53 protein-coding genes and 1 pseudogene (2 of these 54 running past the window's edge) are annotated in these 57,671 nt (G+C 34.2%); 26 read left to right on the top strand and 28 right to left on the bottom strand.

The genetic code is table 11. From position 1 onward, the window contains the following. Together WKT09_RS00840 and rnz are read right to left on the bottom strand one after the other, a co-directional pair. Positions 1-857, bottom strand: a pseudogene (locus tag WKT09_RS00840) (aldehyde dehydrogenase); it reaches 510 nt to the left of the window's first position. Between the two features lie 9 nt (positions 858-866). Further along, positions 867-1,787 (bottom strand): ribonuclease Z, encoded by a 921-nt coding sequence (gene rnz, locus WKT09_RS00835; protein WP_340414210.1) that lies wholly within the window; start codon positions 1,785-1,787, stop codon positions 867-869. Positions 1,788-1,920: 133 nt separating this feature from the next. Here rnz and mutS point away from each other — a divergent pair, with 133 nt between their 5' ends. The 8 genes from mutS (at position 1,921) to WKT09_RS00795 (ending at position 11,912) form a co-directional block, all read left to right on the top strand. Then, positions 1,921-4,488: a DNA mismatch repair protein MutS gene (mutS, locus tag WKT09_RS00830; protein WP_340414209.1), complete on the top strand. Its 2,568-nt coding sequence runs from the start codon at positions 1,921-1,923 to the stop codon at positions 4,486-4,488. Between the two features lie 17 nt (positions 4,489-4,505). Beyond that, positions 4,506-6,341 carry a DNA mismatch repair endonuclease MutL gene (gene mutL, locus WKT09_RS00825; RefSeq protein ID WP_340414208.1) on the top strand — a complete coding sequence of 612 codons (1,836 nt, stop codon included), beginning with the start codon at positions 4,506-4,508 and terminating at the stop codon, positions 6,339-6,341. Between the two features lie 67 nt (positions 6,342-6,408). Next, positions 6,409-6,852, top strand: a complete 444-nt coding sequence (locus WKT09_RS00820) for a ferritin-like domain-containing protein (RefSeq protein ID WP_340414207.1) — start codon at positions 6,409-6,411, stop codon at positions 6,850-6,852. Positions 6,853-6,873: 21 nt separating this feature from the next. Beyond that, positions 6,874-7,815, top strand: a complete 942-nt coding sequence (gene miaA, locus WKT09_RS00815) for a tRNA (adenosine(37)-N6)-dimethylallyltransferase MiaA (protein WP_340414206.1) — start codon at positions 6,874-6,876, stop codon at positions 7,813-7,815. A 101-nt stretch (positions 7,816-7,916) separates the two neighbouring features. Then, entirely contained in the window at positions 7,917-8,150 is a 234-nt protein-coding gene (gene hfq / locus WKT09_RS00810; RefSeq protein ID WP_336266959.1) for an RNA chaperone Hfq, read from the top strand. 162 nt (positions 8,151-8,312) lie between these two features. Then, complete coding sequence (locus WKT09_RS00805; protein WP_340414205.1) at positions 8,313-9,134, top strand: undecaprenyl-diphosphate phosphatase; 822 nt, start codon at positions 8,313-8,315, stop codon at positions 9,132-9,134. A 241-nt stretch (positions 9,135-9,375) separates the two neighbouring features. Beyond that, a complete protein-coding gene (locus WKT09_RS00800; protein WP_340414204.1) occupies positions 9,376-9,924 on the top strand; it encodes an AAA family ATPase in 549 nt (182 codons plus the stop codon). 338 nt (positions 9,925-10,262) lie between these two features. After that, positions 10,263-11,912 (top strand): SLC13 family permease, encoded by a 1,650-nt coding sequence (locus tag WKT09_RS00795; protein ID WP_340414203.1) that lies wholly within the window; start codon positions 10,263-10,265, stop codon positions 11,910-11,912. A gap of 85 nt (positions 11,913-11,997) precedes the next feature. On the opposite strand, the gene WKT09_RS00790 is transcribed toward WKT09_RS00795, so the two are convergent. Next, on the bottom strand, positions 11,998-13,191 hold the full coding sequence (locus tag WKT09_RS00790) for an MFS transporter (RefSeq protein WP_340414202.1): 1,194 nt from the start codon (positions 13,189-13,191) through the stop codon (positions 11,998-12,000). 151 nt (positions 13,192-13,342) lie between these two features. Between WKT09_RS00790 and WKT09_RS00785 the strand changes: the two genes are divergently transcribed. From WKT09_RS00785 to WKT09_RS00765, 5 genes are all read left to right on the top strand, one after another. Next, positions 13,343-13,471, top strand: a complete 129-nt coding sequence (locus WKT09_RS00785) for a hypothetical protein (protein ID WP_340414201.1) — start codon at positions 13,343-13,345, stop codon at positions 13,469-13,471. A 32-nt stretch (positions 13,472-13,503) separates the two neighbouring features. Beyond that, positions 13,504-15,093 (top strand): recombinase family protein, encoded by a 1,590-nt coding sequence (locus WKT09_RS00780; protein ID WP_340414200.1) that lies wholly within the window; start codon positions 13,504-13,506, stop codon positions 15,091-15,093. A 45-nt stretch (positions 15,094-15,138) separates the two neighbouring features. Then, positions 15,139-15,540: a hypothetical protein gene (locus tag WKT09_RS00775; protein ID WP_340414199.1), complete on the top strand. Its 402-nt coding sequence runs from the start codon at positions 15,139-15,141 to the stop codon at positions 15,538-15,540. Between the two features lie 67 nt (positions 15,541-15,607). Then, positions 15,608-16,852: a GTPase HflX gene (gene hflX, locus WKT09_RS00770; protein ID WP_340414198.1), complete on the top strand. Its 1,245-nt coding sequence runs from the start codon at positions 15,608-15,610 to the stop codon at positions 16,850-16,852. A 1-nt stretch (position 16,853) separates the two neighbouring features. After that, positions 16,854-18,116, top strand: a complete 1,263-nt coding sequence (locus tag WKT09_RS00765; RefSeq protein WP_340414197.1) for a methionine gamma-lyase family protein — start codon at positions 16,854-16,856, stop codon at positions 18,114-18,116. A 79-nt stretch (positions 18,117-18,195) separates the two neighbouring features. Here WKT09_RS00765 and lexA read toward each other — a convergent pair whose 3' ends face one another. Continuing rightward, on the bottom strand, positions 18,196-18,813 hold the full coding sequence (lexA, locus tag WKT09_RS00760; RefSeq protein WP_340414196.1) for a transcriptional repressor LexA: 618 nt from the start codon (positions 18,811-18,813) through the stop codon (positions 18,196-18,198). A 244-nt stretch (positions 18,814-19,057) separates the two neighbouring features. Between lexA and WKT09_RS00755 the strand changes: the two genes are divergently transcribed. The 7 genes from WKT09_RS00755 (at position 19,058) to WKT09_RS00725 (ending at position 25,048) form a co-directional block, all read left to right on the top strand. After that, positions 19,058-19,288 (top strand): DUF896 domain-containing protein, encoded by a 231-nt coding sequence (locus tag WKT09_RS00755; RefSeq protein WP_340414195.1) that lies wholly within the window; start codon positions 19,058-19,060, stop codon positions 19,286-19,288. A 24-nt stretch (positions 19,289-19,312) separates the two neighbouring features. Next, entirely contained in the window at positions 19,313-21,310 is a 1,998-nt protein-coding gene (gene tkt / locus WKT09_RS00750) for a transketolase (RefSeq protein ID WP_340414194.1), read from the top strand. Between the two features lie 68 nt (positions 21,311-21,378). After that, positions 21,379-21,609: a YneF family protein gene (locus WKT09_RS00745; protein ID WP_336266947.1), complete on the top strand. Its 231-nt coding sequence runs from the start codon at positions 21,379-21,381 to the stop codon at positions 21,607-21,609. 407 nt (positions 21,610-22,016) lie between these two features. Next, a complete protein-coding gene (locus tag WKT09_RS00740; protein WP_340414193.1) occupies positions 22,017-22,256 on the top strand; it encodes a hypothetical protein in 240 nt (79 codons plus the stop codon). Positions 22,257-22,275: 19 nt separating this feature from the next. Continuing rightward, positions 22,276-23,235, top strand: coding sequence for a peptide-methionine (R)-S-oxide reductase MsrB (gene msrB, locus WKT09_RS00735; RefSeq protein ID WP_340414192.1), 960 nt, complete (start codon positions 22,276-22,278; stop codon positions 23,233-23,235). 30 nt (positions 23,236-23,265) lie between these two features. After that, complete coding sequence (locus WKT09_RS00730; protein ID WP_340414191.1) at positions 23,266-23,472, top strand: DUF6501 family protein; 207 nt, start codon at positions 23,266-23,268, stop codon at positions 23,470-23,472. 139 nt (positions 23,473-23,611) lie between these two features. Next, entirely contained in the window at positions 23,612-25,048 is a 1,437-nt protein-coding gene (locus tag WKT09_RS00725; protein WP_340414190.1) for a polysaccharide deacetylase family protein, read from the top strand. 141 nt (positions 25,049-25,189) lie between these two features. On the opposite strand, the gene WKT09_RS00720 is transcribed toward WKT09_RS00725, so the two are convergent. The 5 genes from WKT09_RS00720 to WKT09_RS00700 all read right to left on the bottom strand — a co-directional run bounded on the left by WKT09_RS00720 (position 25,190) and on the right by WKT09_RS00700 (position 32,135). After that, on the bottom strand, positions 25,190-25,651 hold the full coding sequence (locus tag WKT09_RS00720; RefSeq protein ID WP_340414189.1) for an S-ribosylhomocysteine lyase: 462 nt from the start codon (positions 25,649-25,651) through the stop codon (positions 25,190-25,192). 163 nt (positions 25,652-25,814) lie between these two features. Next, complete coding sequence (locus tag WKT09_RS00715; protein ID WP_340414188.1) at positions 25,815-26,141, bottom strand: rhodanese-like domain-containing protein; 327 nt, start codon at positions 26,139-26,141, stop codon at positions 25,815-25,817. A 415-nt stretch (positions 26,142-26,556) separates the two neighbouring features. After that, a complete protein-coding gene (locus WKT09_RS00710; RefSeq protein WP_340414187.1) occupies positions 26,557-27,447 on the bottom strand; it encodes a 5'-3' exonuclease in 891 nt (296 codons plus the stop codon). 2 nt (positions 27,448-27,449) lie between these two features. Further along, entirely contained in the window at positions 27,450-31,073 is a 3,624-nt protein-coding gene (locus WKT09_RS00705; RefSeq protein ID WP_340414186.1) for a dynamin family protein, read from the bottom strand. A 237-nt stretch (positions 31,074-31,310) separates the two neighbouring features. After that, positions 31,311-32,135 (bottom strand): MetQ/NlpA family ABC transporter substrate-binding protein, encoded by an 825-nt coding sequence (locus WKT09_RS00700; protein ID WP_340414185.1) that lies wholly within the window; start codon positions 32,133-32,135, stop codon positions 31,311-31,313. 169 nt (positions 32,136-32,304) lie between these two features. Between WKT09_RS00700 and WKT09_RS00695 the strand changes: the two genes are divergently transcribed. Both WKT09_RS00695 and WKT09_RS00690 read left to right on the top strand, forming a co-directional pair. Then, complete coding sequence (locus WKT09_RS00695; RefSeq protein ID WP_340414184.1) at positions 32,305-33,327, top strand: methionine ABC transporter ATP-binding protein; 1,023 nt, start codon at positions 32,305-32,307, stop codon at positions 33,325-33,327. Further along, positions 33,320-33,976: a methionine ABC transporter permease gene (locus tag WKT09_RS00690; RefSeq protein ID WP_340414183.1), complete on the top strand. Its 657-nt coding sequence runs from the start codon at positions 33,320-33,322 to the stop codon at positions 33,974-33,976. Before WKT09_RS00695 ends, WKT09_RS00690 begins: the two co-directional genes overlap by 8 nt. Before the next feature lie 72 nt (positions 33,977-34,048). Here WKT09_RS00690 and WKT09_RS00685 read toward each other — a convergent pair whose 3' ends face one another. The 5 genes from WKT09_RS00685 to WKT09_RS00665 form a co-directional block, all read right to left on the bottom strand. Beyond that, the gene (locus WKT09_RS00685; protein WP_340414182.1) at positions 34,049-34,510 is read right to left on the bottom strand and encodes a flavin reductase family protein; all 462 of its coding nucleotides are present in this window, start codon (positions 34,508-34,510) and stop codon (positions 34,049-34,051) included. A 169-nt stretch (positions 34,511-34,679) separates the two neighbouring features. Continuing rightward, entirely contained in the window at positions 34,680-36,209 is a 1,530-nt protein-coding gene (locus WKT09_RS00680) for an acyl-CoA carboxylase subunit beta (RefSeq protein WP_340414181.1), read from the bottom strand. Positions 36,210-36,225: 16 nt separating this feature from the next. Further along, entirely contained in the window at positions 36,226-37,005 is a 780-nt protein-coding gene (locus WKT09_RS00675; RefSeq protein WP_340414180.1) for an enoyl-CoA hydratase, read from the bottom strand. A 15-nt stretch (positions 37,006-37,020) separates the two neighbouring features. Further along, positions 37,021-37,233 (bottom strand): acetyl-CoA carboxylase biotin carboxyl carrier protein subunit, encoded by a 213-nt coding sequence (locus tag WKT09_RS00670; RefSeq protein ID WP_340414179.1) that lies wholly within the window; start codon positions 37,231-37,233, stop codon positions 37,021-37,023. A 21-nt stretch (positions 37,234-37,254) separates the two neighbouring features. Beyond that, positions 37,255-38,586, bottom strand: coding sequence for an acetyl-CoA carboxylase biotin carboxylase subunit (locus tag WKT09_RS00665; RefSeq protein ID WP_340414178.1), 1,332 nt, complete (start codon positions 38,584-38,586; stop codon positions 37,255-37,257). A gap of 182 nt (positions 38,587-38,768) precedes the next feature. Between WKT09_RS00665 and WKT09_RS00660 the strand changes: the two genes are divergently transcribed. Continuing rightward, a complete protein-coding gene (locus tag WKT09_RS00660) occupies positions 38,769-39,941 on the top strand; it encodes a class I SAM-dependent methyltransferase (RefSeq protein ID WP_340414177.1) in 1,173 nt (390 codons plus the stop codon). Between the two features lie 100 nt (positions 39,942-40,041). Here WKT09_RS00660 and WKT09_RS00655 read toward each other — a convergent pair whose 3' ends face one another. From WKT09_RS00655 to WKT09_RS00635, 5 genes are all read right to left on the bottom strand, one after another. Continuing rightward, the gene (locus WKT09_RS00655; RefSeq protein ID WP_336266929.1) at positions 40,042-41,679 is read right to left on the bottom strand and encodes an AMP-binding protein; all 1,638 of its coding nucleotides are present in this window, start codon (positions 41,677-41,679) and stop codon (positions 40,042-40,044) included. A gap of 16 nt (positions 41,680-41,695) precedes the next feature. Further along, the gene (locus tag WKT09_RS00650) at positions 41,696-42,838 is read right to left on the bottom strand and encodes an acyl-CoA dehydrogenase family protein (RefSeq protein ID WP_336266928.1); all 1,143 of its coding nucleotides are present in this window, start codon (positions 42,836-42,838) and stop codon (positions 41,696-41,698) included. A gap of 216 nt (positions 42,839-43,054) precedes the next feature. After that, the gene (gene parC, locus WKT09_RS00645; protein WP_336266926.1) at positions 43,055-45,505 is read right to left on the bottom strand and encodes a DNA topoisomerase IV subunit A; all 2,451 of its coding nucleotides are present in this window, start codon (positions 45,503-45,505) and stop codon (positions 43,055-43,057) included. A gap of 29 nt (positions 45,506-45,534) precedes the next feature. After that, positions 45,535-47,457 (bottom strand): DNA topoisomerase IV subunit B, encoded by a 1,923-nt coding sequence (gene parE / locus WKT09_RS00640; protein ID WP_336267046.1) that lies wholly within the window; start codon positions 47,455-47,457, stop codon positions 45,535-45,537. A gap of 154 nt (positions 47,458-47,611) precedes the next feature. After that, the gene (locus WKT09_RS00635) at positions 47,612-48,025 is read right to left on the bottom strand and encodes a CoA-binding protein (RefSeq protein ID WP_336266925.1); all 414 of its coding nucleotides are present in this window, start codon (positions 48,023-48,025) and stop codon (positions 47,612-47,614) included. A 176-nt stretch (positions 48,026-48,201) separates the two neighbouring features. On the opposite strand from WKT09_RS00635, the gene plsY reads away from it, so the two are divergent. The 3 genes from plsY (at position 48,202) to WKT09_RS00620 (ending at position 49,426) form a co-directional block, all read left to right on the top strand. Next, entirely contained in the window at positions 48,202-48,795 is a 594-nt protein-coding gene (plsY, locus tag WKT09_RS00630; RefSeq protein WP_336266924.1) for a glycerol-3-phosphate 1-O-acyltransferase PlsY, read from the top strand. Positions 48,796-48,886: 91 nt separating this feature from the next. Beyond that, positions 48,887-49,126 (top strand): membrane protein insertion efficiency factor YidD, encoded by a 240-nt coding sequence (yidD, locus tag WKT09_RS00625; RefSeq protein ID WP_336267045.1) that lies wholly within the window; start codon positions 48,887-48,889, stop codon positions 49,124-49,126. 12 nt (positions 49,127-49,138) lie between these two features. Then, on the top strand, positions 49,139-49,426 hold the full coding sequence (locus tag WKT09_RS00620; RefSeq protein WP_336266923.1) for a HesB/YadR/YfhF family protein: 288 nt from the start codon (positions 49,139-49,141) through the stop codon (positions 49,424-49,426). A gap of 133 nt (positions 49,427-49,559) precedes the next feature. Here the strand turns inward: WKT09_RS00620 and WKT09_RS00615 are convergent, their stop codons facing one another. The 9 genes from WKT09_RS00615 to lepA all read right to left on the bottom strand — a co-directional run. Then, positions 49,560-49,856, bottom strand: coding sequence for a hypothetical protein (locus WKT09_RS00615; RefSeq protein ID WP_336266922.1), 297 nt, complete (start codon positions 49,854-49,856; stop codon positions 49,560-49,562). Positions 49,857-49,858: 2 nt separating this feature from the next. Beyond that, a complete protein-coding gene (locus WKT09_RS00610) occupies positions 49,859-50,284 on the bottom strand; it encodes an acyl-CoA thioesterase (protein ID WP_336266921.1) in 426 nt (141 codons plus the stop codon). 208 nt (positions 50,285-50,492) lie between these two features. Further along, positions 50,493-51,254, bottom strand: a complete 762-nt coding sequence (locus WKT09_RS00605; RefSeq protein WP_336266920.1) for a 16S rRNA (uracil(1498)-N(3))-methyltransferase — start codon at positions 51,252-51,254, stop codon at positions 50,493-50,495. A gap of 150 nt (positions 51,255-51,404) precedes the next feature. Continuing rightward, positions 51,405-52,343: a 50S ribosomal protein L11 methyltransferase gene (gene prmA / locus WKT09_RS00600; RefSeq protein ID WP_340414176.1), complete on the bottom strand. Its 939-nt coding sequence runs from the start codon at positions 52,341-52,343 to the stop codon at positions 51,405-51,407. A gap of 33 nt (positions 52,344-52,376) precedes the next feature. Then, positions 52,377-53,495, bottom strand: coding sequence for a molecular chaperone DnaJ (dnaJ, locus tag WKT09_RS00595; protein ID WP_340414175.1), 1,119 nt, complete (start codon positions 53,493-53,495; stop codon positions 52,377-52,379). A 129-nt stretch (positions 53,496-53,624) separates the two neighbouring features. After that, positions 53,625-55,448, bottom strand: coding sequence for a molecular chaperone DnaK (gene dnaK / locus WKT09_RS00590; protein WP_340414174.1), 1,824 nt, complete (start codon positions 55,446-55,448; stop codon positions 53,625-53,627). 24 nt (positions 55,449-55,472) lie between these two features. Continuing rightward, positions 55,473-56,063: a nucleotide exchange factor GrpE gene (gene grpE, locus WKT09_RS00585; protein WP_340414310.1), complete on the bottom strand. Its 591-nt coding sequence runs from the start codon at positions 56,061-56,063 to the stop codon at positions 55,473-55,475. A gap of 83 nt (positions 56,064-56,146) precedes the next feature. After that, positions 56,147-57,172, bottom strand: coding sequence for a heat-inducible transcriptional repressor HrcA (hrcA, locus tag WKT09_RS00580; protein ID WP_340414173.1), 1,026 nt, complete (start codon positions 57,170-57,172; stop codon positions 56,147-56,149). Between the two features lie 149 nt (positions 57,173-57,321). Continuing rightward, positions 57,322-57,671: the 3' end of a translation elongation factor 4 gene (gene lepA / locus WKT09_RS00575; RefSeq protein ID WP_340414172.1), read on the bottom strand. Its footprint extends 1,459 nt past the window's final position; only the last 350 of its 1,809 coding nucleotides appear in the window; the start codon falls outside the window, past its right edge; the stop codon is at positions 57,322-57,324.

Below are 57,671 nucleotides of genomic sequence, written 5' to 3'. Positions count from 1 at the left end.
ATTGACGATACGGACATAATCATCATTTTTTAATGGATCCTTTTTGTATAATTTCGTTATTTCTTTTTGGAGAAGTAATAAAAATTTCTTCTTTATTTTTTATGAACATATATATAGTCTGGTGCAACACATGTTTGTCCTGCATTGGTAAATTTCCCCCATGCAATACGCTTTGCAGCATAAGGCAAATGAGCAGATTTACTAACAATTGTGGGACTTTTTCCACCTAATTCTAAAGTGAAAGGTGTTACATGACGGCTTGCTTGTTCCATGACAATTTTTCCAACGTTTGTACTTCCTGTAAAAAAGATATAATCAAAGCGTTGCTGTAATAAGGATTGACTAATGTTTTCATCTCCTTCAACGACTTTGAAAAATGCTGGATCAAATGTAGCATCGACCATTTCCTTGATTAATTTCGAGCAGTTCGGTGTTAATTCTGATGGCTTTAATACAACGGTATTGCCTGCAGCAATTGCACCAATCACAGGTGCGATAGCTAATTGAATCGGATAATTCCAAGGCGCAATAATTAATGTAACACCATATGGTTCTGGTCGAACGTAACTTTTCGTTCCTTTATGCGTAAATGGTGTTTCTACTTTTTTATGTTCCATCCACTTTTTTACATGTTTTAAAGTAAAATTAATTTCTGTATGCAAAATACCTATTTCAGTTGTTAACGATTCATGTTTTGATTTGTTTAAATCTGCTTTTAATGCATCATATATCTCATTTTCATATGTTAGCAACATCTCTTTTAACATGTTTAATTGTTTTATGCGAAATGCATAATTTTTTGTTTTATTTGTATAGAAGTATGCTTTTTGTTGTTGAACGAGTTTTTCCATTAGAATGTAGCCCCCTTATTTAATCGTATAGTGATAAAAATCATATGCAATCGTAACATTTGGAAAAATTTCTCTTGCTTCTTCTAACAATAGTGGAATATGCCCTTTTTGATAGCGTGATGATATATGTGTCAAAATTAAATGTTGTACATTTCCTTTTTTAGCAATAGTTGCAGCATCTTTCGTCGTGGAATGAAAATACTGTTTTGCTAAATCCGGATTTTCTTTGGAAAATGTCGCTTCATGAATGAGGAGATCTGCTCCTTCTACAAAATCAGGTAAAGAAGCAACGTAACGTGTATCTCCTAAAATCACAACTTTTCTTCCTTTTTTCGCATCTCCAATGAAATCTTTCCGATATAAAATCGTACCATCCTCTAAGGATACTCGCTCATTTTCTTTAATTTGCTTATAAATCGGTCCTGGTGTAATACCGATTTCACGTAATTTATCTACTCGTAGTTCACCAATTTTATCTTTTTCCGTTATTTTATAACCGAAACTTTTCATATTGTGATCAAGCAAAATAGTTTCTACTACATACGATTCTTCGTCAATTAATAAACACGGCTCATCAAATTCAACAATGTCAATATCGTATGCGGGGTGTGTTTCACTTACAAGTAAACTTGTTTCAATAAAGTTTTTAATTCCTTTTGGACCATAAACGACGACTTCCTCATCACCGCCTAAAAAAGATCGACTACTAAGTAAACCTGGTAGACCGAATATATGGTCACCATGTAAATGGGTAATAAATATTTTTTTAATTTTTCGTGGTTTTAATGTCGTATGTAAAATTTGATGTTGTGTTGCTTCCCCACAATCAAACATCCATAATTCATTTATTTCTTGTAGCATATCTACGATGATTGATGTGACATTTCGTTCTTTTGAAGGAATACCAGCACCAGTACCTAAAAATGTAATATCCATATGTAAAACTCCCATCTTGCGTATATACCTCTAGTATATACATTTTCCACAAATGGTGCGATTGTAAACTATTTTAAAGTTTTTTAACTATGATATAATATTTGTAGTATTTTTAATGTTGGGGGATACAACTATGTCAAAAGTGACACCGATGATGGAACAATATTTACAAATAAAAGCAGCACATAAAGATGCATTTTTATTTTTCCGGTTAGGAGATTTTTATGAACTATTCCATGAAGATGCGATTAAAGCTGCACAAGAACTAGAAATTACATTAACAAAACGTGATGGAGAAACACCAATGTGCGGTGTACCACATCACTCGGCAGAAGGATATATTAAAACATTAGTAGATAGAGGATATAAAGTAGCGATATGTGAACAAGTAGAAGATCCTAAAAAGGCTAAGGGTGTTGTAAAACGTGAAGTTGTCCAATTGATAACTCCCGGAACGGTCATGGAGTCATCGATGTTACAAGAAAATGAAAGTAATTATATTGCAAGTCTTTCCTATTTTGAAGAAGATGGTAGTTTTATAATCGTGTACCATGAATTGTCAACAGGAGAGTCACAAATTGTCCGTGTTGCAGATGCGTTTTCACGTGTTATTCACGAATTAGCAAATCGAAAAGTAAAAGAAGTCGTCGTCAGTTCGTCATTTCCACAAATATATATCGATGACATTACATCAACTTTACAGTTGCTCATCTCTTATGAAGATGAAGTTAATTTTATTGGGGAATTTCGTCATTTATACGATGATTTAAACGATGAGCAGTTTATTCATGCGTTTAGTCGTATGTTAAATTATATTGCACATACGCAAAAACGATCGTTACACCATTTACAAAGCCCGGAAATAATTGAATTAAAACAATATTTAACATTGGATATGTATGCAAAGCGTAATTTAGAATTAACAGAAACATTTATTAAAAAAGGAAAATATGGGTCACTTTTATGGGTGCTAGATAAAACAGTGACAGCAATGGGAGCAAGAATGTTAAAAAAATGGATAGAACGTCCACTCATTCACCAAGCAACCATTGAAAGTCGCTTACAAATTGTTCAATCAATGATGGAACACTTTATGGAACGAGACCAATTACAGGAAGCACTTCGTTCCGTTTACGATTTAGAGAGACTTGCGGGAAGAATTTCTTTTGGAAATGTCAATGCAAGGGATTTATTACAATTAAAACAATCGTTACAACAAATTCCACAAATTAAAGATGTATTATCGTTGATTGATTCAAAAGAAGTGGCAAGATTGAATGAATCGCTCCATTATCCAACACAATTAGTTGATCTCTTAGAGCGAAGTTTAAAAGAAGATGCACCGATGACGATTAAAGAAGGAAATATTATTAAAGATGGATACAATGATCAACTAGATGAATATCGTCACGCATTAAAGCATGGCAAGGACTGGATTCTACAATTAGAACAAGAAGAACGTGCATTAACGAATATTAAATCACTTAAAGTAGGTTTCAATAAAGTATTCGGTTATTACATAGAAGTAACACATGCCAACAAGCATTTACTTCCAGAAGGTCGCTATGAACGTAAACAGACATTACGCAATGCGGAACGTTATATCACACCCGAATTAAAAGAAAAAGAAGCAATCATTTTAGAGGCTGAGGAAAAAAGCGTTGAATTAGAATATGATTTATTCGTGGAAGTTCGTGACATATTAAAAGAGGATATTATCATTATTCAAAAACTTGCCTCTGTCATAAGCGAAATAGACGTTTTACAATCCTTTGCCGAGGTAAGTGAAGCAAATAACTATGTAAAACCGACTTTCGTTGAAAATACAGTAACGATTAAAAACGGTCGTCATCCAGTTATTGAGAAAGTAATCGACGATGGTTCATTCGTGCCAAATGATGTGTATCTAAATGATGAGGATTTTATTTTACTTATTACTGGACCAAACATGTCAGGAAAGAGTACGTATATGCGTCAGCTAGCATTAACGATTATCATGGCACAAATTGGTTGTTTCGTTCCAGCAGATGAAGCAAATTTACAAATTTTTGATCAAATTTTCACAAGAATTGGTGCGGCAGATGATTTAGTAAGTGGACAAAGTACGTTTATGGTGGAGATGCTAGAAGCAAACTTTGCTCTACAACATGCAACAGAAAATAGCTTAATTTTATTTGATGAAATTGGACGTGGGACGAGCACATATGATGGGATGGCATTAGCGAATGCGATGGTAGAATATATTCATAATGAGGTAAAAGCGAAGACGTTATTTTCTACGCATTATCATGAATTAACCGATTTAGAAGAATCGCTAGATGGAGTAAAAAATATTTATGTTCGTGCTGAGGAATATGATGAAAAGATCGTCTTTTTGCATAAAATAGAAGAAGGGCGAGCGAATGAAAGTTACGGCATCCATGTTGCTAAATTAGCGGAGATGCCAGATGCGCTCATTAAGCGTGCACAAGTTATCTTGGAGGCATTAGAAGGTTCAGCTAAAGAAGGATCAACGATAAACGAAACACAAGCCCAATTATCATTCTTTGAAGAGGTAGAAAAAACACCGAAAAAAACAAATGGCAAGCGAGTGGAAAATAATGAAGTAATGAAACAACTAAGAGAAATTAATTTACTAGAAATGACACCGATGGATGCAATGAATATATTATATGACTTGCATAAAAAAGCGAAACAGTAAGAGAGGAGTATTTTCGTTTGAATATAAGACAACTACCACAAAATTTAGCGAATAAAATCGCGGCAGGTGAAGTGGTAGAAAGGCCAGCATCTGTCGTGAAAGAATTAGTAGAAAATAGTATTGATGCAAATAGTACAGAGATACGAGTCACTTTAAAAGAAGCAGGCCTATTAGAAATAAAAGTAACAGATAATGGGGATGGAATTATAGAAGCAGATTGCAAACGTGCATTTATGCGACATGCAACGAGTAAAATTGCTTATGATCAAGACTTGTTTCATATTCGCTCATTAGGTTTCCGTGGGGAAGCTCTTGCAAGTATCGCTTCTGTTAGTAAATTAACGATAGAAACTTCGACAGGAGACGAAGCGGGAACGAAACTTTATATGGAAGGCGGAGAAATTAAAGAAGAAGGAAAAACCACAGCGCGTAAAGGTACAGAGATTACTGTGTGCGAACTTTTTTATAATACACCTGCCCGTTTAAAATATATGAAAAGCATTCATACTGAACTTGGCCATATTACAGATCTGATGAATCGATATGCGTTAGCACATCCACATATTCGCTTTACAGTTGTTCATAATGATAAGACAATCTTTCAATCGAAGGGAAACGGGAATTTATTACAAGTAATTAGTGACATTTATGGGATGCAAGTAGCTCGCAATATGTATAAAGTTGAGGCGGAATCAATAGATTTTCATGTTTCTGGATTTATCGCAAAACCAGAGGTAACAAGATCAAACCGTAACTTTATGACGACGATTGTCAATGGACGATATATCAAAAGTCAGGCACTGAATTTTGCAATTACGCGGGCATATGATACATTACTTCCGATTCACCGGTATCCAGTTGTCGTGTTGCATATTGAACTAGATCCTATATTAGTGGATGTGAATGTGCATCCGACAAAATTAGAAGTTCGTTTTAGTAAAGAAAAGGAATTAGTACAATTAATAGAAACACTTATTCGTGATACTTTTAAATCGAAAACATTAATTCCACAAATCGAACAACGACCAAAACGTGAAAAATTAAAAACAGAGCAAGCTTCTATCCCGTTTGTCATGCCTTCACAGAAAGAGGAAGAAGAAATAGCGAAAACATTACAGCAATTGGACGAGGAACAAGCGAATCGTTCTTTTGATATAAATATTCACCAAGTGGAAGAAACGAATCCACCACTAATAGACGAGGAACGTACAGAAGATTATTTAGATGAAAACATCATGCAAGCACAAACGGAAAATGTACGAAATGAAGAAAGGATACCGATGATGTATCCAATTGGTCAATTACAAGGGACGTATATATTAGCACAAAATGAAAATGGATTATATATGATTGACCAACATGCCGCACAGGAACGTATTAAGTATGAATTCTTCAAAAAGAAATTAGGAAATCCTATTAATGAATGGCAACAACTTTTAATGCCGTTAACATTTGAATTTACAACGAATGAAATATTGTTTTTAAATAAACATAAACAATTATTTGAAGATGTTGGACTATATTTAGAGCCATTCGGTGGACAAACCTATGCAGTCCGTTCTTATCCAAATTGGTTCCCTGCTGGAGAGGAAGAAGCTATCATTCGTGATATGGTGGAACAAGTCATTAAAGATGGGACGATTAATGTCGAAAAAATACGTGAGGAATTAGCGATTTTAATGTCTTGTAAACGATCGATTAAAGCAAATCATTACTTAAATACGGATGAAATGACTCGTTTATTAGAAGATTTACGAATGACGGAAGATCCTTTTACATGTCCACATGGAAGACCGGTTATTATTCATTATACGTACTATGAGATTGAAAAAATGTTTAAAAGAATTATGTAACATGTATACAATGGCTCCTATTTGCTTATCATAGTAAAACAAGTGCATATGTAAGGAGGATAAGTAAATGGGTAGACCGACCATACATTTATTTTTAAATCGGCTCCTAGCAAACTATTTTACGGTATACGTAAAATTGTTTCGTTATCAACATTATATAAAAGGAGCACATTTTCAACCTTATCAAATATTTTTTACGTCATTACAAAAAGAGCTAGGTGATACCATTCATACGTTAGCATCTTATATTACATCCATTAATGGTAGGCCATTTTGTACGATGGAAAAATTTCTTCAAGAAAAAACGATTGAAGAAGCTTCTGCAGACGATGAATTACATGAAATGTTTGCACAACTTGTCCATGATTTTACAAAAATGAAACGAGAAATTATCCATCATGGCTTAAAGGAAATGGATGAATGCAAAGATATGATGACGAAACATTTTTTAATGGATCATTTAATTCAATTACAACATCATATTTCAACATGTCTCACATATGAAAAATAAATAAACAAGGCGGAATTGTACGTGGAGAAAGAGAAAGTTATTATTATCGTAGGTCCGACAGCAATCGGAAAAACAGACCTAAGTATTCAATTAGCAAAAGAGTTACAAGCAGAGATTATAAGTGGTGACTCTATGCAAGTGTATAAAGGAATGGATATCGGTACTGGTAAAGTAACAAAAGAAGAAATGGCCGATATTCCGCATTATATGTTAAATATTCGTCAACCAGATGAAGATTTTTCGGTTGCAACCTTTAAAGAATTAGTGGAAGGACATATAAAAACAATAAATGATAAAGGAAAAATTCCTATTATCGTTGGTGGTACCGGCTTATATATTCAAGCTGTGTTATTTGATTACCAGTTTTCAGAACAAAAACGAGATGAAAAATTTACAAAAGAACTAGAGAACTTCCTCGAAAGAGAAGGGAATATCGCTTTACATGAAAGATTGAAAAAAGTAGATCCGATTCAAGCAGGGAAAATTCATCCAAATAACTACCGTCGTGTCATTCGTGCATTAGAAGTATATGAATCGACTGGAAAAACGATGACAGAACGACATAAGGCGCAAAACAATACGAGTAAGTATGATTATGTGTTAATCGGTTTAGAAATGAACCGGGACAAATTATACGAGCGCATTAATCGTCGTGTGGAAAAAATGGTACAGGACGGTTTAGTAGAGGAAGTAAGCGCATTATATGATAAAGGCTTTCGTGATACACAAGCGATGAAGGCAATAGGTTATAAAGAATTAATTCCTTATTTAGAACAAGAGATGTCTCTAGATGAAGCGGTTAACATCTTGCAACGAAATTCTCGACGCTATGCTAAAAGGCAATATACTTGGTTTAAAAATCAGATGGATGTGACGTGGTTTGATGCAGAAAAAGTGGAAAATCCTACTTATTTAAAAGGAATTTTGCAATATATTGAAAATTCACTTACAAAAACGAAGTAAAATAGGGTACAATAAACATATATACGTAAGATTGGCGTAGGTTCAAATGAATTCATTTAACCTTGTCTTCTTTAATAAAGATAGAAAAAGGAGGAAGAAGCATGGCACAAACAGTGAATATTCAAGATCATTATTTGAATCAACTTAGAAAAGAACGTATTGCTGTAACAGTGTTTTTAACAAATGGATTTCAATTAAGAGGGGTCGTCAAAGCATTTGACAATTTTACCGTTTTATTAGAAACGGAAGGAAAGCAACAATTGATTTACAAACATGCGATTTCAACGTTCGCACCATCAAAAAATGTTCCTTTAGATACGAAAGAGGAAGAATAGAACAAAAAGAAAGAAGCTTAGGTTTCTATTTTTATCGATTACCTAAGCTTCTTTTTTATCTGTGAAAAATTTACATAAAATTTACAAATAATAGGCCCTTTCTTTGATATGCTAAAGATAATGCTTTACATACGAAAAGAGAGAAAGATAGGGGATAAATGTATGGAAAATATGGATCTTTTGTATATTATTAAAATGTTTATTATTGGAATTGTTCAAGGTTTTACTGAACCAATACCGATTTCGTCTAGTGGGCATGTCATGATTGTAAGTGAAATATTACATATCGGTGAACAAGGGTTTACATTTGCTATTTTGACGAATACGGCATCATTATTAGCGATTCTATATGTGTATCGTCATGATATTGCCCGCTTAACCGTCCATTCTTTATCATATATACGAACGCGAGAAAAGGCATATCAAAGTGATTTTCGTTTCGTTCTATTATTAATTATTGCAACAATCCCTGCTGGGGTACTAGGTGTTATTCTGAAAGATTATATTGCTGATGTAGCAAATTTATTTATGATAGGACTTATGTTATTAATAACAGGAATGGCATTATGGCTTATTCGGAACATGAATGGTAAGAAAGATGAACAAGATATTACGATAAAAGATGCTATTATTGTTGGTTTTGGACAGGCTGTAGCCTTATTTCCCGGGATTAGTCGTTCTGGATCAACGATTATTTCTGCGGTTGCGGTTGGAATGAACCGTGAAACAGCCTTACGTTTTTCGTTTATGCTATATATTCCAGTTAGTGTAGGTGGGCTTATTTTAGGAGTAACGGATTTTTTAGAAGAACCAAATAAAAGTGAATTAATTCTTCCGTATGGTGTAGCTTTTTTCTCTACGTTATTTATGACGTTTTTTTCTTTGAAATGGTTTATTAACATTATGAAAAAAGGGAAGCTAATATATTTTGTATATTATTGTTTCACTGTAGGCTCCATTTTAGTTCTGACACAACTAGTATAAATTGATAATGTTACAATTATAATGATAGATATTTGTTACTTTCTGTGGTTCGATCTAACGAAAAGAACAGGAATAAATTTTTCGTTAGGATCGATCACGGTTAGGGGCAAAAACCCTTCGCTCCATTCCATTTAAACTCTTCTCCCATACAAACTTCATAATATATCAAACTGATTGAATAGGCGTTTATCACGGGAATGTATCTATTTGCATATATTATTTGTAGCAAGGGGGACCGCATATGAAGTCAAATATTATTCAAAGTCAACAAGGAAAAATTAATATTGTTTTACAACATGAGGTGCAGAAACAAGATCATAAAAATGAAAATATGAAAATGATTGATCACTTATTGAAAGACTTTATTGGTTTAGAAGAAGTAAAAGCGATGATCAAAGAAATATATGCGATAAAAATGATGAATGAAAAGCGTAAAATGTATCATTTATCTACGAATGAACATTCTATGCATATGATTTTTCGTGGAAATCCAGGTACAGGGAAAACAACGATTGCTAGAAAACTCGCCGAAATTTGTCTGGAATTACAATTATTAGAAAAAGGGCACTTTATCGAGGCGCAACGTGCAGATGTTGTCGGAGAATATATTGGGCAAACAGCAATTAAGACGAAACAATTAGTCGAGCGGGCACGCGGTGGTATATTATTCATTGATGAAGCTTATGCACTTGCACGGGGTGGTGAAAAGGATTTTGGTAAGGAAGCAATCGATACCATCGTTAAGCACATTGTATTAATTTTGATGTACAAGTATTTGACTCAATTATAAATATTTATTCTTTTCATCCATAAACCGACGACTTTTCACTGTAAACAGTATTGTTACTTTGTGAAAATGTAACAAATGAGCCTTACATTCTACATCTCTTCTTTGTTTAATGTCTACCCAATCATTCCTTTTAATTAAATCAATTTCTCGTATAAATATAGATCGGTTTATGCATCATTTACAATGCTGTATGGAAGATATGATGTAGAAAATGTAGATTGAATTTTTGATAAAAAGGAAAACTAAATATTTTCTGTAAATTTGATATAATTATGTTACAACATTATATAAATATGATATACTACTTGTGTTTGAAAAATAAATGGGAGGTTAAAAAAATGGTAAGTGCAACATGGAATCGGTTATGGGATATACATGAAGAAGCAAAAGAGAAAATCATGTTTTTCGTAAAGCCGAACAAAACAAATAACCAAAAAGCTATACAAGAAAATGCAAATGAAACAAACGGTGGAAAGGATGGAGGAAAAGGAGATTATAGTTATACGAAAGGACAACTAATCGGACTTATTTTAGGACCATTATTATTTACACTTATTTTACTCTTTTTCCATCCGGCAGATTTATCAAAAGAAGGGGTTGCTATTTTAGCTAGTACAGTTTGGATTGCAACATGGTGGATTACAGAGGCATTGCCAATTCCTGTAACTTCCTTACTACCACTCGTATTATTCCCAATGACGAATGGATTAGATATAAAAATTACTGCATCCCAATATGGGGATGAAACAGTGTTTTTATTTATGGGTGGGTTTATGATTGCCCTTGCAATGGAAAAATGGAACTTACACCGTCGAATTGCTCTGTGGATTATTATGATGATTGGAACGAATACAGATCGTATCGTGCTTGGATTTATGGTTGCTACCGGATTTTTATCGATGTGGATTTCAAACACAGCTACAGCAATGATGATGGTTCCTATGGGGCTCGCTATTACATATCAAGTAGCTGATGCCTTAAAGGGTACTGGAGAAGACACATCACGAGGTGGTTTTGGTTTTGGAAAGGCTTTAATGTTAGGGATTGCATATTCTGCTTCTTTAGGTGGAATTGCAACTTTAATTGGAACACCACCAAACACGTTATTAGCAGGTGCAATGGAGACAATGTACGGGATTGAGCTATCGTTTGCTAAATGGATGATTTTCGGGGTTCCATTTGCATGGATTTTTATTTTTATCGTATGGTTTTATTTAGTGAAAATTGCCTATCCAACAAAAGTAAAAAATTTACCCGGTGGCCAAGAAGTATTTGCTAAAGAAAAGGCTAGTTTAGGAAAAGCGTCAACAGAAGAAAAATTCGTATTTATCATTTTCTTATTAGCAGCATTTTCTTGGATTACGAGGTCATTTTTCTTATCCAAATTTATTGATGGTTTAAGTGACGGACTTATTGCTATTTTCTTTGCGATCCTTTTATTTGCGATTCCATCACCTAATGTAAAAGGTGGTCGTTTATTAGATTGGGAAACAGCAATGAAACTACCTTGGGGAATTTTATTACTATTCGGTGGTGGACTTGCAATTGCTGGTGGATTCGTGGAGACTGGTTTATCAGAATGGTTTGGTGGTCAGTTGACAGGTTTACAAGGAATTAATTTAATTGTCATCATCATTATCGTTTCTGTTTTAGTACTCACTTTAACAGAAGTTACATCCAATACGGCAACAGCTTCCATGATGTATCCAATTATGGGTTCTTTAGCAATTGCATTAGGGTACCATCCTTATGCACTTATGATTGCAGCAGGTGTAACGGCTTCATGTGCGTTCATGCTCCCAGTTGCAACACCACCAAATGCGGTCGTATTTGGAACAGGTTACTTACGAATTCAAGATATGATTCGTAAAGGATTACCGTTAAACTTTGTTGGAATTATTTTAATCACTTTATTAATTTATTTTGTCTTACCATATGCATGGGATTTTGATTTAACAGAAGTACCAGAAGAATTTTTGGTGGACTAAATTATATTTTGTGACAAAATTTCCATAAAAAAGCTTGGGATTAGAATGAAAGTTCATTGTAAGAACTGACATATATCCCAAGCTTTTATTTTTTTGTTTGAATCGTTTGATAGCCTTTTACTAAGAATACATAAATAGCAGGTAATATTGCCGCAAATAAAATAACGCCCATCCATTGATAGTTTTCCCATAATGGTGCTAAGGAAGTCGTACCGAGTGATACCCCTAAATAATACGCTACTAAATATAGACTTGAAGCACTCCCTTTATGGTGTGTAGCAGTCTGTGAAACGGTCGCTGTCGCAAGTGCATGGGAGATAAAAAATCCTAAACAAACAATACATAATCCGATTGTAATGAGTACAAGTGAGTTTCCTAACGTTATCATCATTCCGCTACATAATATTAACACCCCAGCTACTCTTAAATGACTTATATTATATCTTGCAGTTAATAATCCAGCAATAGGTGCACCAATTACTCCTAAACTATAAGCGAAATAAAAGTAAGAAACCTCTTTTAAAGAAAGTTCATAAGGTGCTTCTAGTAAATGGAATGGTAAATACGTCCACATACCTGTAAAAGAGATTTGTAGTACCATTCCAAGTCCAAACATTAATAACAATGTTGGGTTTTTAAAATGTACGATAAATCCTTTTATATCATCCTTCACTTTACTTTGTACTTCTGTAAAATATCGAGAACTCGGTAAATTAAATAAAACGAGAAAAAATGTAACGACGCCAAAAATGGCAAGGATATACAAAGCGATTTGCCAAGTATACTGTTCTGCGATATAACCTGTTACAAATCTTCCCATCATTCCGCCAATACTATTACATGATATATATAATGTAGTTGCAAACCCGAAATATTTTGGATCAATTTCTTCTGCCATATATGCTAGGGCTGTACTCAATAAGCCAGCTAATAGAAAGCCTTGCACAAATCTTAATAAAATAATAAAAATAAACATTTTTATTAAAGGAATAACAAATAATAGAATGGTAGAACAAATAATGGATAAATGAATAAATTTTGTTCTGCCACGACGATCTGACAAAAAGCCAATGATCAACAATCCAAAAATAAGTCCAATGGTTGTCATAGACATCGCTAAACTTGCATATGAGACAGATATTTGAAAGTTTTCTGTTAATAAAGGAAGTAAAGGTTGCATGAAATACATCGTTGCAAAGATAAACAGAGATGCTATTCCTAAACTCAAAATAATTTGCCAAAATTGAATATGTTTTATTGTGTATTTTTCTGTAATCATAAGGACCCCTAATTTTAATAATATTCTCTTTTTCTATCATTATATCGTATAAACCTCTATAATGCCTTATTTTCATCTATAAAATTAGATTTTTTATTCATTTGGACAATCCACCGACTCATACAATAGGAAGGAATGGAGGGGATGGAAGATGCAGCATAAATATATATTAATAGTAAAAGAAAAAAACGTATCTGATGAAAGGAGGGCTATAAAAATGAAAGAGGAATGGAAGGAGTTGTTGAAGGAAACGTTTATTAAGTATAAATATACGACATAACATCATCATGATAAAAATGTGGGGTGAATTACTTGATTCAATTAAAGGGAGGAAAAAAATTACCGTTAGAAAAGGTATATCAATTAGTTGGAAAAATAAACGGTATTATATATGCAAGAGTATCTACGACAGATCAAGCAAAAAAAGGGTATTCACTTACATCACAAAAACAACTTTGTATGGAACGGGCTAAAACAAAGTTTCATTATACGGAAGATGAGTTGATCGTTATGATAGAAGATGGACGAATGGGAGATGATCCTAATCGACCAGGCTTAAATTATGTTTTATATCTATTGGAACAAGGTGTTGGAAAAAAATTAATTATGTTACATCCAGACCGGTTAACGCGAGATAACACATTACAAGGAATTATTTCTAGAAAAGTGTGGGCAATGGGAGTCGATATTGAATTTGTCGAATTTGATGTAAATCCAAATGATCCTGAGTCTATGTTAATGTATAACATACAAGGCTCTATCGCACAGTATAATAAAGCAAAAATTTTAGCGAATGCAAGACGAGGAAGAATTGCTAAAGCAAAAAAAGGAGAAATTCCCAATTTTAGACGATTGTTTGGTTACCATTACAATAAACAATTAAAAACTGTTGACATCAATATGGAAGAAAAATCGATTTATTTAAAAATGGTCGATATGCTACTACAACAAAAAATGAGTTGCAATCAAATCGCACAAGCATTAAGTCAAAAGGGAATTGAAGGACCTAATGGATCGATATGGTATCAGACAACTGTTACAAGAATTTTACGCAATGAAAGTTATACGGGACGATATTATTATGGAAAAACAAAGGTTGTACAAAGAAACGGGAAAAAAGAACAAACACCAAGACCGAAAGAAGAATGGATATTAATTGAAATTCCACGAATAATAGACGATACAACGTATGATCGAATTCAACACGCTATTGACCAATACAGAACGAAACAAGGGCGAAAGTCCAAAGATTATTTATTAAGTAGGATTGTTATATGTGGTCGGTGTCATGGAGCAGTAGGAGCGGGTGTAACATCTAAAAGTAAACAGCGAATGCTTAAATATTATGTATGTCGAAAAAAACAGTCAAAAGGATATAAAGTCGGTTCAGCAGAAAGTGTACACCATTGTAAAGGAAAAAACTGGCGTGTAGACATTGTCGATTCCCTTGTATGGAATTGGTGCCAACAAATTATGCTCCAGCAAATGGATACAGTTAATGAATCTGTCATCCAAACAATGTATAAGTTAGAAGAGGATACAACCAATTGGAAAAAAGAAATAAACAATATTAAAGAACAAGTAACTCAATTACAAAAAGAACGGAGTAATTATGTCAAACTTTATGTAAAAGAAAAAATATCGGAGCAATACTTCGATGAATGTGTGCAACAAATAGACAAACGAATTAATCATTATCTGGATAAAGAGCGATATATATATGAGAAGAACATTGGAAAAAAAAGGATGAGTGAGGAAGAGTTTTTTCACGAACATCGATTATACATTCAATCTTTGATTAAACATTCGTTATCACCAGAGGAGAAACGTAGAGCCATTAATATTTTTGTAAAACAAGTCATTTTATACGATGATTTTACAGTTGAAATTATTCCAAGATAATTGGTGGGTTAAGATGAATAAGTATCATACAGGTTAAATAAAACAATGGTTAAATTGATGGAAGACTACAGAGATGAATTTATTCTTATCTTAGCAGGCTATTCCAATGAAATGGATTATTTTTTACAGACGAATCCTGGATTACAATCACGCTTTCCATTTCAAATCAACTTTCCAAATTACACGATGGAGCAACTGTTAGATATTTTAAACATGATGGCAAAAGAACGAGATTATCGGCTAACAAATCGTGCATTACTAAAAGTGGAACAACAGATTGAAATATGTTTACGAAACGAACCATTCACTTTTTCAAATGCACGATATATTCGTAATATATTGGAAAGAGCAATTCGACAACAAGCAATGCGAATGATGCAATATGTCCATTATTCGGAAGACCAGTTAACCATGTTACGAGCGGACGACTTTACGTTTCATAGGTGATATTTTCGTCAGTAATAATGATATCTGTTATGATAGAACTATAGGAAGAAAAGAGGTTGATATATATATGTCAAACGAACGTGTACTAATTTTAGCAGTTAAAAAAGCCACACAAACGGATGAACAATTTGAAGCAACAGTCGAAGAATTAAATTCCTTAAGTTATACTGCTGGCGGAGAAGTCATTGAGACCTTGACACAAGCAAGAGATACTATTCATCCTGTCACTTATGTTGGTCAAGGAAAATTAAATGAAGCACAAACAATTGTGGATGCCGAAGATATCGATTTAGTGATTGCAAATGACGAATTATCTCCTGGTCAGTTACGTAATTTGAATGACCATCTAGGAGTCCGTGTGATCGACCGAAGTCAATTAATATTAGATATTTTTGCTAGTCGTGCAAAAACGAAAGAAGGACAATTGCAAGTCGAACTTGCTCAGCTACAGTATACATTACCACGTTTGCATGGAATGGGGCTTGTGTTATCACGACTCGGTGGTGGAATAGGAACGAGAGGGCCAGGGGAGACGAAGTTAGAAACAGATCAACGGCATATACGAAGACGTATTGACGATATTAAGCGTCGGTTAAAAGATGTTGTGAAACAACGGGAGCAGTACCGAAAGCGAAGAAAGCAAAATAAAGTGTTTCAAATTGCCATTGTTGGATATACGAATGCTGGTAAGTCGACGATTTTTAATCGATTGACAAGTGAACAATCTTTAGAAGAAGATTTACTATTTGCTACATTAGATCCGTTAACGAGAAAAATTCAATTACCCTCAGGATTTGAATGTTTGCTTACTGATACGGTTGGCTTTTTACAAGCATTGCCGACGTCTTTAATCGCTTCCTTCAAATCAACTTTAGAGGAAGTCGCAGAAGCAGACTTCTTATTACATGTTGTCGATAGTTCAAATGAAGATTACGCACAACACGAACGTACTGTGTATGAAATTTTAGAAGAACTTGATGCACATACAATCCCGATGTTAACTGTATACAATAAAACAGACTTATTAGAAGCGGATTTTTTCCCGTCATCTGATCCGTCTATACAAATACACGCCTATGATGAAAATGATTTAGAAAAATTACTGCAAAAAATGGAAGACATTTTAAAAAAACAATGGGAATTTTATACTGTCTCATTAGAGTCATACGAATCAAAAGAGTTGCATCAATTTACGAAACATACGATTATAACAAAGAAGGAGTTTAATGAGGAAACATCCCAGTATGATTTAGAAGGATATATTCCTCATGCCCATCCACTACAGAAAATTTTAAAGGAGAAGCAAAAGTAATATGTTACAAAAAGAATTAATAGAAAAACTAGAAGCACAATGTACCCCTTATTTTAAATCAATAGATCAGATGGTAGAAAAAAACCAAAAGAAAGTACTAAAAGCGTTTCAAGAAGAACAGATCGGTGATCACCATTTTAGTTCTACGGATGGTTATGGTTATGATGACCAAGGACGAGATGGGTTAGAAGCGTTATATGCTCGTGTATTTGGTGGGGAGGATGCATTAGTCCGTCCCCAAATTGTTTCAGGAACACATGCTATTGCAACTGCCTTATATGCGATGTTACGTCCTGGAGATGAGCTTTTATATATTACAGGAGCACCATACGATACATTGGATCAAGTCATTGGAAAAAATACATCCAATACAGGAAGTCTAAAAGATTATGGTGTTCTGTATAGTGAAGTTTTATTAAAAGATAATCAAACAATTGATTATGAAGGAATTAAACATGCGATAAATGAACATACGAAAGTTGTAGGGATTCAACGTTCGAAAGGGTATGAAAATCGTCCGTCATTTACAATCGAAGCAATTGAACAAATGATTCAATTCGTAAAAGAAATAGATGATAACATTATTGTGTTTGTGGATAATTGTTATGGGGAATTTGTCGAAGACCGTGAACCGTTAGAAGTTGGTGCAGATATAATGGCTGGGTCTTTAATTAAAAATCCAGGTGGTGGACTCGTTCGTGCCGGAGGATATATTGTTGGAAAAAAAGTTTTAGTTGAGCTTGCTGCCAATAGACTAACAGCACCAGGGCTAGGGAAAGATGCCGGAGCGACATTAAATATGTTACAAGAGATGTATCAAGGATTTTTCCTTGCACCACATGTAGTAGGGGAAGCATTAAAAGGAGCAATTTTTACTGCACGGTTAATGGACTATGTTGGGGTGGAAACAGCACCTACGTATACAGATAAACGTACAGATATTATTCAGGCAATGACATTCCATCACGAAAAAGCGATGATCCAATTTTGTGAAGCAATTCAGGCAAATTCACCAATTAACTCGTATGTTGCACCATACCCAAGTGATATGCCAGGATATGAAGAAAAAGTAATCATGGCTGCAGGAACGTTTATCCAAGGAGCAAGTATTGAATTATCCGTGGATGGTCCAATTAAACCTCCATATACAGCATTTTTACAAGGTGGTTTAACCTATGCACATGTGAAAATCGCTATTATTCAAACAGTAGAAAAGCTAATTCAAGATGGATTACTGGATCCCTTCACTTTTCCAGAATTGTAAATAAGTAGTGAAAGAGGACGGTTTAAGTTAAATAAAAACGGTAAAGTTTATCACCTTTTGATAAGCTTTACCGTTTTTATTAGAATGCGCGATATAGACCGATTACCTTTCCTAAAATAATGACATTATTTAATAGGATTGGTTCCATAGCATCGTTTTCAGGTTGTAAGCGAATATGATCTGTTTCTTTATAAAATCTTTTTACAGTTGCTTCATCTTCGTCCGTCATTGCGACGACGATATCTCCATTGTTTGCTACATTTTGTTGTTTTACAATTACTCTATCACCATTAAAAATTCCAGCGTTGATCATACTATCCCCATCGACTTCTAATAAAAATATATTATCTTCCCGATGTGCAAGGGATGTTGGAACTGGCGCATATTCTTCGATATTTTCAATTGCTGTAATCGGCGCACCAGCAGTTACTTTACCAATTAGTGGAGCATAACGTGCCGTATCTTTTTCGATATTCTGGAATGATGGATCAACAATTTCAATTGCTCTTGGTTTTGTTGGGTCTCTACGAATATATCCTTTATTTTCAATTCGTTCTAAATGGCCGTGCACAGTAGAACTAGAAGCTAAACCAACTGCTTTGGCAATCTCACGAACAGAAGGAGGATATCCTTTCATTTCTACTTCATGAACAATATAATCAAAAATCATCTGTTGCCTTTTTGAAAGTTTTTCCAAGCACCTCACCTCATCTGTCTATATAATTACTTTCATTTTATCAAAATGCGAACAGAAGTCAAACATAAGTTCCCATATTTGTTCGGTAGAAATGTTCTATTTCTGAAAGGTTGTCTGAAATGTAAAGTTATTATAGAATATTATGTGGCGCAATTGTATCTATACAAAATATTGTATAGTATAATATAAGAAGTGTATAGATATACGTTTATCATAGATAACTTAGAAATTAAGAGGTGAGAACATGTTAACGAAAGAAAAACTTGAACGTATTAATTACCTCGCTAAAAAAGCAAAAAGTGAGACATTGACGCAAGAAGAAAAACAAGAACAACAAAATCTTCGTCAACAATATTTACAAAGCATTCGTCAATCATTTACTAATCAAATAACTTCTGTTACGGTGATCGATCCAGAAGGAAACGATGTAACACCGGACAAAGTGAAACAAATAAAAAGAAATAGAGACAAATAATATATATAAAGGAGCTAATAACAAATGCAAGTGGAACAATTATCAGTTAATACAATTCGTACATTATCAATGGATGCAATTCAAAAGGCAAACTCTGGTCACCCAGGTTTACCGATGGGGGCTGCACCAATGGCATATACATTATTTACAGATTTCTTAAATCATAATCCAAAAAACTCCAAATGGTTTAATCGTGACCGCTTCATTTTATCTGCTGGACATGGATCCATGTTATTGTATAGTTTATTACATTTGTCCGGTTATGATGTAACGATGGATGATATTAAAAACTTCCGTCAATGGGGTTCTAGAACACCTGGGCATCCGGAAGTATTAGATACAGATGGAGTGGAAGCAACAACTGGGCCATTAGGACAAGGTGTAGCAATGGCCGTTGGTATGGCAATGGCAGAAGCGCATTTAGCAGCGAAATACAATAAAGAAAACTTCAACATTATTGACCATTACACTTATTCATTAGTTGGTGATGGAGATATTATGGAAGGAATTTCTCATGAAGCTGCATCCCTTGCAGGGCACTTAGCTTTAGATAAATTAATCGTATTATATGATTCGAACGATATTTCATTAGATGGAGATTTAGATCGTTCATTTTCTGATAGCACAGAAGATAGATTTAAAGCTTACGGTTGGCAAGTCATCCGTGTCGAAGATGGAAGAGATTTACAAGCGATCCACCAAGCAATAGAAGAAGCAAAAGCGAATACGACACAACCGTCATTAATTGAAGTTAAAACAATTATCGGCTATGGTTCACCAAATAAATCAAATTCTTCTGCATCACACGGTGCACCACTTGGAGAGGACGAAATTGCTTTAACGAAGGAATATTATGGTTGGGATTACGATGAAACTTTCCACGTTCCAGATGAGGTATATGAAGATTTTAATAAGAAAGTTGTGCAAAAAGGCGCAAATTCAGAAGAAGCATGGAACACTTTATTTGACGAATATAAAAAGGCATATCCTACTTTGGCGGAAGAATTACAACTTGCAATAAACAACGAGCTTCCAACTAATTGGGATGAAAATTTACCAACATATAAAGCTGGCGAAGATACATTAGCCTCTCGTGTTGCTTCAAGCGATATGATTAATGCGATTAGTAAAACTGTCCCTAGCTTTTTCGGTGGAAGTGCCGACCTAGCAAGTTCAAACAATACGATGATGAAAGAAGAAAAAGATTTCACAAAAGAATCGTACGAAGGCCGTAATATTTGGTTTGGTGTACGAGAATTTGCGATGGGTGCAGCATTAAATGGAATGGCATTACACGGTGGTTTAAAAGTATATGGAGGAACATTTTTCGTCTTTAGCGATTATGTACGTCCAGCAATGCGTTTATCAGCTATTCAAAATGCTCCTGTCACTTACGTATTTACACATGATTCCATTGCCGTTGGAGAAGATGGTCCAACACATGAACCGATTGAACATCTAGCATCTTTACGTGCGATGCCGAACTTATCTGTAATACGTCCAGCTGACGGAAATGAAACAAATGCAGCTTGGCGTTTAGCTTTAGAAACAACAGACAAACCGACTGCATTAGTGTTAACACGCCAAGGTTTACCGACTTTAGATGGTACTAAAGAAAATGCATATAATGGTGTAAAACGTGGAGCATATGTCATTAGCAAAGAAAGTGCTAAATTAGACGGTATTTTAATTGCGACCGGTTCTGAAGTAAATTTAGCGATCGATGCTCAAAAAGCATTACTTGAAAAAGGAATCGATGTTCGTGTTGTAAGCATGCCTTCTTGGGATCGTTTCGAAGCACAAGATGCAGCATATAAAAATGAGGTTTTACCAAAAGATGTTACAGCACGTGTAGCAATCGAAATGGCTGCATCACTTGGTTGGGAACGTTATGTAGGTTTTGAAGGAAAAGTACTCGGTATTGATAAATTCGGTGCTTCTGCTAACGGAAATATCGTAATTGAAAAGTACGGCTTCACTGTAGAAAATGTTGTAAAACATATGGAAGAAGTTCTTGCATAAAATTATTGTTTTATAACGACGAATTGTTTATACTGTAAAGGGAACATTTTGAAGGAGGATCATAGTTTATGTCAACGATTTGGGTAGTATTGATCGCAATATTAGCATTAGTTGCTGGGGTTGCACTTGGATTTTTCCTAGCTAGAAAATATATGATGGATTATTTAAAGAAAAACCCACCAATTAATGAGCAAATGTTACGCACCATGATGATGCAAATGGGACAAAAACCATCGCAAAAGAAAATAAATCAAATGATGCGTGCAATGAGTAATCAAATGGATAATCCGAAAAAATAAGCAATATTGATACCATTTTATTGAATGTTTGAGATGATTAATTTGATTCATTTCTCATTGATTTTAAGTACATAGAAATAAAAACTTAAAATCATACAAATTAAACACCTTTTTAATAGTTGAACTATTAAAAGGTGTTTTTTGTTTTAGGTTAAGAATTGATGTGTGATTATTAGAAAAATATTACCTGTTTCATAACGACAAAGCATTTACAAATGGATCCAATTTATTTTTAGCCTATTTTATCGTCCTTCATTTAAGGGAAGTTCTCGAATGAACGATCTTTATGAACGTAAAAAATTAGATTTTTCAATTAAACATTGATAAAATGAACGATATAGTGACGGCTTTTCTCTTAACACATATAGTAGTATCGAAGAATGTTTTCATGTTAGGAGGGAGCAACTATGGTTAATCATGAGCAATATCCGAATAAATGGGTACAATATATAATGAATGGTATTATTTATATAGAGCGCATGATGAAGGTATTATTATCATTACGTCCTTACATGGACCAATATGGCCCATTATTGCAACAATTAGCTGTTATTTATAAAGCAATGAAAATGATCCAAGAAGAAGGACAAAATGATCCTGCTTTTAGTAATCAAACAAATGTACATGAACCAATTTTGTACATTTAACATATGGAGGGATACTAATATGGCAACTGAAAAAGCAACATTTGCAGGAGGATGCTTCTGGTGTATGGTAGAACCTTTTGATGAACAACCAGGTATAATAGAAGTTACATCTGGTTATACAGGGGGTACGGTAGAAAATCCAACGTATGAACAAGTTTGTTCTAATACGACTGGACATGTGGAAGCAGTTCAAATTACATTCGACCCAACGATTTTTCCTTATGAAGATTTAGTAACCCTTTTTTGGCAACAAATTGACCCGACAGATGATGGGGGACAATTCCATGACCGTGGGGATTCGTATAAAACAGCCATTTTTTATCATAATGAAGCACAGAAGAAAATAGCCGAGAAATCCAAACAAGCGTTAATAGATAGTAAAAAATTTCAAAAGCCAATTGTCACACCAATTATTCCAGCAAAAACATTTTATCCTGCAGAAGAAGAACATCAATACTTTTATAAGCGAAATACGTTTCATTATAAAACGTATAAACGTGGTTCTGGAAGAGAACAATTTATTAAAGATAATTGGTCAAAGCAATTTGCGCCAGAAGATTTGAAAGAAACGTTATCAGAACAACAATATTATGTGACACAGGAAAATGGAACAGAACCACCATTTCAAAATGAATATTGGAACCATTTTGAGGAAGGAATTTATGTTGACATTGTATCAGGGGAAGTATTATTTTCATCAAAAGATAAATATGATGCACAATGTGGATGGCCTAGCTTTACAAAACCTGTTATGAACAAACAAGTAATCGAACATCTTGATACGACACATGGCATGGTTCGAACCGAAGTTCGTAGTAAAGAAGCTAACTCTCACTTAGGTCATGTATTTCCTGATGGTCCACAAGAAGCTGGTGGCTTACGTTACTGTATTAATTCAGCAGCCATTCGCTTTATTCCAAAAGATGAAATGGTAAAAGAGGGATATGAAAGATTTTTATATTTATTTAATGAACAATAATATTATTATGTAAACTAGAGGTGGAAACGTATGATTCATTTAAATTGGGAAAAGAACGAAATAAAAAAACAAGTAAAATGTGTGCATGCAAATGCCAAAAAATATAAAGTGAACAATATGCTTACAGAAGGTAAGGTTTACGATGTAATAAACGAAACAGATGAATTTATCTTCGTGATTGATAATAGCAAACGTGTAGCAGGTTACTATAAAGAATATTTTGAAGAAATAGTATAAAGATAGTGAAAATCCACCCTAATAATCGAATGAGGGTGGATTTTTGTATGAATTTATTTCTCATACTATGGTTCTTGTAATATATTTGTTATAATTGAAAGATAATGTATATTATTGTAAACAATGTGAGGGAATACGTATGTTTAAAAACTTAACTTGGCCAATTGTATTAGTCATCATTTCTGTTATATTGACCGTCGGTGTCGTGTTTTCAGGTATTATTTTAATGGAAATTGAAAAAGTAACAAGTGCTAAAGCAGTAACAATGGATGTCGAAAAAGAGGAAATTGATGACCAGCTTATTTTGGAAACAAAAATGAAAGAGGCTGAATTATACACTTCCAAGATTACACAGCCTGTTATAAATAAAAAAACAATTGATGGGCAAATTGAAAGATGGATTCGACAACATGAAGATGATTTTATGGAAGAAATGTTAGTGTTAATGGAAGAAAAAAGAACTTTAGAAGAAGGCGAAAATAATCATCTTGTCATATCAACAGATTATTATAAAGCCAATGAGGATATATATACTTTTTTATTAAAAGGATCTTTCGTCAAAAATGACAAGGAAATAGATTCATTTCAGCAGTTTTTCACTGTGAATATAAAGGAAGACAAATTTGTATCCCTTCATGATGTGGTTGAAATGAATGAACCATTAAAAAATCTAATAAAGAAAGAAATTAACAAACAAGACTTCGAAGTTGACGAAAAAGATTTCGAGATGCTAACAAATAATGAAGAAAATATTCAGTGGGCATTAACAGAGGACTCGATTCTATTTTTCTATGAAAAAGAAACGATTGGAAACAATGAAGAGGAAGTCGAAGTTGCCATTCCGTATGTGGATGCATATAAATCATTAACAGAAGCCTATTATGCTTTATTAATTACAGATGAAATGCAACAAATCATCGATTCGGCTCCACGTGAATTAGACCCGAATGGAAAATATATTGCATTAACATTTGATGATGGACCAGATGAACAAGTGACGCCAAGAATATTAGAAACATTAGATGAATTTGATGCAAAAGCTACATTTTATATGTTAGGTCGTAATGCTAGTAGATATCCGCATATTGCAGAAATGGTTGCACAAGATGGTCATGAAATAGCAAATCATAGCATTACACATCCAAATCTAAACGCCATCACTGCGCAGGCTATAAAAGATGAAATTTCCTTGTCGCAGCAACAAATAAAAGATGCTACAGGGATTGCACCAACATCGTTTAGACCACCATATGGGGAATATAATAATATGGTGTTGGAACAAGCGAAACAAACAGATCAAATTGTAACGATGTGGACGATTGATACGTTAGATTGGCAAAGTAAAAATACAAACGCTATTTTACATAATGTATCAATGAGTACAAACGGTGATATTGTGTTAATGCATGATATACATCCAACAACTGCAGACGCTTTACCAACTGTAATGAAATATTTACAAGATCAAGGGTTTGAATTTATTACAGTAAGTGAAATGATCCAATTAGAAGAGAATCATATAGAAGTTGGTCCATATTATGGGACAAAAAAAGACGATAACGAGCAGGCATATTAGTACTGCTCGTTATTTTATAACGGCTACAACTTCCTATAATATATATTATGTAAACTAGAATATTGAAAATAAAAAAGCTTGTTTTAATAGTACTCTATTCCCTTTATTTCCTATTAAAACAAGTGTTATTTATATTATGTACTAAAAAACTTCACACCATTCATCTTTATGATCGAGCATTTCTTTTGCAAGTATTTTTGCTCCTTCTAAACTATGACTAGCAGCCCATCCACATTGTACCTCATTACATCCAGGTACTTCCGTAGCTTTTAAGACATCTTTTAGAATATTTTCTACTAATTGAATGATATCTTCATAGCTAAAATGATTAATTACGGATAAATAATAGCCAGTTTGACATCCCATTGGGCTTATATCGACAATTTTGTCGGAATAATTACGGCTTATTTCTGCCATTAAGTGTTCTAATGAATGAATGGCAGGCATTTCCATATGTTCTTTGTTCGGTTGCTTGAAGCGAAGGTCATATTTGTACACTTCATCTCCATTTAACCCTTTCATCTTACCTGCTAAACGAATATAAGGCGCTTTTACTTTCGTATGATCTAAGTTAAAGCTTTCGACATTTAATTTTTGAACCATCTGTCTGCTCCTTTCAAATAATATGTTCATTACAATACCAATTAAAGTTTAATGTACAATATCATGTTTCCGAAACTATGTCAAACAGTTGTTTGAAAACTTAAAAACGGTGATACGTATGAGTACAAAACACTTACCACAAATTCCCGTGGTAAGTGTTTTGTTATGCAAAATCTGATTCGACAATACCGTTCCAGTGAATCATTCCCGGAACAACATTGTATACTTCATCATAACCATTTTCTCGTAAAATAGAGCAAGCTTCATCACTTCGGACACCAGAACGACAAATTACATATATTGGTTGTTCATTGCTTACTTCATCTAATCGGTTTTTAAGTTGTCCTAAAGGAATTAATACAGATCCTGGTATATGTTGAATTGCATATTCTGTCGTTTCTCTAACATCTAAAAGTAAAAATGATGCTTCATCATCATGTAGTATTTTTTCTAGTTGTTCGTTTGTCATTTCTTTCTCACAAACAGTCACTGATGTTACCCCCTTTACCTAAAATCAATTAGGTTCGTTTCAAATTGTATAAGAATCACATGAAAATGTAAAGTGTTTGAGATAAAATTGTAACATCAAAGCAGTAAAAATGAAGAAATTAGTAAAAAAATCAAATAAAGAAAGGCTAAATGACACAAATTTTAACTTTTATAGAAATCATGACAATCATTGATATATATGAGTTTTCAAGGCATCATAAATTAAGATACTAGACCTAAATGCTCTATATCATTTAATATGATAGGTATTTTGATTTATTTTTTGTCATATTTTATTTATGTCATTACATCATAGAAATTGCTACGATCATTTTTCTCTCTAAAAAAACAGAGGATGCGTATTGCTTCCCCTGTTCTTTGAAGTTTATTTGTACATATCTCGCTTCGATCTTGTATTAAACAATGATATTGGATGATACATACGATTCGATTGGTGGATGTTTCACACCTAATTTAATTAAATGTGCTTCAATTTCAGGTGCATGTATTTGTAATGGCTCATCAATTGTAAATTCTAATTCAACATCGCATTTTATTGCAGCTAATTCTTTTGACAAGTGAAACATTGCGATGTCCGTTTCAATTTTTGAACGAATACCTTTTGTTAATTCGTCCTTTGATTCTAGAATAGTATCCATATTACCATATGTTTGTAGTAATTTTAATGCTGTTTTTTCCCCTATTCCTTTTATACCTGGATAATTATCTGCACTATCACCAGTTAATCCTTTAAATTCGATAATTTGATGTGGATGTAATCCTTTTTTGCTTAAAAAGTTCGCTTCATTATATATATCATAATTACCGATTCCTTTTTTCATAATGGCAACATCGACATTTTTAGCAACAAGTTGTAATAAATCATGATCACCAGATAAAATAGTTACTTGTACGTCATGAGACAATGTATTTGCGAGTGTACCAATGACATCATCTGCTTCATAATTTGTTACGCCAATATTTTGGACGTTAAAAATATCAACAGCTTCTTTTACAAGGTCAAATTGTGGAATAAGTTCTTCCGGTGGTGCTCCTCGATTTGCTTTATAAGCACTGTAAATTTCGTTTCGGAATGTCTTACTTCCCATATCCCAACAACAAAGAACATGTGTCGGTTGGAAAGTATGAATTCCGTCTGTAAAGTAGCGTAAAAATTGATATACCCCATTCGTCGGGATGCCTTCTTCATTTCGCATAAAATTACCTCTAAAAGATGTTGCGTAAAACCCTCTAAACAATAAAGCCATTCCATCTACTAATAATATATGTTTCTTCAATATGTCCATCCTTACTTTTCTAATATTGCTGTTAATATTTCATGTTTTTCTTTTAGTTGGGCTAAATTTACCGTATCTGTTACCACTTTCATATGCTGATCAATCATTTGATCCACTTCAGATTCAATACGAGTTTTAACGTTTTGTAGTGCATCGTTCCACTGTGCAATATACACACTATCCATAATTTCTTTTTGTGTATCTAAATATTGTTTTGCTTCAGGTTTTAACGTATCGTAAAATGCTTCCTTCATTTTTTCACGTTCATTTTGCTCAAAAAACGATCGAGTATTTTTGAAAATCTTTAATACTTGTGAAAAAATACTGTAATCAATTGTTGTAAATGCCTGTTCATAATCAGGTGTTTTAAATGCTTGTGTTTGCAAGCTAGGTAAAATAAAGTTTTCATCTATTTTTTCGATCTGAGATTGTATCTCATTAAAGGTGTCTTTCGTTAACTCGTGCATATTTGCCTCGACACGTAATGATACAGCACGTACTTCTTGTAACAATTCATACCCAACATAGTCGATAAATTTATTACGATTCGCTTCCAATTGCTTAATAGCTTCCCTTCCGGATGCTGTAATCGTCGTCGGGTTAAAATGCTCAGAAAACATATCATGGAAACGAATGTATAAACGTTCTAGTACGAAATGAAGTTGTCGTTCAATTCGTTCTAATATACGTTCTTCTGCTACAGAACTATTTGTTGTTGCAATAATCTCTTTAAAAGTATGACGTTTATTTTCTAATGTTTTTACGAAATTAGCACGTTCAGCTTCACTTAAGTTTGCTGCATCAATAAAGTTTTGTAATGTTGCGACAGCACGATTCATATCCCATACAGCACCTTGGATAGTTAACTGTGCTAAGTCTTGTTCAACAAATTTGTAAAATTCTGTTTCAAATGTAGTCATTTCTTCGTTTAAAGGAAGTTGAGCTACTTTTTCTTCTAATGATTTTTTACTTGAAACAGGAAATATTTTTGCCTGACGAATGCCAAATTGTAGTAATTGTTCTTCGACATAATTTAATACGAGCTTTAACTCTTGGGCATCTTGTGCTAAATCTGATGCATTTACAATAAAGAACATTTTATCTAGTTCGAACGCTTCTTTTACTCGTCCTAATTGCATTAAGAAGTCACGATCTGCACTAGTTATAGCATGATTATAGTATGTGACATAAATAATTGCGTCGGCATCTTTAATATAATCAAAAGAAACGTTCGTATGTCGTGCATTGACAGAGTCTGCTCCAGGTGTATCTACTAATGTGATCCCTTTTCTCGTTAATGCACAGTCATAATATAAATCAACTTGTTCAATATAACATGCTTTTGATTCATCTGTAACAAAAGCTGGGAATTGTTCTAAAGATATTTCCACCGTTTTTCCGAGCTGGTTTTTCCTTTGTTCGTATCCATTTAACACCGCCAATAAATAAGATTGGTATGTTTTTGTTAATAGACTGTTTTTATGGATATTATATCGTTTGATCCATTCGACCATTTCATGGACGTTTTCGTAATCAGGATCAAAATCCTTCGTAATTTGTTTTAAGTCATTCGTTAACGTTGCATCATCTTTTAATTGGATGACAACCGTTCCATGTTTGTATGTGTCATTAATTGGATTAATTCGGCTAATAACCGCAGTCGTCGGATTTGGTGATACTGGTAAAACTTGTTCCCCGAATAAAGCGTTGGAGAAAGATGATTTTCCAGCACTAAACGCTCCAAATAAAGCGATTGTTAATTGTCGATTGTTAAGACGGTGTTGTTTTTCACGTAAATCACGGACAATCGTGTCGAAACCATCCACATTTTCTAATGTATTCGTCATTTCTTCAATGGTTTGAACGATAGTATCTGCCGTATGTTCTGTAGTCACAGTTATTTCTTTTAACTCCTCTTTCACTTGTGATGGTGTGGTTGTTTCTTCAACATCCGCGATCGCTACTGTTGGCGCCTCTTTTTCAATAACTTTATGTCGACGTTCAATTGTAGCATCCATTTCACATAAAAGATCGGTATTTTCTGTCGGATTTTTCATGTGCGCATGAAGATGTGCGATTTTTTCTGTTAATTTTTCTTCTAGTTGTGCTTTTTTCTCTAATAATTCATCAGCAAAATCAAACTGTCTTAATTGCTCTTGCAATGCAGCAATTTGTTCCTCTTTATTCGTTTGAATCACATTTTCAATTTCCGTCCATAACTCATTTGCAAGTTGACGATACTTAGATTTAATATCGGCACTAATTTCGTTCGTATAGTTTAACACGTAATTCCCGTTAATTTGTGCGCCTTCTTTCATAAAAGACTTCACATCTTGAGCTGTATATTGAACGTTTGCATCTTGAATCATTTTCAATAATCCGTCATGATGAATATCATTTTCACGAACCATTTCCATAAATTTATCCCGTAATTTCCATTGAATCGATGCATCAATCGTTTTTTGTAATTCTGTTAAAAATGCATTCATACGATTATTACGTTCTTCCTCTGTCTTTTTCTTCGCATTGAAAAGTCCAACTTTGAAGTCTTTTTGCTGCGATTCTAATACACTTTGTGCTTGATCTCGTAATTTTGCAGGCATTAAATAAGCGTTTTTTAAAGTATGATTTAACTCATGATCAAATTCATTCTTTAATTGTTCATGAGGATCTTTTACAGAAGCCATTTTTTCATTAATTTCCTGTAATAAATCATATTCCACATCCGTAATATTCGCTGGAACAATCTCGTTTACAGCTTCCTCTAATTGTTCTTGTAAAAAAGTTTCATGGTCTTGTATGATAATGTTTGTCGCTGCTTTTAAACGACCTGTTATATTTTTATTTTTCTGAAGTAGTTGAAATAACTCTTCTTTAATTTGACGAATTTCACTATGTGGAGCATCTTCATACATAACGGAAGAATAATATATTTTTTCTGGGAAAATATTCCACTGTTCAAATGTTTCACGTACGTTTTTATCAAATTGCGAAAACGGAATTTCATGTTCATTATGTTTATCAATTTGGTTTATAATGACATAAAATGGAATATCCGCTTCATGCATTTTACGTAAGAAGTATAAATTTACTTCAGATTGGACATGATTATAATCCATTACATAATAAAGTACATCTACTAAATGTAACGCGGATTCTGTCATTAATCGGTCCGCATCATCCGCTGCATCAATTCCAGGTGTATCTAAAATAGAACAGTTTTCAGGTAATATTTCTTCTGATGTACTAATATCAATTCGTTTAATAGCGTTTTTATCTGTTGCATAATCTTTGATCATATCAATATCATATGGCTCTTTATATTGAACTGTTTCATCATCGGTAAAATAAACCCGCGCTACTCCTTCACCAGAAGTAATTTTTACGATATTTGCACTGGTAGGAATCGGACTTTTTGGTAAAACATCTTTTCCTAGTAAATAATTAATCATTGATGACTTTCCGGCAGAAAAATGTCCTGAAAAACTAATATTAAACTCATTTTTTTGTTGTTTTTCATATAAATCAATAATTTTATCTGCGTTTATATAGTCTTCATTGTTTTTCATATGCTCATATAAAGTTGTAAAATGCTCATTCGTAATCGCATTCATATCTCTCGTTAACACTTTCACTGCAACAATCTCCTTTGTACGTTCATACATCATGATGGACAAAAAGATTCTTTATTTCTTCACATAATTGTCATATTCATGAAATGAATTGATACCAATTATTATACGAGAACAAGTGCTGTTTATCTAGTAAAATAGTACTTTCCTATTTTTTCATGTAAATTATTTGCTTCTACATTATTTACACGTATAGAAAAAGGAGTTTTAGCTTTTACTAAAACCCCTCTTTCATTGTGTTTATTTAATTTCTTCTGGAATAAACCAATATTCGTCTTCGTTCTCTTTTTCCATAAATTGTTTGAACTCATCTGATTCATAGGCATCTTTTATCGCTTTGGCCCATTCTGTATCCGCATTTTTTTCATCGACTACTGCTACTAATTCTAAATCTTTTAAAATATCTTCAAATAATAAACTTTCAGCTGGATTTAATCCAGATGCATAGACGATACTACCAGGAATAATTCCATAATCAACATCATCTAATGCTCTCGGTATTTGCGCAGAATCCATTTCCTGTATATTTAAATCATATTTATTTTCAACAATATCATTTTGTGTTACTTTTATTAATTCTACATCGTCTTTTAACGTAATAAGTTCTGCTTTTTGTAATAAAGCATAAGCACGAGCAGCATTGGATGGATCCTTTGGAATAGCAATACTATCCCCTTCAGAAATGTCATCTAAAGAATCCTTCTTCCCAGGAAAAATACCTGTTGGAACCGTTGGAATTGGTGTTACTTTTGTTAAGTTGGCATTTTTTTCTTCATTAAAATTTGTATAATATGCTGTATGTTGATCAACGTTTAAGTCGATAGACCCTTCATCTAAAGCAATGTCTGCTTGTAGTAATTCTGTAAATTCAACTGTTTCAATCGTATAACCATTTTCTTCTAAGATTGGTTTAATTCCATTTAAAAATAATTCACTATAAGGTCCTGGTGATGTTCCGACTTTTATAGTCGTTTTCTCTTCTCCTTCTTCATTATTATCGTTTCCGCATGCAGCTAACACAAATAAAACTGTGACACTAATAAACAAAAACATCCATTTCTTCATTTTTTTCTCCCCTTTAATCCCTATTAATTTCATATGATTAATCATATAGAATTATAAACATGAAATTTGCGCCTGTCAATTTTAATGCGTATAATTCAGATTGATTTTATATGAATTAATCGCTATACTATGTTTATAGATTTATTGTCTGTTAGAAATGGGGAGAAAAATGATTAAGTTAGAAGATGTAACGAAAGTATTTAAAGTAAAAGATAAAGAAATAAAAGCATTACATAATATTTCCTTACACATAAATAAGGGAGATATATTTGGAGTGATTGGATTAAGTGGTGCAGGTAAAAGTACGTTAATTCGTACAATTAATTTTTTAGAACGACCGACCTCTGGGAAAGTAATAGTAGAAGGTGAAGCATTACACGCATTAAAAAAACAACAGTTACGTCAAGTTCGTAAAAATATTGGAATGATTTTTCAGCATTTTAATTTATTACAAACGAAAACAATTTTTCAAAATGTTGCTATTCCACTCATTTTAGAAAAGCAGAATAAACAAGCTATTCGTGAAAGAGTTATGGAATTACTCAGTTTTGTCGGCTTGGAAGATAAAGCAAATGATTATCCAAGTCAGCTTTCTGGTGGCCAGAAGCAGCGTGTTGGGATTGCCCGTGCTTTAGCTACAAATCCGTCTATTTTATTATGTGATGAAGCAACATCAGCATTAGATCCACAAACAACAGATTCTGTTTTAGATTTATTAAAGAAAATTAATGAAACATATAATATAACGATTGTCATGATAGCACATGATATGAACATTATTAAAAAAATATGTCATCGAGTTGCAGTAATGGAAGATGGGAAAATTATTGAAACTGGAGATGTAATCGATGTGTTTAAAGAACCTAAGCATGCTTCAACAGAAAAATTTGTGGAGACAGTTGTTCATCGTAACATACCAAGTTCCATTTATACATTAATGGAAAAAAAGAAAGATGGAGTATTCATACAAATACCATTTATCAACGATCAAACAGGTACATTAGTAAGCACCCTTAGTAAAGAATTTCAATTAGATGTGGATATGGTTTATGCGTCGATGGATGAAATTAAAGATGATCAAGTAGGTTTTATGGTACTACATCTTTTAGGTACGGAAAATGACATCCAAAACGGTTTACAATATATAAAATCGAATAATATGACGTATCAGGAGGTAGGAAGAAATGTTTGAAACAACCGTTACAACGGAACAATTTATTCAAGCGATGGTAGATACATTTTACATGGTTGGTTTTTCTTTAGTTGTAGGGTCTATCATTGGGATTCCATTAGGTATTTTACTAGTAGTTACAAAACCGAATGGCATTTTACAAAACAAGGTCGTTTTTAATTTACTGAATCCGATAATTAATATGTTCCGCTCTTTGCCATTTATTATTTTACTCGTTGCAATCATACCATTTACAAGATTTATTACAGGTACATCCATTGGAACATCAGCAGCTATTGTGCCTTTAATAGTATATGTCGCACCTTTTATTGCGAGATTAGTGGAAAACTCTATATTAGAAGTAGATGACGGAATTATAGAAGCCGCAACTTCTATGGGAGCAACCCCATTACAAACAATATGGTATTTTTTATTACCTGAAGCATTGGGTTCTTTAGTATTAAGTTTAACTACTGCTTCAATTAGTTTATTAAGTGCAACTGCTATGGCGGGTGCAGTTGGTGGTGGAGGAATTGGAGATTTGGCAATAAGTTATGGATATGAAAGATTCGACTCCTTTATTATGCTCGTGACAGTGATTACATTAATTATTATCGTTCAAATTATGCAATCGATCGGTAATTTTATTGCCGTAAAATTAAGAAAATGATGTTTCACATATGAAAAAGATCCTATCTACTCTGTTCTGAGTAATAAGATCTTTTTTTATATGTCATATATGTTATGAATGTAAATTTCTATATTTACCACTGTAGAAAATAACAGGTTCTCCACTTTCTATTTTTAATTCGGTTACTTCTCCGAGAATAATTGTATGGTCTCCTGCTTCTACTTTATTATATACTTTACAAGATAGCGCAGCTAAACTATTTTCAATTACCGGTACACCGTCTAAGTATTCAAACGGGATAGGTCGATCCGCTTCTTTTTGTCGTGCAAAAATCATGGAATAATCTTGTTGATTGTCTTGAAGCACACTTACCCCGAAGGTTTCTGCCTTCATTAATTTTTCATACATACTAGCTGTATGGTCGATTGAAATCGCAATCAATTTTGGTTCTAAGGAAATAGACATAAACGCATTTACTGTCATCCCTCTATCTTCACCTTCATCATTTATTGTAACGATTGTAATCCCCGTTGCAAACCTTCCCATCGCATCTCGAAATAAACGATCTTCCATATACGCTTCATCCCTTCATCTCTCTATTCATACTATTCATCATATCAAATGTTCTATGTAGATAAAAATGATTTGTTTAGTCAGTTTACATAATAATATTATTGGAAACTTCCTTCATGTTATAAAAATTACCTCTAGAAAATTCCCATCATTTTCTAGAGGTATAGAATTATACTGGATATACACCATGTTTACGATCTGTGAAATGATAATTCTTCGATTCATACATGTCAAATCGTTTAGCTAGTTGTTTTCTCGTTTCATTCGGCTGAATAATATCATCAATGACAAGTTCAGATGCCAAACGAAATACGTCGATATCGTCTTTATATTCTGCTTGTTTTTGTAATATAAAATCACGGCGTTCTTCTTCTGGTAAAGAGGCAATTTTATTTGCATATACAGCATTAATCGCCGCTTCAGGCCCCATAACAGCAATTTGTGCGGTTGGATATGCTAAAGTTGCATCTGTTTCAAATGCTGGTCCTGCCATAGCATAAAGGCCTGCTCCATATGCTTTACGGACAACGAGAGAAATTTTCGGTACCGTCGCTTCACTCATCGATGCAAGCATTTTTGCTCCATGACGAATAATTCCTTGTTGTTCCACTTTCGTCCCAATCATAAATCCTGGAACATCCATTAAGAAAAGTAATGGAATATTAAATGCATCACATAATTGGACGAATTTAGCCGCTTTATCGGCTGAATCTGGGAATAAAACTCCTCCTTTTACACGCGGTTGGTTGGCGATAATGCCAATCGCTTTTCCTTCTAAACGTGCAAAACCGGTAATTAATTCTCCAGCAAATAATTTTTTAATTTCACAAAAAGAATCTTCATCAATGATACGATTAATTAACTCATACATATCAAAAGGAACATTTTGATTTTCTGGAATGATATCTGTAATATCTTTTTCCATCACTTTTGTTTCTACAGATTGTATAGCTTTTGGTTTATGACGGAAATTTTGTGGGAAATACGTTAAATATTTACGAGCAAACTGTAATGCTTCTTCTTCTGTTTGAACTAGTACATCTCCACACCCAGAAACAGAACAGTGCATTTTTGCTCCACCCATTTCTTCTAATGTCACCTTTTCTCCAATGACCATTTCTGCCATTCTCGGTGAACCAAGGTACATCGAAGCATTTCCTTCTACCATGACAACGATATCACTAAACGCTGGAATATATGCTCCACCAGCTGCGGATGGACCGAATAATAAACAGATTTGCGGAACACGTCCAGATAGTTTAATTTGATTATGGAAAATACGTCCTGCCCCACGTCTGCCAGGGAACATTTCGATTTGATCTGTAATTCGAGCACCAGCTGAGTCCACTAAATAGAGCATTGGTACTTCTAAGTTTAATGCTGTTTCTTGAATACGGATGATTTTCTCAACGGTACGTTTTCCCCATGATCCTGCTTTTACTGTTGAATCGTTCGCCATGACACAAACAGTTTGTCCATTTATTTTTCCAATTCCTGTTACAACACCATCTGAAGGTAGATCATCTTCCATGCAATTGGCGAAAAATGCGTCTTCTACTTCGATTCCTTCATCAAATAATCGTTCTAAACGTTTGCGAACGAATAATTTTCCTTTTGCCTCATTTTGTTCGTGGTATTTTTCTTTTCCACCTTTATTAATCGTATCTATTCTTTTATTTAAATCATCTACATAGCTCATAGGAAACCTCCTATTATTATTTCCCCTCATAATTAGGTTTGCGCTTTTCTTTAAACGCTTGTAAACCTTCGAGGCGATCTTTCGTCGGTATCGTTTGTAAATAGCTTAAACGCTCGATTTGTAATGCTGTTTGTAAATCCGTTTCCATCCCATTTGTGATGGCCAGTTTGGCTTGTTTTACTGCAATCGGACCGTTTGCAGCAATTTTTTGTGCCATTTTAATTGCTGCTTCTTTTGCGCATGATTCTGTCACTTGTTCTACCAAACCTAACTGTAATGCCTCTTGTGCTGTTACAGGGGTGGCAGTATAAATAAGTCGTTTCGCTTGGCCGAGTCCAATTAAACGTGTTAATCGTTGTGTTCCACCAGCACCTGGAATAATGGCTAACGATGTTTCTGTTAACCCTACCTTAACATGTTGACTTGCAATGCGAATATCACATGCAAGTGCTAATTCTAGTCCACCACCAAAGGCTACTCCATTTAGTGCAGCGATAACTGGTACCTTAATTTGTCCGATGCGGTTAATTGTATCACCAATATATGTAACAGCCTCGACAACTTCTGTCTCATTCATGTCGCGTCGTTCTTTTAAGTCTGCTCCAGCTGAAAAGGCCTTTTCTCCTGTACCAGTTATGATTACAGCTCGGATGGAGTTATCTGCATGAATCATATCAATTGTTTCATTTAATGTATGTAATGTCGCTTTACTCAAAGCGTTAGCGGCTTTTGGACGATTAATCGTAACGACTAATATATTGTCAGCTATTTTTTCCGTTACAATAAGTTGGGACAATATGTTCGCCTCCTATTATCCGATGACGCAAATAACGTCGCCTTCATTTATAAAATCGCCTTCATTTACTTTAATTTCTTTTACTTCTCCGGCAACTTCTGTTTGATGTGGAATTTCCATTTTCATTGATTCCAAAATCGCTACATCTTGACCTGCTGTTACAGTATCCCCTACATTTACTACGATTTTCCACATATTTCCTGCCATACTTGCTTTAATTTCTGTCATATTAAATTCCTCCCAAATATATTATACATGTTGTTCTACGTAATGAATGGTAATAGCTCCCTCTTGGAAAGCTTTATCATGTAAGACAGATAAAATCATCGGAATATTTGTCTTAATACCTTCAATTTTATAGTTTTGTAACGTTCCAATCAAATGTTTTATTGCTTCATGACGATTTTCCTTCGTTACAATGACTTTTGCAATCATTGGATCATAAAATGGTGTTACTTGATACCCTTCTGTTACAGCAGATTCCATCCGTACATTTGGATCATTTGGCTCTACATAGGTTGTAATTGTGCCAGGTGAAGGAAAAAAGGTTGTTGGGTCCTCGGCATAAATCCGTACTTCGATTGAATGATTTTGAGCAGTAATATCAGATTGATTGAATGATAGTGTTTCTCCTCTTGCAATCCGTATTTGCTGTTCAATTAAATCATATCCTGTAATTTCTTCCGTTACTGGATGTTCCACTTGAATACGAGTATTCATTTCTAAAAAATAGAAATTTTCATCTTTATCAACGAGAAATTCCATTGTCCCTGCATTTGTATAGCCAATTTTTTTTATTGCTTCTACGGCTATTGTTGCCATTTTATTACGGGTAGATTCTGAAATATATATTGCACGTGCTTCCTCGATTACTTTTTGATTCCGACGTTGAATGGAACATTCACGTTCAAAAAAATGTACTACATTTCCATGCTGATCTGCTAATAGTTGTATTTCAATATGACGCGCATCCCCAATATACTTTTCCATATACATTGCACCATTACCGAAAAACATTTGCGCGCGTTTCGTGTTGTTTTCGAATGCCGTCTTTAATGTTTGTTCATCATGGACGACTTGCATCCCAATACCGCCACCTCCTGCAGAAGCCTTTAACATGACTGGATACCCGATTTTTTTAGCTATTTCCTTCGCTTCTTCTAACGTCGGGATTGCTTCAGTCGTACCTTTTGCGATTGGTACACCAACTTTTTCCATCATATTTCGAGCCGTAATTTTATCGCCCATTTGCTCCATCACACTTCCTGATGGGCCGATAAACGTTATTCCCTCTTCTTCACATTTTTTTGCAAAAGTACTATTCTCACTCATAAAACCGTATCCTGGATGGATGCCATCCACTTCATGTTCTTTTGCTATTTGAAAAATTTTATCCATATTCATATAACTTTCATTTACTTGATTGCCACCGATTAAATAACTTTCATCTGCCATAGAAACATAAGGTGCAAGCTGATCTGCTTCAGAATAAATAGCAATTGTTTTGATATCCATTTTTTTGCATGTTCGAATAATTCTCGCAGCTATTTCTCCACGATTGGCAATTAAAATACATTTCATGTGAACTCCTCCTAACTTTATTCACCTATGAAAGAATAGATAAGTTTTCCTTATCCTATCATATAAAATTATCTTACAAATCCCCACTTTTGTCTACATATTCTATTTCTCTCATACCTTCCATCTAGCTACAGAACATGGTATACTTTCAAACATAAAGTAAAAGTTAAGAGGGGTTTTCTATGGAATTTAATGAATTAAAAGAAACATTTGTTCAAAAAGTGATGAATGAACTATTTATCCATGGAACGATAAGTCAACCACGTCAAAAATCGAATGATTTAAAACGCGTCCGTTTAAAGAAAATTGCACTACAAAATGAATTATACATCCAGTTTGAATATCAATATGAACGTATCATGAAACATGAAAATATATTACTTAAAGATATCGGACACGTCTTAGATCCTTTACTAGAAGAGTTCCGTCAAGTGCATGCACAATTTGAAACGGAACAAATTCATATTCAAATTTCTAAAAAGTTTAAAGTAATGTGGAAAACAACCAAGGAGGTTGTAAAGAAAACAGCAACATTAGAGCATAATCGAAAGAAAAATTATTTATTAGATGAAAACACGGTTCATCCTTTTTTAGTTCGTTTAGGTGTGCAAACGGAAACTGGTCAAATAAAAAAAGCACATTATGATAAATTTCGACAAATTAATCGATTCATCGAATATATTGACGATGCAATCGAATATTTACCAAAAAATCGCACCGTTCGCATTTTAGATTTCGGTTCCAGAAAATCTTATTTGACGTTTGCACTATATCATTATTTACATGTCGTAAAAGGATATGATATTCAAGTAACAGGATTAGATTTAAAAAAAGAAGTGATCGAACATTGTCAGCAAATTGCGAATGATTTACAGTACGAACATTTACAATTCCTCGTTGGGGATATTAATGATTTTAATGAGGAAACTTCTGTCGATATGGTCGTCACATTACATGCATGTGATGTAGCGACAGATATGGCATTAGCTCGGGCAGTTAGATGGGGAGCGAACGTTATTTTAAGTGTGCCATGTTGTCAACATGAGTTATTCTCACAAATGGATGCACCAGCATTAGATGTTTTATTACAACACGGTCTAATGAAAGAACGATTTGCTGCACTTGCAACAGATGCAATTCGAGCAGAAATATTGTCTTTAGTTGGCTATGAGACGCAATTATTAGAGTTTATTGATATGGAACATACACCAAAGAACATTTTAATCCGAGCTTATTATACTGGAAAAGAAAGTACGAAAGCTGCTATGAAAAAATATGAGTCGTTCCGTGATTTACTCACAGCAAAGCCATTTTTAGAAAAAGAGTTACATGAACATTTATACGTGAAAAAGTGAGTTGCAATAAGGTAAGAGGTGTCTCAATTGCTCCCATCAAATAAATTGATACAAAAACAGGAACGATACATCGCCATGACGTAAAGTTCCTGTTTTTTCTCTATTTGTTTTTAACGATATCTATACATTGTTCACGTAATTTGTATTTTTGGATTTTCCCACTAGCTGTCATTGGATACGTTTCAAAGAAGTGAATAAACTTTGGAACTTTGTGCCATGAAATATTGTCTAAACAAAATTGTCTTATAGCTTCCTCTGTCACTTCACTACTTTCTTTTCGTTTAATACAAGCCATAACGACTTCCCCATATTTTTCATCTGGAATGCCGATCACTTGCACATCAATAATTTCTGGATGACGGTATAAAAATTCTTCAATTTCACGTGGATAAATATTTTCCCCACCACGAATGATGACATCTTTGATACGCCCAGTAATCGAATAATAGCCATTTTCATCTACTTTCGCTAAATCACCTGAATGTAGCCACCCATTTTCATCCATCGCCTCTTTTGTTGCTGCTTCATTTTTATAATATCCCTTCATCACATGGTAACCACGTGTAATGAGTTCACCTTGCTCATTTGGCGGCAGTTCTTCCTTCGTTTCTGGGTCGATGATTTTTGCTTCTATATCGGGATGAATTTTTCCTACGGTACTAACGCGTAATTCTACCGGATCATCTACGGTTGTTTGTGTAATGACGGGAGATGTTTCTGTCAGACCGTAAGCAATCGTAATTTCGTTCGCTCCCATTTTATCCATTACTGCTTGCATTACTTCAATTGGACAGTTAGATCCAGCCATAATACCTGTACGCAAATGACTTAAATCATATTCAGCAAAATTAGGCTCATTTAATTCTGCAATAAACATCGTCGGTACTCCGTGTAGCGCTGTACATTTTTCTGATGCGACCGCTTCTAATACTTTTTTTGCATTAAATTGTTCAACAATGACCATCGTAGATCCTTTAACAACTGCTGTTAAAATACCTAATACACAACCAAATGTATGAAAAAATGGTACTGGAATACATAAACGATCTTCGTTTGTTAAACGCATTCTGTCCCCAATTCGTTTCGCATTGTTGATGATATTGTAATGAGATAACATAACACCTTTAGGAAATCCTGTCGTTCCAGAAGTATATTGCATATTAATGACATCATCATAATGTAAACTATTTTTGCGATTTTCGAATACATCTGCTTCAACAGTTTCTCCTTTATCGCTTATATCTGAAAATGTGAATGCAAAATTACGCGATTCTTCATCCATGACGATAATATTTTTTAAATATGGCAATGTTTCGGATTGTAGCTTTCCTTTTTCAGATGTTTTTAATGACGGGCATATTTTTTCTAAAATATCTAAGTAGTTCGTATGTTTATAATGGTTCGCCATAATTAATGTCGTTGCATCTGATTGTTGCAATAAATATTCTAATTCAAATGCTTGATAGTTCGTATTAACCGTAACAAGTACCGCACCAATTTTTGCAGTTGCAAATTGCGAAATAATCCATTCAACTTTATTATCAGACCAAACTGCGATATGGTCCCCTTTTTTGATACCGATAGATACTAATCCTTTGGCAAAGTCATTTACACGATTATTAAACTGTTCATACGTTAAACGTAAACCATGTTCGGGATAAACTAAAGCCTCATGGTTCGGATGTTTTTCTACTTGCCGTTCCAATAATTGTCCGATAGTATGTTCCATAAAGTTCATATATTACCCTCCAACATTAACAACCTAAGTGTCGTGCAATAACGACACGTTGGACTTCAGATGTACCTTCTCCAATAACGAGCAATTTTGCATCACGAAGCAATCTTTCTACTTCATATTCTCTCATATAACCATATCCGCCATGGATTTGAATAGCTTCATCTGCTGAGCGTACAGCCGTTTCAGTTGCAAATAATTTGGCATATGCTGCTTCTTTTGAAAAAGCTTTCCCTCGGTCTTTCAACCAAGCAGCTTTTATTACCATATTTCTAGCTAATTCAACTTCCATCGCCATATTAGCTAATTTAAATTGAATTGCTTGAAAACTACTAATCGGCTTTCCGAATTGAGTACGCTCTTTTGCATATGCTAATGCACGATCTAATGCTGCTTGCGCAATACCTACTCCTAGTGCACCAATTGAAATACGACCACCATCTAATGTTTTTAAAAACTGTTTAAATCCAGCTTCTTTGTCTCCTAATAAGTTTTCTTTCGGGATACGAACATCTTCTAAAACGATCTCTGCAGTATCAGAACCACGAACTCCCATTTTATCGTAGTTACTCGTAATTGTTACCCCTTTCGTATTTGTTGGTACGATAAATGCGGAAATAACATTACGTCCTTTTTCGTTTTTACCTGTAACTGCTGTAACAATTAATGTTTCTGCAAAACTAGCATTCGTAATAAAACATTTTTCACCATTAATGACATACTGATCGCCTTCTAAAACAGCAGTAGTTTTTGTTCCACCCGCATCTGATCCTGCATTCGGTTCCGTTAAACCGAAAGAAGCTAATGCACGTCCTTCAGCTAAAGGTTGTAAATACGTCTTTTTTTGTGTTTCGGTTCCGAACATATTAATTGGGGAAGCACCTAAAGAAACAGCAGCTGCATAACTTAATCCAGTACTTCCACATACACGACCAATTTCTTCTACTGCTAATGCATATGAAATTGTATCTGCACCAGCACCACCATATTCTTCTGGAATTGGCAATCCTAACAAACCTAATTCACCCATTTGATCAAAGATGTCTTTTGGAAATTTCGCATCCCGGTCAATCTCAATAGCGCGTGGTGCAATGACATCATTTGCAAAATCACGAACCATTTGACGAATCATCTCTTGTTCTTTCGTAAATTCAAAATTCATGTTCTTCCTCCTCTTAAATTTTCTCTCTTTATGTATAAACGTATAAGTATTCTTATTTTAATACATTTATTCGATTATTGCACAATATTAATTATGACCTGGTATAAAAATATTAATATTCTTATAAAATATCACTCTTTTTTATACATAAAATCGAAAGGCTTCCCGTAATATGCACATATGAAAATTGCTATTTATTACGAAAAGCCTCTTTTATTAATTTTCTTCTATATCAAATATTTTTTCATATGGTGTGTCTGTTACAATTTCTTGAATATTTCCTTCGTTTTCTGTATCAATGACGAAGGAACCGTTACTTTGTCTATCACTAATTGGTAATCCATATGGAATTAATTCTACTTTTTCTTCATCTGATGTAATGAAGTGTAATTTTTCATCTTTTTCTAAAATAAAAAATCCTTGAATACGATGTGGTTTTGATTTTAATTCCCGAAGCATCATTACACCCCGTCTAGCTCTAGAAGAACGTTCAAAAACTTGCAATGTCATTCGTTTACATGCACCTCTTTGTGTTACGATAATTAAGTTTGGATCTTCAGATTCATGTAAAATTTGACCATTTACGACATAATCATCATCTTTTAATTGAATACCTATGACACCGAGGGCACGTTGTCCGATGGGACTAATATCTGCTTCATTAAACCATAAACCATATCCTAAATGTGTTGCAATAAAGATATCTTGTTTTCCATCTGTTTCAAAGACGTTAACGACTTCATCGCCATCACGTAAGTTTAAAGCAATTAAACTACGACTATAACGATTTGACTCATACAAATCTTGGGTTGATTTTTTCACCATTCCTTGTTTAGTGAAGAATAAAATAAACTTTTTGTTGGAAAATTCTCGCACAGGAATACATTGAACGACTTCTTCATGCTGTTCCATCGTCGTCATATTTGATAAATGAATCCCCATATCTTTCCACCTAATATCTTGTAACTCATATACCGGAATACAAATATATTTTCCAAGGTTCGTAAAAATTAGGAGGTTATCAGTCGTATCTATCTCCATTAAGCGTAATAGATGGTCAGTAGGTTTCATCGTTAAATCTTCTTTATTGGAAGCGGCATAAGAACGAAGGCTAGTACGTTTCACATACCCTTCTTTTGTTACGGAAACGACGACCGTTTCATTTGGAATGGTTACTTCAATATTAATATTGATTTCTTCAATTTCCGCTTCAATTTTAGTAAGACGTTCTGTTTTATATTCTTTTTTAATTCGTTTTAATTCATTTTTAATCGTATTTAATAGCTTTTTAGGACTTGCTAAAATCGCTTCATACTGAGCAATATGTTTTTCTAACGTATCTTTTTCTTCTTGTAATAATGTAATATCCGTATTCGTTAAACGATATAATTGCAATGCCAAAATTGCTTCAGCTTGTTCATCTGAAAATTTATAGCGAGCAATCATTTTTTGTTTAGCATCTGCTTTGTTTTCAGAATGGCGGATGAGATGAATTAATTCATCTAAAATAGAAATAGCTGTCATTAAACCTTCTACAATATGCGCCCGCTCTTTTGCTTTTTTAAGGTCGAATGTCGTTTGTCTTGTAATGACATCTTTTTGGTGAGCAATATATGCATCTAACACAGCTGGTAACGACAATAGCTTTGGTGTTTTATCTTCAATCGCAACCATATTATAATTGTAGGACACTTGTAAGTCGGTATTTTTATACATGAAGTTTAAAATACCTTCTGCATCTGCATCTTTACGCAATTCGATAACAATTCTCAATCCCTCACGGTCTGTTTCATCCCGTACTTCTTGAATCCCTTCTACTTTTCTTTCTGCATGAAGTTCATCCATTTTACGGACTAAGGTAGCTTTGTTTACATCATAAGGAATTTCATCGATCACGATTTGTTCACGGTTTCCTTTTCCTTTTTCAATGGTTGCATTACCACGTAAAATCACGCGACCTTTTCCTGTTTCAAATGCTTGTTTTATGCCATCGACCCCTTGTACAATTCCACCGGTTGGAAAGTCTGGACCTTTTATTTTAGTCATTAACTCATCGACAGTTGCATTTGGTTGCTCCATTTTCAATACAACTGCGTCAATCACTTCTGCTAAATTATGTGGTGGAATATTTGTCGCATAACCAGCTGATATACCTGTAGAACCATTAATTAACAGGTTGGGTAATTTAGCTGGAAAAACAGTCGGTTCCTCTGTCGTATCATCAAAGTTAGGAATGAAATCGACCGTTTCCTTTTCAATATCTTTTAGTAACTCTGTCGTTATTTTTGATAAACGAGCTTCCGTATAACGCATGGCTGCTGCAGGATCACCATCAATACTTCCATTATTCCCGTGCATTTCCACTAATTCATAACGCATTTTCCAATTTTGACTTAATCGGACCATCGCATCATAAACGGATATATCTCCATGTGGATGATAGTTACCGATCACGGTCCCGACGGTTTTCGCGGCTTTACGAAAGTTTTTATCATGTGTATTTTTATCCATATGCATTGCATATAAAATACGACGTTGTACAGGTTTTAATCCATCACGTACATCTGGGAGTGCTCGGTCTTGAATAATATATTTACTATAACGACCAAAACGGTCCCCGATGACGTCTTCAAGAGGTAATTCAATGAATTGATTTGCTTGAGACATAATCATTCTCCTTTTACACGTTCAAAATCTTATTTATCTAGTATGTTTTCATCTTCCTCTAAACCGAAAGCGACATTTTCTTCAATCCATGAACGACGTGGTGCCACCTTGTCCCCCATTAATGTCGTTACTCTTCTTTCAGCTTGTGCCATATTATCCATCGTTACACGTACTAATGTACGCGTTGTAGGATTCATCGTTGTTTCCCATAGCTGGTCTGCATTCATTTCTCCTAGACCTTTATAACGCTGAATCATATAGCCGGATTTGAATTTTTTAATCGCTTGTTCAAGTTCTTTTTCTTCCCAAGCGTAAATAATTTGTTCTTTTTTTCCTTTTCCTTTAGAAATTTTATATAAAGGTGGTAAAGCGATATATACTTTTCCCGCCTCAATAAGGGGGCGCATATGACGATAGAAAAAAGTCAATAGTAATACTTGAATATGTGCCCCATCCGTATCTGCATCTGTCATGATAATGATTTTATCATACCGAGCATTATCGACATTAAAGTCAGAGCCAACACCAGCTCCAATCGTATGAATTATCGTAGCAATTTCTTCATTTTTCATAACATCTTCTAATTTTGCTTTTTCCGTATTAATTACTTTTCCTCGTAACGGTAAAATCGCTTGAAAAACTCGGTCTCTTCCTTGCTTGGCAGATCCACCAGCTGAATCACCCTCAACTAGAAACAGTTCGTTTTTAGTGTAATCACGTGATTGTGCAGGTGTTAATTTTCCACTTAATAAAGTATCATTACGTTTTCTTTTCTTCCCATTCCGTGCATCTTCTCTTGCTTTTTGTGCAGCCTCTCGAGCTTCTTTTGCTTTAATCGCTTTCGTTAATAAGCTTTTAGCGATTTCTCTGTTTTCCTCTAAAAAATATGTCAGTTTTTCAGAAACGACACTGTCGACGACAGAACGAACTTCTGGTGTACCTAATCTACCTTTTGTTTGTCCTTCAAATTGTAAATATTTTTCAGGAACTCGAACAGAAATGACCATCATTAATCCTTCACGAATATCATTTCCATCTAAGTTTTTATCTTTTTCTTTTAAAATATCTGTTCTTCTTGCATAATCATTAAATGTTCTTGTAATTGCACTTCTTGCTCCTACTTCATGTGTACCCCCGTCTTTTGTGCGAACATTATTTACGAATGAATGCATGTTTTCTACATAGCTATCTGAAAACTGCATTGCAATATCGACTTCGATTTCGTCTTCCTTTCCTGAAAATGAAAGCACATCGTGTAAAGAATCTTTTCCTTCATTTAAATAATTGATAAATGAAATAAGCCCATCTTCATAATGGTATACTTCTTCTAAATCCGTACGTTCATCTTTCAGCGTAATTTTAATACCACTTAATAAAAACGCTGACTCTCGTAAACGATCACTAATTGTTTCGACTTTATATTCCGTCGTTGTAAAAATAGCCGGATCTGGTTTAAAGCGAATTTGTGTCCCTACTTGTCTTGTGTTGCCGACTTCTTTTAATGGAGCAACAGGATGGCCTCCATTTTCAAAGCGTTGTGTATATTTTTTTCCATTACGACAAGTTGTTACTTCGAGCCATTCACTTAATGCATTTACAACCGCTGCACCAACTCCATGTAACCCCCCACTTGCCTTATAACCACCTTGGCCAAATTTTCCACCTGCGTGTAACACGGTGAAAATAACTTCTGTTGTCGATACTCCTGTTTCATGTTGTCCAGTAGGAATACCACGTCCATCATCTTTAATGGAGACACTATTATCTTTATGCAATATTACATCAATTTCATTTCCGTACCCTGCTAATGCTTCATCTACTGCGTTGTCAATAATTTCATAAGCTAAATGATGTAATCCTTTTACATCCGTACTACCAATATACATTGCAGGTCTTTTTCGTACGGCATCTAGTCCTTCTAATACTTGTATCGATTGTTCATCATAATTCATAGAAGTATCACTCAATGTACCTCGACTCCTTTAACTTTCACTTCCATCACTGTATAAAATATTATACGGTTATTCATTCAGATTTCAATTGTTCATTACATTTTACCGAATAAAAAGAGATGACGATTGTGTCATCTCTTTTCGTTCTCTTTTACTATAATAACACTGCATGCAACACTTTTATACATAAATCCATTATTACAGTAAACTCATGTTCTTTCAATGTTTTATATGCTTCTTCATTTGATACACCTTGTTGTGCCCAAAAAACTTTACAATCTGTTTGAATTGCTTCCTCTGCAACTTGTGGTAGAAACTCTGATCTTCTAAATACATTAATAATATCAATTTTTTCTTCAATGTCAGTTAATCTAGTATATGCCTTTTCTCCTAGTACTTGATCAACTTTTGGATTTACTGGAATAATTTTGTAGCCAGCTTTTTGCATTGCTTCAGCAATTTGATAAGAAGTTCTAGCGGGATTATCAGATAAGCCGACAATTGCAATTGTTTTTGATTCTTTTAAAATTGTTTTAATAGTTTCATTTGGAGGATTTTTCCATGTCATTGTACATACCACCTTTATATGTAAATTGAAAACGATTTAATTACCTTTACTTTACCATATTTTCCTCTATTTAAAAAATATTGCGTATTTCAACATTGTTCGTACTGTTTTATAAAAAATTATGCTAAACTAAATAATTAGAACAAAGAATAAAGAAAAGAAAGTGGGACGAGAAAGTGGAATATGTTATTTTTATTATTATCGCTTATTTATTAGGGTCGATCCCTTCTGCGTTAATTGTAGGAAAAATCGGCTACAATATAGATGTTCGAGAACACGGAAGTAAAAATATGGGGGCAACGAATGCCTTTCGTGTTCTAGGTAAAAAAGCTGGCATTATTGTCACAATTTCAGATATTTTAAAAGGAACATTAGCAACAATTGCTCCTCTTATTGGAGCTATGTTTATGGATGTGGAAGTGTCCCGTTTATTGATAGGTATATTTGCTGTAATTGGTCATACATATCCTATCTTCGCAAAATTTAAAGGTGGGAAAGCAGTTGCTACATCTGGTGGAGTTATTTTAGGTATTAATCCTTTATTATTTTTAGCAATCGTCGCAACGTTTTTAATTACGTTAAAAATAACGAAGTATGTTTCTTTATCATCGATGTTAACTGGTGTTATCGCAACGATTATTAGTGCGTTTTTGCACGATTTATTACTATTTTGCATGATATTATTTTTAACAATTTTTGTTATTATTCGTCATCGTGAAAATATAAAGCGTATTAAAAATAAAACTGAACCTAAAATTACATGGATGTAAACGTACGAATCCAAATAATTGAATCTGTTTTATTGCTTCACGTATACTAATGATAGTATCTATTCTTTGTAAAGGATGTCTATGAAACATGATGAAACATTTATTCATGGGAATTGTTCGATTTTATCAAAAGTTTATAAGTCCTATTAAGCCACCAACCTGTCGATTTTATCCTACTTGTTCACATTATAGTTTACAAGCATATGAAAGATTTGGTGCATGGAAAGGTACTTATTTAACTATAAAACGTATTTTAAAATGTCACCCATTTCATCCTGGTGGAATTGATTTTGTACCAGAAAAAGAGGAAAAGAATAATTCACATAGCTAGGAGTTGTTTTCATTGGAATTACATGTCACAAAAAAAGCAGTTCAATGGTATAAGGAAGAATTATTAGTAGACGAAGGGATGACAATTCGATTTTTCGTTCGATATGGTGGTGTTGGTGGACTCGTTCCCGGATTTTCAATCGGTGTAAAAGTGGAAGAAGAAAATCAGCCACATGTATCTGTTGTTGTCGATGGGATTACATTTTTTGTCTCAGAAGAAGATGCTTGGTATTTTGATGGAAAAGATCTTCATGTCACATATGATGAACAATTAGAAGAACCACAATTTACGTATTTGTAAATTGTGGTTTTATTTTATCGTACTATAATTCTGCTCGATCTTATTTCACTTATTATGCTATAGGGATACGATTGGATTTCTAACTTGCTATGGGGCATCGCTACTTACGTCTTCCTTATACAATATATGAGATTTATAAGTTAAAGCGACGGATATGACCGAACATTTTTTCCTTATATAAAATCTCGCGCTGTCTCTCTTCAAATAAATCAAAATGTGGGTATGATGTGAAATGGATCCATTCTTTTTTAAGTCCATATTGTTGACCCCAATGAATTAAGCGGTCGATATCATTACAACCCACTTTTGTAACGGATGTTGCGGTAGGGAAACGAGGATCTTCCCAATAATGTGTAAGAAAAGCAATTTCACCATTCTTCACTTTCTCTTTCCATAATATGAGTTCTTTTCGTTTAATCCCAAAAGCCACTTTTATCCCTCTTTACTTACTAAACGTTGATATGCTTCATGCCATTTAGGATGTACTTTACGTAATCGAAGCGGACGGAATGTTTTATGATCTACAATGACATGATCTGAAGCTCCTGTTACATACACATCGCCTTTTTCGTCTACAACACGATATTTATAAGTCGTACGAATGCCGTCATACTTCTCTAGCCATGTTTCAATAATGACTGTATTGCCATATCGAGCAGGTTTTTTATATGTAATTTGTAAATCGATGACTGGTGAAACGACCCCATCTTGTTCCATTTCCGCATACTTAAATCCTAGTTGTTCAATTAGTTTTGTTCGTCCGATTTCAAACCAAACTAAATAATTAGCATGATAGACGACACCCATTTGATCTGTTTCCTGATATCTTATTTCAATTTCTGTACGATTAATTACCACGACATTTAACCCCTAACCATATATAAATTATACATTTATTATAACATAGACGAATCATGTAGAAATACTATAAAACAGGGCTTTACCAAATAAAGTTAGTAACTCGATTAAAATCACTTTATACACATTGGTAATTTTGCAGCAATCGTTTCTAATTTCAAGCAGAAAAAATGGTGCCAGTGGATCATTTTTTCTCCACCAACACCATTTATTGTGCTTCTAATTCTTCAAAATAAAATGACAATGCACTTAATGCATATAATGAAGCTGTTTCCGTTCGTAAAATACGCTTTCCTAAACGAACCGCATGTGCTCCATATGATTTTAATTGCTCTACTTCTCGCTTTGAAAAGCCACCTTCTGGACCGATAAACAATAGTACACGGTCTGCTTTTTTAATATGTTTTAATGCTACGTAAAACGAATGATACTCTTCCGTTTTTGCTTCTTCTTCATAAGCAAAAAGAATATGATCATAGATGGACGCATCTTGTAACATGGCATCTAAAGTTCGGATTCCATCTATTTTAGGAATGGATGTGCGATGTGATTGTTCACTTGCTTCCTTTATAATTTTTTCATATCGTGGAAGTTTTTTATTCGTAGCTTTCTGATCCCATTTTGCAACAGAACGATCCATTTGAATAATTTCAAATTTATCTGCACCTAATTCAGTTCCTTTTTGTACGATGAGTTCTAATTTGGAGCCTTTCGGTAATCCTTGTGCGATTGTAACAGATACAGGTAAAGCTTTTTCTTCCATCATTTTCTCTTTCATTTCAAATGTGACAGATCCATCTTGGATTTCAGAAATCATCGCGATAAAACTTTCATCTGATGGGAAACTTAAAATAACTTCATCTCCGCTTTGCATGCGCATTACGTTTATAATATGGTGGGCATCTTCATTCGAAATAGTAACAGTTTGATCATCGTTTATATCATTTTCTATGATAAAATATCGTTGCATCAAAACACCTACTTTTTTGTATCAATAATTAAAAAGATATATGAGAATTATATTAGGCTTCGTTAGCCATTTACCATAAGCATTTTTAGCAGCAATGTATAACAGACGTCATCCAACAAGAGCTACTGTTTCACTGCTCAGAGACGTTTCTTAACCTTTTTTGGCGATGAAACTTACCCAATTGTTCTGTTCATTTTTCTCGATTATTGTAAATCCTTTTTGCTCCATTGCTTCGCATACCATTCTTTCTTTTGATTGAATAATTCCAGATGTAATGAAAAGTCCACCATCTTTTAAATTATCCCATGCATCATCGATTAGCAATAATAAAATATCAGCTAATATGTTTGATACAATGATATCAGCGGTTTGCGATACATTTTTCAATAAATCATTTTGTTTGACGGTAATTTTATGTTGGAAATGATTTAAATCACGATTCATTTTAGTACTGTGCACTGCTACTTCATCTAGGTCATATGCATATACATGCTCTGCCCCTAATAAAACAGCACCGATAGATAATACACCAGAACCAGAACCAACATCCAATATAATATCACCTGGTGTAATCGTTTTTTCAATTGCTTGCATACTTAAAACCGTTGTCGGATGTGTTCCTGTACCAAATGCCATACCAGGATCAATAGAAATGATTTGTTCGTTTTCATTCTTTTTCGTGTAATCTTCCCAACTTGGCACAATCGTTAATGTATCCGTAATAGGCAAAGATGTAAAATATTTTTTCCATTCATTTTCCCAATCTTCTTCTTTTACGTCATGCACAAATACATCATCTAAACCTAAATCAATCTCATACTGAGCCAGTTGGCGAATTTTTTTCACTAACGATTCTTTTTTCGCTTCCCATTGATCATTTGCGACAAAATATGCTTTAATAAATACGCCTTCTTTCGGGAACATATTTTCATTTAATGCATATAATTCTCCATAAAATGCACGTTTCTCCCTTGTTAAAACATGTGGGTCAACGATAACTACACCGTTTGCACCTTCATTATTTAAGACGTTTGATACAGGCTCTATCGCTTCGTTTGTAGTATGATAGACAAATTCTTTCCAATCCATTTCAAGTCACTCTTTTCTTCGAATAAAAGTCGACTATTCCCCTTTAAAAGCTTTTTTAAAACGTTTAAAGATGGTGTCCTCTTCTTCCGATATTGGTGTATTGTCATCCAGTTGATTAAATTCCTTTAATAACTCTTTTTGACGAGATGTTAATTTAGTCGGTGTTACGACACGGACTTTAACATGTTGATCTCCATGGCCATAACCTCGAACGTTCGGTGCCCCTTTTCCACGTAAGCGGAATGTTTTTCCAGTTTGTGTTCCAGCAGGCACTTTAATGTTGACAGCACCATGTACGGTCGGAACTTCAATTTCATCTCCTAATGCTGCTTGGGCAAAAGTGATTGGTAATTCTAAGAAAATATTATCCCCTTCACGTTGGAAAAATTCATGTGGTTGCACATGAACAACAACGAATAAGTCTCCGGCAGGACCACCATTTTTGCCTGGTTCTCCTTTTCCAGATAAACGAATTTGTTGTCCTTCATCGATCCCAGCTGGGATGGTGACTTTAATCGTACTGTTTTTCTTCACTTTTCCAGCACCACGGCAAGTCGTACATTTATCTGTAATAATTTTTCCTTTTCCTAAGCAATGATTACATGTTCTCTGACTTTGTACACGGCCAAATGGTGTATTTTGTTCCACAGTTACATGTCCAGATCCATGACAATTCGAACATGTTGTAGGATTTGTACCAGGTTTTGCACCTGATCCATTACATGTTTCACAATTTTCTTCTTTCGGAATAGTAATTTCCGTTTCCTTTCCAAAAATTGCTTCTTCAAATGTTAATTCCATCGTATATTGTAAATCTGCTCCTTGTTGTGGTGCATTTGGATCTCTTCTTCCACCACCACCGAAGAACATATCAAAAATATCATCCATGCCACCGAAGCCACCAAAGCCTCCACCACCACCGAAGCCTTGTTGTTGGCTTGCATGACCAAATTGATCATATTGTGCACGTTTTTGTTCGTCATAAAGTACTTCATATGCTTCTTTAGCTTCTTTAAACTTTTTCTCAGCGTCGTCTTCCTTGTTCACATCTGGGTGATATTTACGCGCTAATTTGCGGTATGCTTTTCTAATTTCTTCTTTACTTGCGTCTTTCGAGACACCTAATACTTCATAATAATCTCGTTTACTCAAAATATTCACTCTCCTGAAACGATCTCAATCTTATTTATAATACCATTAATGTCATTGCCATAGCAAATGAGTCTCTTAAAAAAAGTCAAAGCCAAGAAATCCTGACTTTGACCTTTTGTTTCTATATATTTATTTCTTTTCATCGTCCACTTCTTCAAAATCTGCATCTACTACATCATCTGATCCAGCTGCATCCCCGTCTGCACCTGCTTGTTGTTGTGCTTGTGCTGCTTGTTCATATAATTTTGTAGCTAACTGTTGAACTTCTGCCTCAAGTGCTTCTTTTTTCGCTTTAATCTCGTCTATATCGTCGCCTTCTAAAGCAGTTTTAAGTTCCTCTTTTAATTGTTCTGCCTTTGCTTTTTCATCATCAGAAACATTTTCACCTAAGTCTTTTAATGTTTTTTCTGTCATAAACACAGCTTGGTCAGCTTCATTACGTAGATCGATTTCTTCGCGACGTTTTTTGTCCGCCTCCGCATTTTCTTCCGCGTCTTTTACCATTTGATCGATTTCTTCATCCGATAAACCTGAAGAAGATTTGATTGTAATCGATTGTTCTTTATTTGTTCCTAAATCTTTTGCACGTACGTTTACAATACCATTTGCGTCAATGTCAAATGATACTTCGATTTGGGGAATTCCACGTGGTGCTGCTGGAATATCTGTTAATTGGAAACGGCCTAATGTTTTGTTATCTGCAGCCATTTCACGTTCCCCTTGTAATACGTGAATATCTACAGCTGTTTGGTTATCTGCAGCAGTTGAGAATATTTGTGATTCACTTGTTGGAATCGTTGTATTACGTTCGATTAATTTTGTCGTAACGCCACCCATCGTTTCAATCCCTAGAGATAATGGTGTTACATCTAATAATAATACGTCTTTTACATCACCTTGTAATACTCCACCTTGAATTGCTGCCCCTAAAGCAACTACTTCATCAGGGTTTACTCCTTTTGATGGTTCTTTACCAGTTTCGTTCTTAATTGCTTCTTGAACAGCTGGAATACGAGTAGATCCACCAACTAAAATTACTTTATCAATATCTGATGCAGAGAAATCCGCATCTTGTAACGCTTTACGTACAGGAACCATTGTTTTCTCTACTAAATCTGATGTTAACTCATCAAATTTTGCACGAGTTAATGTCATTTCTAAATGTAATGGTCCAGCTTCTCCAGCCGTAATGAACGGTAAAGAAATTTGAGTTTGTGATACACCTGATAAATCCTTTTTCGCTTTTTCAGCTGCATCTTTTAGACGCTGTATTGCCATTTTATCTTGTGATAAATCAATGCTATTTTCTTTACGGAATTCTTCTACCATATAGTCGATGATTTTTTTGTCAAAGTCATCCCCACCAAGACGGTTATCCCCAGCTGTTGAGATAACTTCGAATGTACCATCACCGATGTCTAAGATTGATACGTCAAATGTACCTCCACCTAAGTCATATACTAAAATAGTTTGGTCGTCTTCTTTGTCCATACCGTATGCAAGAGCTGCAGCAGTTGGTTCGTTAATAATTCTTTCCACCTCAAGGCCAGCGATAATACCTGCATCACGAGTAGCTTGACGCTCCGCATCGTTAAAGTATGCTGGAACTGTAATAACAGCTTTTGATACTTCTTCACCAATATAACTTTCTGCATACTCTTTTAAATGTTGTAATAAAATAGCCGATACTTCTTGTGGCGTATAATCTTTGTCTTCAATGGTTACTTTGTAATCAGTACCCATATGACGTTTGATAGATTGAATAGTGTTTGGGTTTGTAATTGCTTGGTTTTTTGCAACATTTCCTACTTGTCTTTCGCCATTTTTAAATGAAATAACAGATGGTGTTGTTCTATTTCCTTCTGGGTTAGGAATAACAACTGGTTCTCCACCTTCCATTACTGTTACACATGAATTTGTTGTTCCTAAGTCAATACCAATAATTTTACTCATCATTTATTCTCCTTCTTCTTTAAACTATTTATTAACTTTTACCATTGCTGGACGAATTACTTTATCTTTTAACATATAACCTTTTTGCAATTCTTCTACAACAATATTTGATGCTACTGATCCATCTTCTACTTGCATTACTGCTTGATGAATATTCGGGTCAAATGGTTCATTCACTGCATTAATTGCTGTAACCTCTTCTGATTGCAATGCTTCTGCAAATTGGTTGTAAATCATTTGCATCCCATCCATCAACCCTTTGTTTTCCTCCGTAATTTCTACTTGTAATGCACGTTCGAAATTATCTAATACAGATAAAAGGGCTGTCGCTAATTTTTCGGATTGATATTTTCTTTCCGCTAGTCTTTCTTCGTTCGTACGACGTTTAAAGTTATCATACTCTGCTTGAATACGAAGCATACGGTCTTTTAATTGGGCTGTTTCTTGTTTCAACTGTTCATTTTCTTGTAACACTTCTTCTATATTGATCTCTTCACTTTTTTCAGCATTCGCCTCATGATCTTCCTCTGTTACGTCCTGATTCTCATCGATATTTGTTTCATCGATATCTTCATTCGTAACGTTTTGCTCTTTCGTTTCTTCCAAAACGTACACCTCCGTAATATCCATTACCACGTTACACAATAACATGAATTTTATACAAAATAAACTATAATGGTCATTCTTTTATATGTCAGCTACTCATTACTATGTGGGTAAAAAATTTCGCTTATTTCATCTGACAATGCTTGCATTAATGAAAATACCTTACGATACTCCATCCTCGTTGGACCTATTAATGCAATTTTCCCAGTTTGATTGTCATTTAATTTATACGAAGACGTGATCAAACTGAAGTGTTTAATTGCTTCATGTTCATTTTCATTTCCAATCGATGCTTGAATACCTTCTGATTGTTTCGATAATAAATCAATCATTAGTTGTTCATTTTCCAACATGGTGTAAAAATCGTAAATTTTTTCAACATCTTTAAACTCCGGTTGCATCAGGATGTTTGATTGTCCGCCGACGTAAATTTTTGTACTATCGTCATAAGTTAAAACAGACTGAATATAATCATACATTACTTCATAATTGTGGATATGTTTTTCCATTAATGCATAAACTTCTGATTGTAATGTATATGGTAATTGGACGAGTGGAACATTTTGTAAACGATCATTTAAAATATTCATGAGCTTTTCTAATTCAGACATGGAAATCGTGCTCGGAACAGTGAATGATTTATGTTCCACATGCCCGGTATTCGTCACTAAAATGGCAACAGCAGTCGTATCAGAGATTTTAACTAATTGTACTTGTTTTAATGTTGCATCCATATCATTTGGACCAAGAATGACTGTCGTGTAGTTTGTTAACTGTGATAATAAATCAGCAGATAATTGAACAATTTGTTCAAAATCGACCATTTTATTTTGCATGACATGTTTAATAATATTTAATTCTTTTTGTTTCATTTTTGGTGTAATTATATGGTCGACATAATACCGATACCCTTTTTCAGAAGGGATTCTTCCAGATGAAGAATGTGTTTTTTCGAGTAATGCCATATCTTCTAAGTCTGCCATCACATTTCGAATGGTTGCAGAACTAAGTTGAATCGATTCATCTTTTGATAAAGCACGAGATCCAATTGGGTGCGCCGTATCAATAAAATTATCGATAATTGTTTGTAAGATGAGCAACTGTCTTTCTGTTAACATGTTTATCACCTCTGTTAGCACTCGATCGATGTGAGTGCTAATGCTAATTATAAATTATCAAATCTCATTTTCATTGTCAATTATGTTGACTCTTTTTTATAAAAAAGTAGATGACTGGATTACCATCATCTACTTCGTCTTTTCTATGATTAATTATCATTCAATTGTAATACACTCATGAAGGCCTCCTGCGGAATTTCAACAGAGCCAACCATCTTCATTCGCTTCTTACCTTCTTTTTGTTTCTCTAGTAACTTTTTCTTACGTGAAACGTCCCCACCATATAGCTTCGCTGTTACATCTTTACGTACAGCTTTAATATTTGTTCTGGCAATAATATGGTTTCCAATCGCCGCTTGAACAGGAACTTCGAACTGTTGTCTTGGAATTAATTCACGTAGTTTTTCCGCAATTTGACGGCCACGACTTTGGGCAAAGTCTTTATGAATAATAACGGACAATGCATCAATTGCTTCACCGTGTAATAAAATATCCATTT

This window comes from Pseudogracilibacillus sp. ICA-222130 (assembly GCF_037892545.1).
Classification (GTDB): Bacteria; Bacillota; Bacilli; order Bacillales; family Amphibacillaceae; genus Pseudogracilibacillus.
The sequence above is the reverse complement of the archived record's forward strand: the minus strand, read 5'-3'. Positions and strand labels throughout refer to the sequence as shown.

What these genes read in the sequence shown, in the direction of transcription:
- rnz (WP_340414210.1), bottom strand. Translation starts at nt 1,787, where the DNA reads ATGGATATTACATTTTTAGGTACTGGTGCTGGTATTCCTTCAAAAGAA.
- mutS (WP_340414209.1), top strand. Translation starts at nt 1,921, where the DNA reads ATGTCAAAAGTGACACCGATGATGGAACAATATTTACAAATAAAAGCA.
- WKT09_RS00820 (WP_340414207.1), top strand. Translation starts at nt 6,409, where the DNA reads ATGGGTAGACCGACCATACATTTATTTTTAAATCGGCTCCTAGCAAAC.
- hfq (WP_336266959.1), top strand. Translation starts at nt 7,917, where the DNA reads ATGGCACAAACAGTGAATATTCAAGATCATTATTTGAATCAACTTAGA.
- WKT09_RS00805 (WP_340414205.1), top strand. Translation starts at nt 8,313, where the DNA reads ATGGAAAATATGGATCTTTTGTATATTATTAAAATGTTTATTATTGGA.
- WKT09_RS00800 (WP_340414204.1), top strand. Translation starts at nt 9,376, where the DNA reads ATGAAGTCAAATATTATTCAAAGTCAACAAGGAAAAATTAATATTGTT.
- WKT09_RS00795 (WP_340414203.1), top strand. Translation starts at nt 10,263, where the DNA reads ATGGTAAGTGCAACATGGAATCGGTTATGGGATATACATGAAGAAGCA.
- WKT09_RS00790 (WP_340414202.1), bottom strand. Translation starts at nt 13,191, where the DNA reads ATGATTACAGAAAAATACACAATAAAACATATTCAATTTTGGCAAATT.
- WKT09_RS00785 (WP_340414201.1), top strand. Translation starts at nt 13,343, where the DNA reads ATGCAGCATAAATATATATTAATAGTAAAAGAAAAAAACGTATCTGAT.
- WKT09_RS00775 (WP_340414199.1), top strand. Translation starts at nt 15,139, where the DNA reads ATGGTTAAATTGATGGAAGACTACAGAGATGAATTTATTCTTATCTTA.
- hflX (WP_340414198.1), top strand. Translation starts at nt 15,608, where the DNA reads ATGTCAAACGAACGTGTACTAATTTTAGCAGTTAAAAAAGCCACACAA.
- WKT09_RS00765 (WP_340414197.1), top strand. Translation starts at nt 16,854, where the DNA reads ATGTTACAAAAAGAATTAATAGAAAAACTAGAAGCACAATGTACCCCT.
- WKT09_RS00755 (WP_340414195.1), top strand. Translation starts at nt 19,058, where the DNA reads ATGTTAACGAAAGAAAAACTTGAACGTATTAATTACCTCGCTAAAAAA.
- tkt (WP_340414194.1), top strand. Translation starts at nt 19,313, where the DNA reads ATGCAAGTGGAACAATTATCAGTTAATACAATTCGTACATTATCAATG.
- WKT09_RS00745 (WP_336266947.1), top strand. Translation starts at nt 21,379, where the DNA reads ATGTCAACGATTTGGGTAGTATTGATCGCAATATTAGCATTAGTTGCT.
- WKT09_RS00740 (WP_340414193.1), top strand. Translation starts at nt 22,017, where the DNA reads ATGGTTAATCATGAGCAATATCCGAATAAATGGGTACAATATATAATG.
- msrB (WP_340414192.1), top strand. Translation starts at nt 22,276, where the DNA reads ATGGCAACTGAAAAAGCAACATTTGCAGGAGGATGCTTCTGGTGTATG.
- WKT09_RS00730 (WP_340414191.1), top strand. Translation starts at nt 23,266, where the DNA reads ATGATTCATTTAAATTGGGAAAAGAACGAAATAAAAAAACAAGTAAAA.
- WKT09_RS00725 (WP_340414190.1), top strand. Translation starts at nt 23,612, where the DNA reads ATGTTTAAAAACTTAACTTGGCCAATTGTATTAGTCATCATTTCTGTT.
- WKT09_RS00720 (WP_340414189.1), bottom strand. Translation starts at nt 25,651, where the DNA reads ATGGTTCAAAAATTAAATGTCGAAAGCTTTAACTTAGATCATACGAAA.
- WKT09_RS00710 (WP_340414187.1), bottom strand. Translation starts at nt 27,447, where the DNA reads ATGGACATATTGAAGAAACATATATTATTAGTAGATGGAATGGCTTTA.
- WKT09_RS00700 (WP_340414185.1), bottom strand. Translation starts at nt 32,135, where the DNA reads ATGAAGAAATGGATGTTTTTGTTTATTAGTGTCACAGTTTTATTTGTG.
- WKT09_RS00695 (WP_340414184.1), top strand. Translation starts at nt 32,305, where the DNA reads ATGATTAAGTTAGAAGATGTAACGAAAGTATTTAAAGTAAAAGATAAA.
- WKT09_RS00690 (WP_340414183.1), top strand. Translation starts at nt 33,320, where the DNA reads ATGTTTGAAACAACCGTTACAACGGAACAATTTATTCAAGCGATGGTA.
- WKT09_RS00685 (WP_340414182.1), bottom strand. Translation starts at nt 34,510, where the DNA reads ATGGAAGATCGTTTATTTCGAGATGCGATGGGAAGGTTTGCAACGGGG.
- WKT09_RS00680 (WP_340414181.1), bottom strand. Translation starts at nt 36,209, where the DNA reads ATGAGCTATGTAGATGATTTAAATAAAAGAATAGATACGATTAATAAA.
- WKT09_RS00670 (WP_340414179.1), bottom strand. Translation starts at nt 37,233, where the DNA reads ATGACAGAAATTAAAGCAAGTATGGCAGGAAATATGTGGAAAATCGTA.
- WKT09_RS00665 (WP_340414178.1), bottom strand. Translation starts at nt 38,586, where the DNA reads ATGAAATGTATTTTAATTGCCAATCGTGGAGAAATAGCTGCGAGAATT.
- WKT09_RS00660 (WP_340414177.1), top strand. Translation starts at nt 38,769, where the DNA reads ATGGAATTTAATGAATTAAAAGAAACATTTGTTCAAAAAGTGATGAAT.
- WKT09_RS00655 (WP_336266929.1), bottom strand. Translation starts at nt 41,679, where the DNA reads ATGAACTTTATGGAACATACTATCGGACAATTATTGGAACGGCAAGTA.
- WKT09_RS00650 (WP_336266928.1), bottom strand. Translation starts at nt 42,838, where the DNA reads ATGAATTTTGAATTTACGAAAGAACAAGAGATGATTCGTCAAATGGTT.
- parC (WP_336266926.1), bottom strand. Translation starts at nt 45,505, where the DNA reads ATGTCTCAAGCAAATCAATTCATTGAATTACCTCTTGAAGACGTCATC.
- parE (WP_336267046.1), bottom strand. Translation starts at nt 47,457, where the DNA reads ATGAATTATGATGAACAATCGATACAAGTATTAGAAGGACTAGATGCC.
- WKT09_RS00635 (WP_336266925.1), bottom strand. Translation starts at nt 48,025, where the DNA reads ATGACATGGAAAAATCCTCCAAATGAAACTATTAAAACAATTTTAAAA.
- yidD (WP_336267045.1), top strand. Translation starts at nt 48,887, where the DNA reads ATGAAACATTTATTCATGGGAATTGTTCGATTTTATCAAAAGTTTATA.
- WKT09_RS00605 (WP_336266920.1), bottom strand. Translation starts at nt 51,254, where the DNA reads ATGCAACGATATTTTATCATAGAAAATGATATAAACGATGATCAAACT.
- prmA (WP_340414176.1), bottom strand. Translation starts at nt 52,343, where the DNA reads ATGGATTGGAAAGAATTTGTCTATCATACTACAAACGAAGCGATAGAG.
- dnaK (WP_340414174.1), bottom strand. Translation starts at nt 55,448, where the DNA reads ATGAGTAAAATTATTGGTATTGACTTAGGAACAACAAATTCATGTGTA.
- hrcA (WP_340414173.1), bottom strand. Translation starts at nt 57,172, where the DNA reads ATGTTAACAGAAAGACAGTTGCTCATCTTACAAACAATTATCGATAAT.